The sequence below is a fragment of the Streptomyces sp. NPDC091387 genome, assembly GCF_044756945.1.
Lineage (GTDB): Bacteria > Actinomycetota > Actinomycetes > Streptomycetales > Streptomycetaceae > Streptomyces.
This window is the reverse complement of the sequence record NZ_JBIVTZ010000016.1, coordinates 169,895-219,843: the sequence shown is the minus strand read 5'-3', so window position 1 is coordinate 219,843 and position 49,949 is coordinate 169,895. Positions and strand designations below refer to the sequence as shown.

The following is a 49,949-nucleotide window of genomic DNA, read 5'->3' as shown; positions in this document are numbered from 1 at the left end:
CTGCCGGCCGCCGGGCCGACCCGCAGCCGTCTCACCCAATCCAGTCCCCGCAGGTCAACACGATCCGGCCCGACTATCTTCGCTGCGACAGGTCACCGGCCGACTGTCAGAGGCGCCCCGTACGGTCGCCCCATGGCAGCCAAAATCGATCTGACGCTCGACTGCGCGGACGCCCGGACCCTCGCCGTCTTCTGGAAGACGGCCCTCGGCTACATCGACGAGCCACCGCCGGCCCCCTTCACGACGCGCGAGGAGTGGCACGCGTCCTTCGACCTGCCGGAGGACGACTCCGTCGACGATGCCGCATGGCTCTGCGATCCCGACGGCAACGGCCCCCGCCTGGCCGTCCTCAAGGTCCCCGAGCCCAAGACGGCGAAGAACCGGCTCCACATCGACGTCCGCGTACCGGGGCACGGCAGCCGCGACGAGCGGTGGGCACGGATCGAGGCGGAGTCCGCCCGGCTGGTGCGGGCGGGCGGCACCGTCCTGGAGGTGTTCGACGGGCACCACGTGATGATGGCGGACCCGGAGGGCAACGAGTTCTGCGTCGCCGCCGCCGCTGCGTGACGCTCCCGGGGCCGAGGCCGCCGCCGGTCAGGGGCGGTCTCGGCCCGGGGTCAGCCGCCCACCCGCTCCACCGGAATCCACACCTCCGCGTCCGCGTGCGCACCGTCCTGCGACACCCTCGTACGCGAGAGCGACGGACCTGGCCGGCTCCGGTACGGGTTCGACGGGAACCACTGCGTGTACACGTCCCGCCAGAGGTACTGGACCGCCGCCGGGAACTCCCCCGAGGACTCGAACACCGCCCACGTCCCCGGCTCCACGCGGAGGCTCTCCGACGCACCGGGCACCTCCGCGTCACTCACCACCCCCTGGAAGTAACCGAGTTCGGTGCCCTCCACGTCATCGGCGCAGTGGTCGCTGACGACGGCGAGGACCCCTCCGGGCTCCCCGTCCGCATACGCCTCCCAGCGCCCCAGCGTCTCCTTGCCGATGCCTCTGACGAACTCCACGATGGCCGGGTTCATCCCCTCGTAGACCAACGGGACCCGCGTCCCCCTGCCCACGAGCCTGAACGCGTCCTTCTCCACCACCCGGTACCGCATACTGCTCCGCCCCTCGACGATCAGCCGGAAGGACATCCGGGGCTGGGAGTGCAGCGCCGCACCCGTCCGCCGCGCCTCGCCGGGCCCGACCCCGTGCACCGCGCGAAAGGCCCGCGCGAACGCCTCCCCCGAGCCGTACCCGTACCGCACCGCGACATCGAGCAGCGTCCGCTCCCCGGCGAGCACCTCGGCCCCGGCAAGCGTCAGCCGCCGCCGACGGACGTACTCGGAGAGCGGGATGCCCGCCAACGCGGAGAACATCCGCCGGAAGTGGTACTCGGACGTCATGGCGATACGGGCCGGCTCGGCCATGTCGATGGGCTCACCGAGGTGCTCCTCGATGTAGTCCACCGCCTGATTCAGCCGCTCCAGCACTCCTGGCCGTCCTTCCCTCGCCGGTCCGCACGCCAGGGAAGCCCCACTCCGCAGGCAGAACGGAGCCGGCCTCTGTGCGTTCCCGGACGCTCCCGGGTGAATACGGTGCCACCACCGTCATGATCCTGGCCTGAAGGCCAGGATATGAGCCGTGACTCCACCCCCGGCCCCCGGCACGGCTGCCTCGGACCTCTGGCAGCACTACGACAGCAACCCGGCCCGCCGCGTCACGAAGGGTGGCGGCGCGCCCGCGACGGAGTGCCGGGCCGCCGACGTTCGCACCCGGCGGGCCGACGGCTCCCCCGGCACCATGCGGCGCTGGGTACTCGACACGTCTGTGTGGGAGAAGCTGCTGGCCGGGCACGGCTTCGAACTGTCGGACACGGACACGATCCGCGACCCCGGCCCGGCGGGCGCACCGCCGATGACCACCTTGATCTTCCGGGCCAGGAGGCGCAGTGACGGCAGGTTCTAGGGAGTGTTTCAGACGTGGATCAAGGCCATGCGGTGATGCTCCATGGCGGACCCGGTCGGACCAGTCGTTCAAATGATGTTGAAGCCTCGGGCGGCGTCGTAGATGTCGGCGTCCACGACGTAGATGACATCCGTGGTCACGATGAAATGGACCATGGCTCCGTCCAGCCAGCTGGAGCGCGTGAGGTCGTCGTTCGTGAAGGCGAGGTGAGTGGAGGGGCCGCATGGGTCATCGGTGACCCGACCGACGAGGCGGTTCAGGGTCCGGCGATCATCGGGCGGGAGGTAGTCGCGGAGCCGGGCCGCTCGCTCGGTGAACTCAACACGGCGCTTCATGATGGCCGGAGTATAGGTGGACGCGCATGATGCGCCGAAGCCCAAGTCACGGCCGGACGGGCGACGTCCGCGCCCGGCCCCTACGCCTCGAACGCCTCGGCCACCGCGAGGCTGTCCTCGTAGACATGGTGCCGGGTGACCAGGCCCTGCTCGAACGTGAGGTGCAGGGCGAACCGTGCGCGGTAGGCGCGTCCGGTGGGGCGGGCGGTCTGCCGGATCTCGCCGAGCACGACCGCGTCGTCGCCGTCCACGAGGATGCGCTCGATCTCGGTGGCCGCGGACCCGGGCACGTGGTGCTCGGCGAGCTCGCGGTAGTGGGCGGCGGCATCGGCGCGGGTGGACCGGTGGCGGATCCACGGGGTGGCGGTGCGGCCGTGTTCGGCCTCCGGCCAGTCCAGCTTCCACTCGCCCCGCTCCGCGTACAGCTCGGCGATGCGCTCGGGGTCGCCCTCGCCGATCCGGTGCAGCAACTGCTCCACGGCGGCGCGGGTGGTCGTGGGGGTGGCAACGGCCATAACTGGTCCTCCAGTTCGCAATCCACGCCCTCCGCGTGGACGTCACCATTGTTGCCAGGACGGCCGGCCCACGGCGATTACCTCCCGGGTAAGCGCGCGTCCCGGCGAGGCCCCCGAAAACCACTGGAGCGGTGCCGTCGTGCGCAGTTACGGTGCTGCCGCACCACGTCGTCCAGGCAAGGGCGTTCCGTTGTACACCGTTTGAGACCTCCCACCTGTGGATCTGTCGCGCGTCGCGCCCTGTGCGCCGCGCTGCTTTTTTATCCGGCTGAGCGGCAGGACGTCCGGCGACTTCAGCTTCCTGCTCAAGCGCTGAGCCGTCCATCACGTCAGGGCCTGCCCGGTATGACCACCGGACAGGCCCTGACAAGCGTCTCGGGATACCCCTGCCCGACCTCGAGGGCTCCCGGACGCGGCCGTCGCATCCAGGCACTGCGGGTCAGCCGCCCTGGCCGGCGCTCCCGATCGGGCCGACCTTCACCGGGGTGCCGCTGCCGTCCGTGGCGGGCAGCGTGCCCCGGCCCGGCCATGCGAGCGTCACCGACTTCGTCTCGTTCGGCGGGGTCACCACGAGACCCGTGATGCGGACGCCGGAGCCGCCCGACTCGTTGAGCGGGTAGTTGACGGCGAAGGCGATCTGCGACCCGTTCTTGAGGGTGTACGGCTCGCCGGGCGCGCCCGTGCGCTCGGCGGACAGCGACCCCGCGTTGGTCTTCAGGTCGACGCCCGCGAACCCGGAGATCACGCAGTCCTGGCCGCTGGTGTTCTTCATCTCCACCGCGACGGTCCCGTCGGGGTCGCCGTCGATGAAGTTGTCGATCGCGGTGATCTCCAGCCCGTCGGTGCGGCACTTGGCACCCTTGCCGCTGCCGCCGGACCCGGTCCCGCCGGCCGTGCCCTTCCCGCCGGTGCTCGTTCCCCCGGTGCTCGTTCCGCCGGAGCCCTTGCCGGCGGAGTCCTTCCCGCTGTCCTGATCCGCACCGCCGGTCGAGGAGGACGCGGAGGAGGCGGACGACGGGTCGTTCGTTCCGGCGGCGCCGTCGTCGCCGTTCTGGCAGGCCGTGAGCGAGAGACCGGCGGCGACGATCAGGGCGGCGAAGGTGAGCTTTTGAGCGCGCATGGATTCTTCCTCAGCATCGGTGGGGGGCGCCGCCCGCTCGGTACAGATCGGTACGGATCGGTACGAGCGGGCGTTCCTGACCACCAAGAGCGGTCCGGAGCGACGGACCGTTCCGCCCAACCACCGCCTAAGACACGCCTGTTACACGCATGTCCTGGCGATGGGCGGAACACCGGCACTCACGCCACCGCGCCGGCCAGCCGGGACGGCCGTTCCCGCCCCGTTCCGCGGCCTTTCCCGGACACCGCCCGCTGGGACAGACCCGTGACCCGGGGGATCTTGACCGGCGTCGGGCGGAAAGGGCTTGAGTGATCCTTCATCCCCGGCCCCGGAGCGCCGCGACCGCCGCGTCGAAGGCCGAGTCGCGGTTCTTCGCGAACTCCTGCTCGGTGAAGACGGGTGTACGGATGTGGGGCGGGATGCCCGCCCCGGCCGGCCGATGAGGGCCTGGGTGAACGTCTCGCCCGCACTGAAGGTCGTCCCCGCCGTCAGCACGGCGACCGGACCGCCGTACCGGGGGACGCCGTGCACCGGATTCACGGCGATGGGCTGCGGACGCGTGTACTGGGTGCGCTTCCGGTAGGCCACGTACGCCGTGTCGGTCAGGCGCTCGGCCCGCGCACCTGGGCGAAGTGCCGGTCGTCCGAGAGCGGGACTTTCCCGTCCTTCACAGGCTTCGGCGCTACCGAGACCTTCTCGGCCTCCACGTGTTCGGCCTTGTCGCCGGTCCGAGAAGGGGTCGCGGCTGCCGATTTCGAAGGTGACGGGTGCGCTGCTGCGGAGGACTCGGCGTGGGCGCCGAGGAACGGCTTGGGGGCCCGGTAGCAGGGGACGTCTTCGGTGCTCCCATCTGCCTGCCTGAGTCAGGGGCAGACATTGTGCCGTTGTCGGCTTCCGGACAGCGAGGCGTTCGGGATCGTGGGCCATGTGTGATGGGCAGGGTGCTACCTGGGTGTGGGGCTCCCGGCACTCAGCTGTAGTAGGCGATCTTGTCGTCAAGGACCTCCATGGCCCGGCACAGCGCTGCCACCCGCTGCTCCAGGGCGGCACGGCGCTCGCGGAGGAAGACGACTCGGTCCTGCGGCGGGTGTTCGGCGCGCAGCATGGCGACGAACCCCCGCAGGTCCGCGATGCCGAGGCCGGCCTCGCGGAAGCACGTGACCAGGCCGATCCAGAAGACGTCGTCCTCGGTGTACTCCCTGCGCCCGCCGGCGGAGCGCCGGATCGGGCCGATGAGCCCTTCACGCTCGTAGTACCGCAGCGTGTCGATGGACACATTGGTACGGTCGGCAGCCGCCGCCGGGGTGAGGATGGTCATGGAGCTCCTTCGGTGTGCCGCTACCGCGCTTCGGCGAAGCGCGCCAAGTGCTCGTCGCCGAGCCGCACCCGGCGTGCGGCGAGCACTTCCTCGATCTGCTCCACCCGGCTCGCGCCGACGATGGGGTCGATCCCCTGCAGCATCAGCCATGCGAGGACCACCTGATTCCTCGTGGCCGAGAACTCGTCGGCGACATCGTCCAGGACCGCGAGCACCCGAGCGGTCCCGGGATGATCATAAGTTTGCGGAAGCGGCTTATCCGCTCGTACGTAAGAACCCCACATCAGCGAGCTGTACGACCACACGGAGAGCCCCTCCGATCGCGCGAGGTCCAGATCCTCGGCGGCGAGCATGCGATGGCCGCCCTCCGCGACGGGGGTGAGCGGGCGCGGCTGGACGAGTGAGTGGCGCAGTTGCAGGGACGTCCACGGTTCCACGCCTCGCTCCCGCGCAAGCGATCGGGCGCGTTCGACGCGCCAGGCAGCGTGGTTCGCGGCTCCGACTCGTAGGGCCACTCCCTTCGCGACCAGATCGCCGAAGGCGCCGACAGTCTCCTCCAACGGCACGGTGCGGTCCTCGGCGTGGGCCCAGAGCAGATCGACGTGATCGACTCCCAGGCGTCCTAGGCTCTCTTTCACGCCGTCGTGGACGGCGCGGGCGCAGAGTCCTTCGGCGCTTTCCGGCCAGGAGTGCGGGACGAGCGGGTTCTGCCGGACCTTCGTCGCGATCCGCACCGCGTCGCGCGCGCCCGGGCGGGCCCGGAGCCACGAGCCGATGACGCGCTCACTGGCGCCCCCGACACCACTGGGGTCGGCCCAGAAGGAGTAGCAGTTCGCGGTGTCGAGCCAGACACCGCCGCCGGCGACGAAGGAGTCAAGGATCGCGAAGGCCCGGTCGGGGGCAACGCGGGTGCCGAAGTCCATGGTTCCAAGGACGATCTGAGGGTCAGTCGCATTCATGCCCCCCATCCTCGGATCTGGAGCGCGCTCCAGGTCAAGAGCAGGTGTGTGGACGGTCCGGGACCCGACCTCCGGGGAAGACGGGGCCGTCCAGCCGCTTGGCGTCGCAAACCCCGACTGTGTGGGAGACAAAGACGCTTTCCCACCTCAAGACCCGGTATCTGTCGATGCTTTCGACAGCTCCAGTCTGTAGTGCCGAGGTCGACAGGTTGAATCCTGATTGTTGGCCAGCCGAAAAACTGCCGTGCGGTCCGGCTCAGCTCTCTTTCGCCCAGTAATCCACCAGCATCTCCCTGGGCCAGACGGGCTCGCGGACTGCGCCGCGCGGCCCCATCTCCGTGAAGAATGGCGAGACGTCGTAGATCTTTGTGCCAACCACCGCGTCCAGGTCAGCCACTCGGAGCTGGAGGCCGTCGACTTTCAGCAGGCGCGGGAAACTCTGCGCCAGTTGGTTGGGACGCCGATGGTTACGGTGCGCGAACGTCCCCGTGGCAGGCCACTCTGCGTTTCCCCGCGGACTGCGGGCGTGATATTCCACGTCATCGGACGAGGCCTGATCGAAGTGCCACACCACCACCAAGTGGGAGAACTCTTCCAGGCCCTGCACGGAGTCGAGGGGGAACTCGGTCTCGTCGAGCTGGATCACGGACTCAACCCCGCCCCAGTAGTCATCGGCCACCTCGGTGCGCCCTGCGACTACTTCCCCGATCGGCTCGATCTCCAAGGCCATGGGCCAACCCCTCAACTCAAAGCGTGGATGCTGACGGTCAATCTACTTGCGCGAGGTACGAGGCCGCGCGGGCGTCGAGTGCACCCACCACGGGGATTAAGGAAAGGGCCCAGCTCACCGGAGCCGTGCACCAAGGCCATCGAACAATCCACGCGCGGCTCAGGCAGGCGTCGGCATCGGAAACCCTCGGCTGATTTTGGCGTGGATGCGCGCCTGTAATGCCTCTTGGAAGGCGTCCCACGCGCCGGGGGCCAGGAGGAGAACGGGGCCGTCCAGCCGCTTGGAGTCACGGACGACGACGGTGTGGGCAATATTGCGGGCGACCTCGACGCACTCGCCGTTGCCACTACTGTAACTGGATTTGACAAACCCGAATGACTTCACTTACTACTCCTTTCCCCAATGCAGGACCAGTCAACACCCGAGCAGGTGCGGTCAGAACGCCTACGTCCTACGGCTGCCGCCCCAAGGCCTCCTGAAAGGCGTCCCACGCAGCAGGAGCCAGGAGGAGGACGGGGCCGTCCAGCCGCTTGGAGTCGCGGACGGCGACGGTGTGGGGGACGTTACGGGCGACCTCGACGCACTCCTGGCCCGCGTTGCCCCCGCTGTAGCTGGACTTGACGAACTTGTACCGAGCCACGTGGTCTACCGCTCCTTGAGCATTCCATCGATGAGCTTGGCCGAGTTGTGCTGAGCCAACGCCATCCGCGCGATGCGGTCGAAGAGTCCGCTGTGCCGGGCCGCATCAGTATCGCTCTCCAGCCAGAGAGTGGTCGAGGTGGTATCCATGTGGACCACGTCGAGGGCCCCCTGCTCTGCGAACGACACAATGGTGAAAGCACTGGTCATGCCAGGGTGGGCACCTGCGAGGTGGGGCATGATCTGCAGCCTCACATTCGGTTGCCGGGCCGCGTCCAGCAGATGGCCGAGTTGCTCCCTCATCACCGCGCGTCCTCCGACCAATTGACGCAATGCGCTCTCATGCACCACCGCCCACAGTTCAAGCGGTCGATCGCCCGACAGCCGCGCTTGCCGGGCCATCCGGGATTCCACGAAGGGCTCGATCTCACCGGGCTCTTCCCAGGACCCGTTCCCCACGGCAAGCGCTCGCGCATAGTCCGGGGTCTGAAGCAGACCGGGCACGATGGCCAATTGCCACGTCCGCAGGCTGGTGGCGATGTCCTCCAGTGCCACGTACTCGACCATGGACTGAAGTGCGGGGTACTGGTTCCACCAACCGCTCGCCTTACGGCGTTCGCGGTCGGCCTTGGCCAGAGCCAGCAGTTTCGCGACAACGGTGGCGTCGTCCTCGCCGTACAGGTGACAGAGGGCCCTGATGTCAGGGTCTCTTATCGGTACGAGCCCACGTTCGATCTTCGCTACCTTCGCGACCGACGCCGTCAGCGCCTCCGCCGCATGCGATTGGCGCAAGGAGCGCGCCTCTCGCAAGCGCAGCAACTCACCACCGAGACGTCGTCCGAGCACGGTCGAAACCGTGCGCCCCCGGTCCGGGCTGTTACCTGCCACAAAGAGCTCCCCTTCGCCTGTCGCATCAGTCTGGAACCCCGTCGCATCGAACAACAACTAGGGCAGAGAATTTTCTGCCCGGATTACTTGCTGCCCGCCGGGCGAGGCCACTACCGTCAGTACTAAGCCGCTCACCCAGCGGCACCGCCCGGCGGAAGTGCACCGCCCTGCCCTGCTCAGGATCGGCATCGCCACCGCCCCCTCACCGAGAGGCACGCGTCCATGACCGCAGCCCAGGAGAAGGCCCCCGCGTCCACCCCCGAGCCCGTCCTCCAGGAGGACCGACTCGACTACACCCCCACCGCCCGCAGCGTCAGCTACAGCCGACGTCGGGCCGTGCGGCTGGTCGCCGAGTGGGGGTACCCGAACCATGTCGGGGAAGTCGCCCTGCTGGTGTGCGAGTTGGCGACCAACGCCCTGCTGCACGGCTCCGTGCGGGGGAGGCTCTTCCGCGTTCACCTCATCCTCACCGCCACCACCCTCCGCATCGAGGTCAGCGACCCGCGCGGCGAGCGGTTGCCGGCGGTGCGCGAGGCGGAGGACGACGAGTGCTACGGGCGCGGGCTGCTGATCGTCGCCCGGCTCGCCGACCGCTGGGGCGTCGAGCCGCGCACCGTCGGCAAGACCGTGTTCGCCGAACTGGTCCTGCGGCAGCGGCCGGACATGCCGAGGGGCCCGCGCGAGCTTCGCGCGGGCCCCTCGCACACAGCTACGCCCAGGTGATCAGGCGCTTCGGCTGTTCCAGGATCGCGGCGACATCCGCCAGCACCTTGGAGCCGAGCTCGCCGTCGACCAGGCGGTGGTCGAACGACAGGGCCAGGGTGGTGACCTGGCGGGGCTTGACCTTGCCCTTGTGGACCCACGGCTGGAGCTTGATCGCGCCGACCGCGAGGATCGCGGACTCGCCCGGGTTGAGGATCGGCGTGCCCGTGTCGACGCCGAAGACGCCGACGTTGGTGATGGTCACCGTGCCGCCCGCCATCGCCGCGGGGGACGTCTTGCCCTCGCGGGCCGTGGAGACCAGTTCGCCCAGGGACGCGGCCAGTTGCGGGAGGGTCTGCTCGTGCGCGTCCTTGATGTTCGGCACGATCAGTCCGCGCGGGGTCGCGGCCGCGATGCCCAGGTTCACGTAGTGCTTCTGCACGATCTCCTGGTTCGCCTCGTCCCAGGCGGCGTTGACCTCGGGGTGCCGCTTGATCGCGACCAGGAGCGCCTTGGCGATGATCAGGAGCGGGTTGACCCGCACCCCCGCCATCTCCTTGTCCTCCTTGAGCTCCGCGACCAGCTTCATCGTGCGCGTCACGTCGACCGTCACGAACTCGGTCACGTGCGGCGCCGTGAACGCGCTGCCGACCATCGCCTGTGCGATGGCCTTCCGCACGCCCTTGACGGGGATACGTGTCTCCCGCGCCCCCATCGAGGCGACCACGGCCGGGGCCGAGACGGGGGCCGGGGAAGCGACCGGAGCCTGCACCGGCTCGGGGGCCGGGGCCTGCTCCGGTGCCGCCGCCGCGTGCACGTCCTCGCGGGTGACGACGCCGCCCTCGCCGGTCGGGACGACCGTCGCCAGGTCGATGCCCAGGTCCTTCGCCAGCTTCCGTACCGGAGGCTTCGCGAGCGGCCTGGTCTCGGGTACGGCGGCGGTGCCCTGCCCGTTCATCTCGCCCTGGATCGCGGCGGACGCGGCGGCGGGCGCCGCCTCCGTGCCCTTGCGGGCGCGCCGCTTCGTGGAGGACTCGGCCACGCCGTAGCCGACCAGGACCGGCGTACGGCCCTTCGGGGCCTCGGCCTCCGGCTCGGCGGCGGGCGCGGCGGCCGGCTCGACCGGAGCCGAAGCCGGGGCCGGGGCCGCAGCCGGGGCCTCGTCACCGCTGCCGGGCGCCACGTCCACCGTGATGATCACCTCGCCGACGTCGACGGTCGTGCCCTCGCCGAAGCGCAGCTCGTGCACCACCCCGTCGAACGGGATCGGCAGCTCGACGGCCGCCTTCGCCGTCTCGACCTCGCAGACGACCTGGCCGTCGGTGACGGTGTCGCCCGGCTTGACGAACCACTTGAGGATCTCGGCCTCGGTCAGTCCCTCGCCCACGTCGGGCATCTTGAACTCACGGAAGCGAGCAGCGTTGGAAGTGTCGGTCATCGTTGTCACGCCCCAGTCCTCAGTACGCCAGCGAGCGGTCGACGGCGTCGAGCACACGGTCGAGACCCGGCAGGTACTCGTCCTCCAGCCGGGCCGGCGGGTACGGGACGTGGTAGCCGCCGACCCTCAGCACGGGTGCTTCCAGGTGGTAGAAGCAGCGCTCGGTGATCCGGGCGGCGATCTCCGCGCCGGAGCCGTAGAACACCGGCGCCTCGTGCACCACGACGAGCCGGCGGGTCTTCTCGACCGACGTCTGGATGGCGTCGAAGTCGATCGGGGACATCGAGCGCAGGTCCACGACCTCGACCGACTTGCCCTCCTCCTGGGCGGCCGCGGCGGCCTCCAGGCAGACCTTCACCATCGGGCCGTACGCGACCAGCGTGAGGTCCGTGCCGGTGCGGGCGACGGAGGCGCGGTGCAGACCGCCGGGGATGGACTCGGTGTCGAGCTCGCCCTTGTCCCAGTAGCGGCGCTTCGGCTCGAAGAAGATGATCGGGTCGTCGCTCTGCACGGCCTGCTGCATCATCCAGTAGGCGTCCGACGCGTTGGACGGGGAGACCACCTTCAGGCCCGCGACGTGCGCGAAGAGCGCCTCGGGCGACTCGCTGTGGTGCTCCACCGCGCCGATGCCGCCGCCGTAGGGGATCCGCACGACGACCGGCAGCTTGATCTTGCCGAGCGAGCGGGCGTGCATCTTCGCGAGCTGCGTGACGATCTGGTCGTACGCGGGGAAGACGAAGCCGTCGAACTGGATCTCCACGACCGGCCGGTAACCGCGCAGCGCCAGGCCGATCGCCGTACCGACGATGCCTGACTCCGCGAGCGGGGTGTCGATGACGCGGCCCTCGCCGAAGTCCTTCTGGAGGCCGTCGGTGATCCGGAAGACCCCGCCCAGCTTTCCGACGTCCTCACCCATGATGAGGACCTTGGGGTCGGTGTCGAGGGCCTTGCGCAGCGACTCGTTGAGCGCTTTCGCGATGGACATCTTCTGCATGGCCATGGCTACTTGCCCTCCTCGGCGAACGATGCCTGGTAGGCGGCGAACTGGGCGCGCTCCTCGTCGACGAGGGCGCTCCCGTCGGCGTAGGCGTGGTCGAAGATCGCCAGCCGGTCCGGGTCGGGCATGGCCCGCACCGCTTCCCGCACCCGCTTGCCGAGGACTTCGCTCTCCTCGTCGAGGCCGGTGAAGAACGCCTCGTCGGCGGCGCCCACCTTCTCCAGGTACGTGCGCAGGCGCAGGATCGGGTCCTTCACCTCCCAGGAGACGCGCTCCTCGTCGGCCCGGTACTTCGTCGGGTCGTCGGAGGTGGTGTGGGCGCCCATCCGGTAGGTGAACGCCTCCACGAGGGTGGGGCCCTCGCCGCGGCGGGCGCGCTCCAGGGCGGAACGGGTGACGGCCAGGCAGGCCAGTACGTCGTTGCCGTCGACCCGGACGCCGGGGAAGCCGAAGCCCTGGGCGCGCTGGTAGAGCGGCACCCTGGTCTGCTTCTCGGTCGGCTCGGAGATCGCCCACTGGTTGTTCTGGCAGAAGAACACGACCGGGGCGTTGTAGACCGCGGAGAACGTGAACGCCTCCGCGACATCGCCCTGGCTGGAGGCACCGTCACCGAAGTACGCGATCACGGCCGAGTCCGCGCCGTCCTTGGCGACGCCCATGGCGTAGCCGGTGGCGTGCAGGGTCTGCGAGCCGATGACGATCGTGTAGAGGTGGAAGTTGTTGGTGTTCGGGTCCCAGCCGCCGTGGTTCACACCGCGGAACATCCCGAGCAGATTGGTCGGGTCGACGCCGCGGCACCAGGCCACGCCGTGCTCGCGGTAGGTCGGGAAGACGTAGTCGTCGTCCCGCAGGGCCCGGCCGGAGCCGATCTGCGCGGCCTCCTGGCCCAGCAGCGAGGCCCACAGACCCAGCTCGCCCTGACGCTGGAGGGCGGTGGCCTCGGCGTCGAAGCGACGGGTCAGGACCATGTCCCGGTACAGGCCGCGCAGCTCTTCCGCGGTCAGGTCGATCGAGTAGTCCGGGTGCTCGACGCGCTCGCCCTCGGGCGTCAGCAGCTGAACGAGTTCGGGTCCGGAACCCTGTGGCGTCTTCGCGGGCGTCTTCGCGGCGCTGGTCCGCTTGCTGCTGCGTCGCGGTTTACGCGCGGCAGCAGTGCTCTCCACGGTCACGTGCGTGCTCCTCCGTCGGTCCGGCCCCCGGGGTCTGCCGGGAGACCAGTGCGGCTCGCCTGTGTCCGTACCCGTGCACGGGGTGGGTGCCGCTCGGTCCGGGAACAGGCGTGACAGGTGCCCCGGCGAGCGCCCTGTTATAAGGCACGTTACCCAGTGCCTCGCGTAACTGCGAAACCCTATCTGACCTGCGATTTTGCTTGGATATCCAAGTAAATCGAGGAATTCGGGAACACTCGCTGGTCACAGCACTGGTAACAGCCTTGCAGGCAGCCGGAACAACGGCACGTTATCCCGCCGGACAGCGGCAGGGAAGGGGTGAGTGTGTGAGACTGCGTTTGTGAGCAAAGAAGGAAAAATCACGGTTTTTCTGCTGGATGACCATGAAGTCGTCCGCCGCGGAGTCCATGAGCTGCTCTCGGTGGAAGACGATATCGAGGTGGTCGGCGAGGCCGGTACGGCGGAGGACGCGCTCGTCCGCATCCCCGCGACCCGGCCCGACGTCGCCGTCCTGGACGTACGGCTGCCGGACGGCAGCGGGGTGGAGGTCTGCCGGGAGATCCGGTCGCGGGACGAGTCCATCCACTGCCTGATGCTCACCTCGTACGCCGATGACGAGGCACTGTTCGACGCGATCATGGCGGGCGCCTCCGGATACGTGCTCAAGGCGATCCGGGGCAACGAGCTGCTGAGCGCCGTACGGGACGTGGCGGCCGGGAAGTCGCTGCTCGACCCGGTGGCCACCGCACGGGTACTGGAGCGGCTGCGCGACGGCAAGAAAGGCCGCGGCGACGACAAGCTCGCGGGCCTCACGGAGCAGGAACGCAAGATCCTGGATCTGATCGGTGAGGGGCTGACGAACCGGGTGATCGGGGAGCGGCTGCATCTCGCGGAGAAGACGATCAAGAATTACGTCTCCAGCCTGCTCTCCAAACTCGGTATGGAGCGCCGCTCGCAGGCCGCCGCGTATGTGGCGCGCCTCCAGGCGGAAAAGCGCTGAATCCACCCAGAAGGGGCCGCGGCCCCGGGCAGACTCGGGACTTTGGTCCCGCGGCGCCCGGGGCCGCGGCCTCTTATTCCGTGCCCCGCGGTGACGGACAGTGGAGGTCATGTCCACCGAGGAAGAACTCCACGCAATCGACCTGCTCGGCCGGGTCCCCTACGGCCGGCTGGCGACGAGCATGAGGGCCCTTCCGTTCCTCACGGTGGCCCGCCATGTGGTGATCGGCGGACGGGTCGTCCTGCGGATGCACAGCGGCCTCGGCTACCACGACGCGTGCGACGGCACGGTCGTCGCGTACGGGGCGGACAACTTCAACGCGGCCACCTCCGCGGGCAGCCGCGACCTGTGGTCCGTGCAGTTCACCGGGCCCGCGGAGGTCGTCGAGCCGGCCCGCGCCGAGCGGGAACTCTTCGGTCCGGCCCCCGTCGAGGTGAACGGGGAGCCCTTCACCCCGGCCTTCCTCCGGCTCGACCCGCATTTCGTCAACGTGCACACTCTTGACTTCCACGCAACTCGTCAGGAAGCCCGACACAGCGTGATCTAACATCTGGCGGGTGCCGCGCTCATCTGTAACCCTCCCGCCTGTTCCCCCGGTCGGCGAGGTGCTCCGCCGCTACCCGCACACAGGTGAACCGCTCACCTGCGAACCCCTGGACCAAGGCCTGCTCAACCACGGATACCGGGTCTCCACCACCCGCGGTTCCTACTTCCTCAAGCACCACCTGGACGACACCACCGGCGACCGCGCCACGATCGTCCGCCAGCACCGTGCCACCCAACGGCTCCAGTCACTCGGGGTCCCGGTCGCCCCACCCATCGAGGACAACGAGGGTGGCACCGTCACCGAGATCGGCGGCCGCTGCTACGCCCTGCACCCCTGGGTCGACGGACTGCACCGGGCAGGCGCCCAGCTCACCGTGGACCAGTCGGTACGGCTCGGGGCGCTCCTCGGAGCCGTACACACCGGTCTTGAACAGGTGATGGAGACGGGCGCGGGGGCCGCGGGCAGACCCACCGGCCATGCGAGCCCCGACCCCGCCGACACCTTCGCGCTGATCGACGAGCTGCTGGTCGCGGCGCGCGGCCGGCGGCCCCGCGACTCCTTCGACGAACTGGCCGAGCACCGGCTCCTGGAACGGCGCACCCTGCTGGACCAGCACGCGGGCCGTCGGCCGCCCACCCCCGGGGTTCCGGCGACCGGCTGGGTGCACGGCGACTTCCACCCGCTGAACGTGCTCTACCGGGACGCCGACCCGGTGGCGATCCTCGACTGGGACCGCCTCGCCGTGCAGCCCCGCGCGGAGGAGGCGGTACGGGCCGCCGCGATCTTCTTCGTCCAGCCCGCCGGTGAACTGGAGCTGGTGAAGGTACGGGCGTACGCCCGCGCCTACCGGCGGGCGGCCGGGGCCGGGGCCGCCGAACTGGCCGCCGCGGTGCACCGGGTGTGGTGGGAGCGGCTCAACGACTTCTGGATACTGCGCTGGCGCTACTGCCTGAACGACCGAAGGGCCGACCCGCAGTTCCCTGCGGTGTCGGCCCTGGCGGTGTGGTGGACCCGTGAGTACGACGCGGTGTGCGAGGCCTTCACGGAGTGAGGACGGTGGCTACGGGGTGCGGTGGCGGCTCACTGGCCGGTGCCCACCGTGCCCGCGGCGGTGCCGGCGCTGGCGCCCTCCGCGGTGCCGCCCGGCTCCCCGGCCGCTCCGCCGGCCGGCGTCGTGCCGCCCGTGTCGCCGTTGGCGCCGCCGTCGGTCGCCGTGCCGCCCGTGTCGGTGCTCGAACCGCCGTCCGTCGCCGTGCCACCCGTGTCAGTGCTCGAACCGCCGTCCGTCGCCGTGCCCGGGGCCGTGTCCGTCGGGCTCGGCGTGGGGGTCTCCTCGGTCCTGCTCGGGGTGGCCGACGGGCTGTACGAGCGCCTCGGCGGCGTCTCCTGCTGATTGCCGGTGGAGTTCCCCGGCAGCTGGGTGTCCTCGCTCTGCTCCTCGCTCGGCGAGGGCGAACTCTTCGTCGGGGAGGGCGAGCTGGACGTCGACGTCGGCTTGTCCTTCGGCTTCTCGCCGCCGCCCTTCGTCGCGTTGACCGCGATGGCGACGCCCGCACCGATCGCGATCAGTGCCAGCACGACGAACAGCCACAGCTTGCCGCGGCCACCGCCGCCGCCCGCCCGGCCGCTGCCGCCGCCGTCGTATCCGCCGTCGTCGGGGTTCATCGGCGGCAGGATCGGCCCCTGCGAGGTGTCCCCGTGCTGCGGGTGCCCCATCGCACGGGTGGCGCCGGTCATGCCCCGGGGCGGGGTGGCACCGCCCTCGTGCATCACGACCGGGCCGGTGTTCCACGTACCGGTGTGGCCGCCCTGGACCTGGAGCATCTGCAGGCTGTACTGGACGAGCCCGCGCATCTCCTCCGCGCTCTGGAACCGGTCGTCCGGGTCCTTCGCGAGCGAGCGCATGACAAGCCCGTCCAGCTCCGCGGGCACCGCGTCGGAGACCTCCGACGGCGGGACCGGAATGTCCTGAACGTGCTGGTACACGACGGAGAGCGGCGTCTCACCCGTGAACGGGGGCCGCAGTGCCAGGAGTTCGTACAGCAGACAGCCGGTGGCGTACAGGTCGGAGCGGTGGTCGACCGCCTTGCCCAGCGCCTGCTCGGGGGAGAGGTACTGCGGCGTCCCCATGACCATGCCGGTCTGCGTCATCGTCGACTGCGCGCCGTGCAGCGCACGGGCGATGCCGAAGTCCATCACCTTGACCGCGCCGGAGTGCGTGATGATCACGTTGGCGGGCTTGATGTCCCGGTGCACGATCCCGTGCTGGTGCGAGTAGGCGAGCGCCTCAAGCACCCCGGAGACGATGATCAGCGCCTGCTCCGGAGGCGGGGGCTCGGCGTTGAGCAGCAGGTCGCGGATGGTGTGGCCCTCGACGAGCTCCATCACGATGTACGGGACGGTCTGCCCGGCCACGGTGTCCTCGCCGGAGTCGTACACCGCCACGACCGCATGGTGGTTGAGCCCTGCGACCGACTGCGCCTCACGCGTGAACCGGGCCTTGGAGACCGGGTCCTCCGCGAGATCGGAGCGCAGCAGCTTCACGGCGACCGTACGTCCGAGCCGGACGTCCTCGGCCGCGAACACCTCGGCCATGCCTCCCCGGCCGAGCCGGTGGGTCAGCCGGTAACGCCCGTCGCCGACAACACCGCCGATGCCCCAGGAGTCGGTGCCATCCGGAACTCCGCCGCCGTTTGCTTCGGGTTCGGGTGCCATCAGTCCTCGCCGTCGTTTCTGTCCGCGCGTCCGCGGGTTCTCACGGTGCCTTGGGCCCTTCCGTTCGGATCATGCCGGGTTCGGCCCGGTCCGCACGAAAGCCCCTTGCTGCATTGCCACGTCACGCTACAGCCTTCGTCGGACACACCGATTTCGAGAGGGACCGGCCATCCAACCGGCTGACGAGCCGCACACGCAAATTACATGCGGGTCCTGTAACGCTTCCGAGACGCTTCTTGTGCGTAGGGTCACGGAACGGGCACCCGGCTTGACGTGTCGGACCCCTCGGGCAGACTTGGCGCTCATACGGATCTTCGCGTGAGCAGCGCGCCCGAGGGGGAAGCAAGTCATGAGCCAGGACGGCGCACAAGGGGCCCAGGGTCGCTACGCGGGCGGTTCGGTCGCCGGCGGCCGCTACCAGCTGCGTGACCTGCTCGGCGAAGGCGGGATGGCGTCCGTATATCTGGCGTACGACTCCGCGCTCGACCGGCAGGTCGCCATCAAGACGCTCCACACGGAACTCGGACGCGAGCAGTCCTTCCGCGAGCGGTTCCGGCGCGAGGCCCAGGCGGTCGCGAAGCTCCAGCACACCAACATCGTCTCCGTCTTCGACACCGGCGAGGACGAGCTCGGTGGCGCGCTGATGCCGTACATCGTCATGGAGTACGTGGAGGGGCAGCCGCTCGGCTCCGTGCTCCAGTCGGACATCCGCGCCCACGGTGCGATGCCCGCCGACAAGGCGCTCAAGGTGACGGCCGATGTGCTGGCCGCCCTGGACACCAGCCACGAAATGGGCCTGGTCCACCGCGACATCAAGCCGGGCAACGTCATGGTGACCAAGCGCGGCATCGTGAAGGTCATGGACTTCGGGATCGCCCGCGCCATGCAGTCCGGTGTCACGTCGATGACGCAGACCGGCATGGTCGTCGGCACCCCGCAGTACCTCTCCCCCGAGCAGGCCCTGGGCCGCGGGGTCGACGCCCGCTCCGACCTGTACTCGGTCGGCATCATGCTGTTCCAGCTGCTGACCGGCCGCATCCCGTTCGACGCTGACTCGCCCCTCGCCATCGCGTACGCGCATGTGCAGGAGGAGCCGGTCGCGCCCTCCAGCATCAACCGGTCGATCACCCCGGCGATGGACGCGCTCGTCGCCCGTGCGCTGAAGAAGAACCCGAACGAGCGCTTCCCGAGCGCCGCGGCGATGCAGGACGAGATCACGCGGGTGCTTGGCGCGAGCGGCCAGACGAGCGCCCCGGTGATCATCAGCGGCACCGGCGCCCCGGCGAACAGCGGCTCCGGCGTCGGCTCCGCGGTGTTCCCGCCGGTCGACCAGTCCGCCCCGGCTCCGCAGCACGTCCAGACGCCGTACCAGCCCGGCCCGTACCAGTCGCAGCAGCAGCCCGGCCCCTACGGTCCGCCGACGCCGGCCCCGTCGTACGGCTACCCCCAGTCGGCCCCGGCGTACCAGAGCCAGGCGCCGATGTCGCCGATGCAGCAGCAGACCCCGCCGCCGTACTCGGTCTCGCCGCAGCAGGCGTCCCCCTCTTCTGGCGGCGGCTCCAGGCGAAACGTTCCGGTGATCGTGGGCTCGATCGTGGTGGCGCTGATAGCGATCGGCGGCCTGATCACGGTCCTGTCGATGAAGGACGACACGGACAAGGGCGCCGACGCCTCGTCGAGCGAGTCCCCGGCCGGCGAGCACCGCGGTCCGGAGCGGAACCGGACGATGGAAACCGATAAGTGCACGGACGCGATGGAGAACTCCGACGACCCGAACAAGGTCGACGCCCCCCGGTTCATCTACAAGGACATCCTTTCCGCGCGGGCGTGCGCGGACGCGGCGGGCTGGACCATCAAGATCATCAAGGAGCCGGGGAACGCGTACGCCGAGGACCAGGTCGTCGACCAGTTCCCGACGTCCGGAACTGCCATCTCGAAGGTCGGAGCACACTTCGAGCTGAAGGTTTCCACCGGCGATCCGGCCTAGTTTCCGTACGTAATCGGCATGCGGCCATGCGGCCGTCCACCCATGCGGCCGTCCGGCCATCCACCGATGCGGCCATCCGGCCAGAGACCCGGCGCCTGGGCGACGGCCGGCGCCCTGGGGCGCGCGCTCCGGCACCGGACGCGCATCACCCGAGATGCCGGACGGACCGTCACATGTGACGCTGACCACATGGCTTCAGGACACCTCCCCTCGCGGCCCTCACGGTGCGTGGCCTGCCTCGTACTGACGGCAGCCGCGACCCTGGGGTCCCTGACGGGCGGCGAGGCGGCCGCGGGACCGCGTACGGCGGCGAGCACGGAGCCTTCCGCGCACCCACCCGGCCCGCCCGGCGCCCCGTCCGGCTCCCCCGCCGGCCCTCTGCCCGGTGTGACGCCGTCCGCCACCCCCACCGTGCCGCCGTCGGCCGATCCCTCCACGACGTACGGGCCCGGCGCGACCGCGGGCCCCTCGGCCGCGCCCGCACCGCCCGAGCCCCTGCCGTCCGCCCACGCGGGCCCCTCGTCCGACGCCTCCGGATCGCCCTCCCCGAGCGGCGGACCGCCGCGGCCGGGGGACGGACAGTCGCCGTTGGCCGGACTGCTCACCGGGGAGGGACGGCAGCGCCCCGGGCGGCAGCTGACGCCCCAGGAGATCGCACGGGCGGACGACGCCGCCGAATCGGCCGACGAGGAGGAGTCCACCGCGACGGACCCCGCCGCGGTGCCGGCCGTCACCCCTGACGCCAGCGCCTCGCCCGAGACCGGCCGGCTCGCGCGGCAGGCCCTCGACGGACCGGCCGTACGCCAGGTCCAGGAGATGTCGCTCGGCGTGGGAATCTCCCTGGTCGGGCTGGGTCTCGGCTTCCTCGCGCTGCGTATGCGCCGCACCGACTGACCGCCGCGCCCGGACCGGTTCAGCCCCTCCGCACCAGGTCACGGAACTTGCACCCGGCAACATACTCGGTATACATACTCAGTATGTCGATCCGCCACGGGCTGCTCGCCCTCCTGGAACGGGGGCCGCGCTACGGCTCCCAGCTCCGCACCGAATTCGAGTCCCGCACCGGCTCCACCTGGCCCCTCAACGTCGGGCAGGTGTACACGACGCTGGGCAGACTGGAGCGGGACGGCCTGGTCGCCCAGGACGGCGAGGACGACCAGGGGCACTCCCTGTACTCGATCAGCGACGAGGGGCGCGCCGAGCTGCGCAACTGGTTCGAGACCCCCGTCGACCGCAGCAGTCCGCCCCGCGACGAGCTGGCCATCAAGCTCGCCATGGCCGTCGGCGCCCCCGGCGTGGACATCCGGGCCGTCATCCAGTCCCAGCGCCACCACACCGTCAAGGCCATGCAGGACTACACGCGCCTCAAGGCCCAGGCCCTCGCCGACGAGCCCGCCAACCGCGACGAGGTCGCCTGGCTGCTCGTACTGGAACAGCTGATCTTCCAGGCCGAGGCGGAGGCCCGCTGGCTGGACCACTGCGAGTCCCGGCTGGTCCGTCTCGCCCAGGCCGCCGCCACGGAGCCGGAGACCCCGGCGGCCACGCCCGGCCCCGCACGTACCGCACGGGCCCGCGCACGCCGCTGAGCCACGGCCCGGCGGCCCCACACCGCTGAGACCACGGCCCCGGGTCCCGTCCGCTCGGCCACTCGGCCACTCGGCCACTCGGCCACTCGGCCACTCGGCCACTCGGCCGCTGGCCTGGACACCGCGACACCGCGACACCGCGACACCGCGACACCGCGACACCGACCACAGAACCGCTTCTAGGGGGAACCACCCGTCATGTCACCGCACGCCCCGTCCCCAGCCGCCCCGCCCCTACCGGTGGATGCGCCGGTGCTCGAACTCCGCTCACTCACCCGCACGCACGGCACGGGCATCGCCGAGGTGCACGCCCTGCGCGGCATCGACCTGTCGGTTCACGCCGGTGAGCTCGTCGCCGTGATGGGCCCTTCCGGCTCGGGCAAGTCCACCCTGCTGACGATCGCCGGCGGCCTCGACACCGCGACCTCGGGCCACGTCGTCATCGAGGGCCAGGACATCTCCTCGCTCGGCCGCAAGGGCGTGGCCGCCCTGCGCCGCCGCAGCGTCGGCTACGTCTTCCAGGACTACAACCTGATCCCCGCCCTGACCGCCGCCGAGAACGTCGCCCTGCCGCGTGAGCTCGACGGCATCCCGGTGCGCAAAGCGCGCAAGGAGGCCCGTGCCGCCCTGGAGGAGATGAACCTCCTGGAGATCGGGGACCGCTTCCCGGACGAGATGTCCGGCGGCCAGCAGCAGCGCGTCGCGATAGCCCGCGCGCTGGTGGGGGACCGGCGCCTGGTGCTCGCCGACGAACCGACCGGGGCGCTCGACTCCGAGACCGGCGAGGCCGTCCTCGCGCTGCTGCGCAAACGCTGCGACCAGGGCGCGGCCGGGGTGATGGTGACGCACGAACCGCGCTACGCCGCCTGGGCGGACCGGGTCGTCTTCCTGCGGGACGGTTCGATCGTCGACCAGACGCTGAGCGTCGGGGCCGATTCGCTGCTCGCCGCCGGGAGCGGCGAGTGAGCGTGTTCACGGGGTGGCGCGCCGCCCTCCGGATAGCCCGGCGCGACGCCCTGCGCGCCAAGGGCCGCAGCGCACTGGTGGTCGCGATGATCGCCGTGCCCGTGCTCGGGGTCACCGCGCTCGATGTGACGTACCGCAGTGTGGAGCTCACCACCGCCGAGAAGCTGACGGCTCAGATGGGTTCGGCCGACGCGCTGTTCAACGACTCGCAGGCCGGCCCCCTGGACCAGTCGGTCACCGGGGACGACTACCGCCCCCTCAGCGACACCGCGCCGTCGCCCGAGGACATTCCCGCACTCGACCTGCGGACCGCGTTCCCCAAGGGTGCGCGCGGCATCAGCATCCAGTCCGTGCCCGCAAGCGTCACCACCGGGTACGGCGTCGCGAACGCGGACATCACCGAGTTCCGGACCGCGGACCCGCTGGCGCGCGGCAAGGTGGACCTCGTCGACGGATCGTTCCCCAAGGGCACGGGCGACATCGTCGCCACCGAGCCGTTCCTGAAGTCGACCGGGCTGCACGTCGGTTCACACATCACCGTGCGCGGACCGGAGCAGAAGTACACCATCACCGGCGCGGTCGAGCAGCCGGACAACCTGGCGGCCAAGGCGCTGTACGCCGACCCGGGCGCGGTCATCGCCCCGTGGAAGGCCACCGCCGCCCGCGACAAGAAGGTGCTGCCGCCGAACGCCGGCGACCTGACCTGGCTGGTGAAGGCGAACAACGGAAAGGGCGTCAGCTGGCCGGACGTGATGGCGGCCAACAAGAAGGGCGCCCTCGTCGCCTCCCGTCAGGTCGTCCTCGACCCGCCGCCGGACTCCGAGGTCCCGCTGATCCGGAAGCGGGGCAGCAACAACTACCCGTCCGGGAACTCCGACGAGCTCAGTGCGGCCCTCATCACGGTCGTCGCCATGGCGGTCCTGGAGGTCGTGCTGCTCGCCGGACCGGCCTTCGCCGTCGGTGCGCGCCGCTCGCGCCGTCAGCTCGGCCTCGTCGGCACCTGCGGCGGGGACCGGCGCCATGTCCGGGCCGTGGTCCTCTCCGGCGGGCTGGTGCTCGGCGGCGTCGGAGCCGTGGTGGGGGTGGTGGCCGGGCTGGCGCTGACGGCGGTGTTCCGGCCGCTGATCGAGGAGCGGGCCGGAAACCGCTTCGGCTCGCTCGCCCTGAATCCGAAGGAACTGCTGGTCATCGCCGCTGTCGGGCTGGTCACCGGGGTGCTGGCGGCGTTGGCCCCGGCGATCGTGGCGGGCCGTCAGTCCGTACTGGAATCGCTCACCGGGCACCGCGGGGTCCGGCGCGGCTCCCGGGTCCTGCCGATCGTGGGCGCCTGCGTCATGGGCCTCGGCATCGCGATCGCCGTCCTGGGCGGCACCACCGGCAACTCCACCGGGGTCGCCGCCGGCTCGGTGGTCGCCGAGCTGGGGCTCCTCTGCTGCATCCCGGTGATCGTCGGGCTGCTCGGCCGGCTCGGCCGCACCCTGCCGCTCTCGCCCCGGATGGCGCTGCGCGACGCGGCCCGCAACCGCGGACGAACGGCTCCGGCGGTCGCGGCGGTCATGGCCGCGGTCGCGGGCTCGGTGGCCATCGCCACGTACATGTCCAGCCAGGCGGCCGAGGGAGAGTACGACTACACGCCGATGCTCAGCCCGAACGCGGTCGTGCTGTACACCATGGACGACGAGGGCAACGCGGCACCCGGGCAGCTCCCGCTGGCGCAGGCGGCCGTGGAGCGGAACATGAAGCCCACCGGCGGACCCGCCGGGATCTCCCGGGTCTGGGCGGGCAGTGACTGCGACACCTACTACGACGACGAGGACAGCTGCGGCAAGCTGGACCTGGTCAAGCCCACCGGCAAGGGGCACACCTGCCCGCTCAACAGCAAGGGTGCCAAGGAGCTCGCCGTACGGCTGAGCGACGACGAGCACCGCAGCATGATGCACTCCCCCGAGTGCGTGGACGAGCGCTACACCATCAACACCTTCGGCGGCGGCGGGAGCAACATCGTCGTGGGCGACGCGTCGCTGCTGAAGACGTACGTGAAGCTCGACGACCCGGCCGCCGCCAAGGCGCTGGAGGCGGGCATCCCCGTGCTGCTCAACCGGGCGTACGCGAAGGACGGCCAGGTCACGGTCAAGGCGGTCCACCGGTACAGCGACAAGGACAAGAAGAACCGCGCCCTGCATCCGGGACCGGCCAGGACGACGACGGACCGGATGAAGGTGTACGTCGCGGACGCGAAGTACACGGAGACACCCGGAATCCGCATGATCATGCCGGAGAAAACCGCCCAGCGGCTCGGCCTGCACACCGCGAAGTACGGCACGGTGTACGCCGTCTCCCACCCTCCTACGGACGCCCAGCAGCAGCGGATCCAGGCCTCGATCGAGCAGGCCGGCGGGAACGTCTACATGCAGTCCGGAACCGAATCCAGAGACCGCGAGGACATCATGCTGCTGGTGCTGACGCTGTTCGCCGGAGTGGTGACCATGGGCGCGGCCGCGATCACCACCGGGCTCTCCAAGGCCGACGCGGAGGCCGACCTCACCACGCTCAGCGCGGTGGGCGCGCCCCCGGGGGTGCGGCGGAGGCTGTCCGGGTTCCAGTGCCTGGTGGTGGCGCTCACCGGGGTGCTGCTCGGCACGGCCGCGGGGCTGCTGCCCGCGGTGGCGCTGCGCCTGATCGACCTGCGCAACGCGCTGAAGGCGATGCGGCTGGACCCGATGGAGTCCGCGTACACCCCGATCGTGCTGCCCTGGGCGACCATCGGGCTGCTGGCCGTGGTCGTCCCGCTGCTGGCCGGGTTGCTGGCGGCGGTGTTCACCCGCTCCCGGCTGTCGCTGTCGCGGCGCGCCGGATGACCGGGCGGGAGGCCCGGTCAGCGGGCTGACCGGCTGCTCCGCGGTGGTTCCGGTGCCCCCGGAAAGGGTGGATCACACCTTTCCGGGGGCACCACAGTGCTGTCCGGCAGGTGTGCGAGACAATGGACGACATGGAGATGCCGAGGAATGAACGGTCGCAGGAGCACCCCCAAGTCCTCGTGGTGGGACAGGACGGAATGGCGATCGGCGGCGGTGGCACTGACGACGAGTCGCGCGAGGTCCCGGTGACGGAGATGGTCGAACAGCCCGCGAAGGTCATGCGCATCGGCAGCATGATCAAGCAGCTCCTGGAGGAGGTCAGGGCGGCGCCCCTCGACGAGGCGAGCCGCGTACGCCTGAAGGAGATCCACACCAGCTCGGTCAAGGAGCTGGAGGACGGCCTCGCGCCGGAGCTGGTGGAGGAGCTGGAGCGGCTCTCGCTCCCGTTCACCGAGGAGTCGGTTCCCTCCGAGGCGGAACTCCGGATCGCGCAGGCCCAGTTGGTGGGCTGGCTGGAGGGCCTCTTCCACGGTATCCAGACGGCGCTGTTCGCCCAGCAGATGGCGGCCCGCGCGCAACTGGAGCAGATGCGCCGCGCCCTGCCTCCCGGCAGTGGTCACGAGGAGGAGGAAGGCGGCGGCGACCCGCACGGGGCGATCCGATCGGGCCCGTACCTGTAACCCCGGTCCCGTACCCCCTTACGCCCCTGCCGATCTGTCAGAACGCCCGAAGAGCCCGGCACACGTTGTTCGTGTGCCGGGCTCTTCGGGTGCCGGGTCCGTCGGGTCCGGCGGGCCTTTTGTCCGGCGGGCCTTTCGGGTGGCGGGCCTTTCGGGTGGCGGGCCTTTCGGGTTCGGGTCGGGTGGTTCAGGCGGCTGCGGGCGAGCGGAGGAGCACCTTGCCGATGTGCGTGCTGGACTCCATCACCCGGTGCGCCTCGGCCGCGTCCTGCATCGGCAGCGTACGGTCCACCACCGGCCACACGACGCCGTCGGTGATGAGCGGCCAGACGTGCTCGCGCACGGCCGCGACGATCGCGGCCTTCTCGGCGAGCGGGCGGCCGCGCAGCGAGGTCGCCGTGACGGCGGCCCGCTTGGTCAGCAGGGCACCCAGGTTGAGTTCGCCCTTGGCGCCGCCCTGGAGACCGATGATCGCGAGCCTGCCGTTGACGGCGAGCGCCTGCACGTTCCGGTCCAGGTACTTCGCACCGATGATGTCGAGGATGACGTCGGCGCCCGCACCGTCCGTCGCCCTGCCGAGCTCCTCGACGAAGTCCTGCTCCCGGTAGTCGATCAGGATGTCGGCACCGAGTTCCGCACAGCGTGCCAGCTTCCCGGGTCCTCCCGCGGTCACCGCGACCCGGGCGCCGACCGCCTTGGCGAGCTGGATCGCCATCGTGCCGATGCCGCTGGACCCGCCGTGCACCAACAGGGTCTCTGCGGGGCGCAGATGGGCCACCATGAACACGTTGGACCAGACGGTCGCGGTCACTTCGGGGAGCGCCGCGGCGAGGACGAGGTCCAGTCCGGCCGGTACGGGGAGCAGCTGCCCGGCGGGTACGGCGACCTTCTCCGCGTAACCGCCGCCGGCCAGCAGCGCGCAGACCTCGTCGCCGACCGACCAGCCGGTGACACCGGGGCCGACGGCGGAGATCCGGCCCGCGCACTCCAGACCCGGGTAGGGGGAGGCCCCGGGCGGCGGGTTGTAGAACCCCTGCCGCTGGAGCACATCCGCACGGTTGACCGCGCTGGAGACGACATCGACGAGGACCTCGCCCTCACCGGGTACGGGATCGGGCACCTCGGCCCACACGAGCGCCTCGGGGCCACCGGGTTCGGGGATCGTGATCGCATGCATGGCCGCGAGGCTACTCCGTGCCGTGCCGTGCCCTGCGGTGCGGCGCCCTGCGGCGCGGTGCCCTGCGGCGCGGTGCCCTGCGGCGCGATGCCCTGCGGCGTGGTGCCGACGGCTGCGGCGGGGTGCGATCGGGGTGGCCCGGGTCAGGGGCGCGGGGCTGTCGGCGGGGTGTGGCTCGTGGGCGGTGCATTCGTGACCCGCACGATAGTGATCAGCCGGTCCGTCAGCTGGAGGGGGCTGGCCGCCGGATCGTCGTAACCGAGCAGCCGGTGACCGCGCAGCACGCTGACCACGAGATCGTCGGTCTCGCGGACGTTCTTGCCCACCTCGGCCTTTATCACCGGCCGTTCGACCAGATCGAGCCCGCTGCCCTGCTGGATCAGGTCCTCCATCACCGTGCCCGCACTGGGGCTGAGTACGGAGAGGCCGAGCAGCCGGCCCGCCGCACTGGCACTGGTGATCACGGCGTCGGCACCGGACTGCCGCAGCAGCGGGGCGTTCTCCTCCTCGCGCACCGCGGCGACGATCTTCGCGCCGCGGTTGAGCTGGCGCGCGGTCAGCGCGACCAGGACCGCCGTGTCGTCCCGCTGGGTGGCGATGATGATCTGACGTGCCTTCTGCAGCTCGGCCCGCAGCAGCACATCGCTGCGTGTCGCATCACCGAGCACTCCGGTGAACCCCTCGGCGTTGGCGATCTCTATCACCTTGGACGCCGGGTCGACGATGACGATCTGTTCCTTCTTCAGGCCGGTCGCGCAGAGGGTCTGAATGGCCGAGCGGCCCTTCGTGCCGAAGCCGACGACGACGGTGTGGTCACGCAAGTTGGTTCTCCAACGCTTCAGCCGGAAGTCCTCCCGGGTCCGCTCCGTGAGGACCTCAAGGGTGGTGCCGACCAGGATGATGAGGAAGAGCACGCGCAGCGGTGTCACGAGCACCACATTGATGAGCCGGGCGCCGTCGCTGTACGGGGTGATGTCGCCGTACCCGGTGGTCGAGAGGGTGACCGTCGCGTAGTAGACCGCGTCCAGGAGGTCGACCTTGCCATCGGCCGCGTCGTGATAGCCGCCGCGGTCGACCCAGACGATCAGCACCGTGGCAGCCAGCACCATCAGCGCCATCATCAGCCGCTTGGCGACCTGTCGAGCCGGTCCGTCGACGACCCGGCGCGGAAGCATCACCCGGGTGGGTACGCCATGCTCCTCGGCACGCCTGGCCATCGCGTCATGGCCGGGAAGTTTCACGTGAAACACCCTTCAGTCCACGGCGTCGCCGGGGCCCACGGTAGATCGAGGATCTCCACCTCGGTGCCGGACCGTACCCCGCCCGGCTCCACGACGGCCAGCCCGTCCGCGGCGGCGATCCCGCGCAGCATGGCGGGACCGTTGTAATGCAGGGGTACGACGTGATCCGCCCCCTCGCCGGTTCCGGCGCCACTGTGGCCGAACTCACCGGGGCCTTCAGCGCGGTGGACCACGGGGACCAGCCGGGTGTCGTGCGGGTGGCCGTGCACGTCGCCACGGACCGCGACGCGGTAGAGGCCCTGCGACGTCCGGCCCGCCAGCCCGCTGAGCAGCGGCTCGGCAAGCGTGAGCAGCCCGGACACGGCGGCCAGGGGGTTGCCGGGCAGCCCCACGAGATACGGCCCCCCGGCACGGAGCCGGGCCAGCAGCATGGGGTGTCCAGGACGGACGGCGACACCGTCGACGAGCAACTCGGCCCCCAGATCGGCGAGCACGGGGTGCACATGGTCGACCGGTCCCGCGGCGGTGCCGCCGGTGGTGATGACCAGATCGGCTTCGGAGAGGACGAGCGCCTGCCGGAGGGCTTCCGCGTCGTCACCGAGGCGGCAGGGGGCGGAGACCTCGGCGCCCAGCGCGCGCAGCCAGGGGCCGATCATCGGGCCGAGTGCGTCACGGATCAGCCCGTCGTGGGGCAGCCCTGCCGTCAGCAGTTCGTCGCCCAGGACGAGGACATCGACGCGCGGCCGGGGACGGGTGAGCAGTTCGTCGTACCCGGCGGCAGCGGCCAGCCCGAGAACGGCGGGCGTCACCAGCGTTCCGGCGGGGAGGAGCTGCTCCCCGGAGCGGCACTCCTGTCCGCGCGGCCTGATGTCCTGCCCGGGACTCACCTGCCGCAACGCGTACAGCAGCCCCCTGGCCGCGTCGGCCTGGGCGTGTTCGCTCCGGATGACGGCGGTGGCGTCGGCCGGGATACGGGCGCCGGTGGCGATGCGGACGGCGTCACCGTCGGGGAGCGGCGCGGGGGCGGCGTGGCCGGCGAGGACGCCCCCGTCCTCCCGGACGTACCACGGCCCCGGCCCTGCGACGGCCCAGCCGTCCATGGCGGAGGTGTCGAAGGACGGGAGATCGGTGAGCGCGGCGAGCGGCTCGGCCAGCACGTGTCCGAGCGCGTGGTCGAGGGAGAGGCGTCCGGTGCGGGGCGGAACCTGGCGCCCGGCGCGGGCCGCGACGGCACGGGCCTCGCCCCACGGGGTCGCGTGGGCACGCCGCCGGCCGCGCGCACCGGGGCGGTGCTCGTCCTCGGAGGCGGGGGTGGGATCGGAGGCGGCTGCGGGGGATGGGGATGGGGATGGGGTGGGGGACTGGTCGGGGTCGGGGGACTGGTTGCGGGACCGGTCGGGGCCACTGGCCGTTTCAGGTCCGGGGCGGGGGCGGGGGCCGGGACCGGGTTCAGGGCGCGCGTCGCTGTACGGCCGTCGGCCGACCAGCGCGAGGGCCTGCGCGACGGCCCGCTCCTCGTCGGCCTCGGCCTCGGCTGCGCGGCGCGCTGCGGCGTCAGCGGACTTGGAGGACTGGGAGGAGTGAGCGGGCTCGGCGGGCTCGCGGGACTGGGCTGGCTCGGCGGGCTCGGCGACGGTTTTCGCGGCAGCCGGGGGCCGCCGGAGCCGCCCGGTACTACCGCTGCGGCCCGTCATGGCGTCTCGGTCTCGTCCGCCCACCGGAGAGCGAGCGCGGCGGCCTTGCGGGCCGCCTCGGCCACCGCCTCGGGTCCGCCCCCGTCGCTGCTCGCCTTCGCCGCCGCGTACCCGACCAGGAAGGTCGTCAGGGGCGCGGCGGGCCTGGCGACGCCGTGGGCGGCGTCACGGGCGAGGTCGAGCAGGACGGCGGTGTCGACGTCGAGCTCGATGGCCAGTTCGTTCTTGACTGCGGTGATCCATTCGTCCAGCACGGTCCCATGGTCTCTGATCCGGGCCCTGGCCGAAGCGATGTCCTCCCAGGTGTCGCAGTCGAACGAGGCGAGCGGGTCCGCAGCCACCCGGGAGAGCCGCAGCTCGTGCGTCAGCAACCGCAGGGGCAGTCCGGCGAGTCCACCGTGCTCAGCGGCGAGCAGAGCCAGTTCGCGGCGCAACGGCTCCGCCCGGTAGACGGCCACCAGCGGCTGGTCACGGCCGTCCTGATCGGTGCAGACGGCGCCCTCGTGGTCGCCCTGGCCGACAGCCGCCAGCAGGGACCCGACCGTGTCCGCGCCGAGGAACGGCAGATCGGCCGAGAGCACCAGCAGGCGTTCCGCCGCCGTGTGCCGCACCCCGGCACCGAGCGCGGCCAACGGACCGCCGCCCCGGGGCTCTTCACACGCCCAGGTCACCGGGCGCACCGTGGGCCGTCTGCCCCCCACCACCACCGTGGTCCCGGCGTCGGAACAGGCAGCGAGCACCCGGTCCAGCAGTGCACGGCCACCGATCCGGAGCCCCGGCTTGTCGGCGCCGCCGAGCCGCTTGGCGGCACCTCCGGCGAGAACGATGGCGTCATACGCGGTCATGCCCCGAGTATGCGGGCCGTCCGCCCCGGTGGGTCCTCCCCGTCCGCGATCCCGTGGATCAACGCGGAACGGAACAGGGAGAACCAGCAGCAGGAGAACCGGCGGCCGTGCCTACAGCATCCGCAAGAGCAGCGTCGGCTGTTCCACACAGTCGGCCACGTAGCGCAGGAAGCCTCCCGCCGTGCCGCCGTCGCAGACCCGGTGGTCGAAGGTCAGCGAGAGCTGGACGACCCGCCGGACGGCCAGCTCCCCCTCGTGCACCCACGGCTTGGGGACGATGCGGCCGACACCGAGCATCGCCGCCTCGGGGTGGTTGATGATCGGGGTGGAACCGTCGACCCCGAACACCCCGTAGTTGTTGAGCGTGAACGTGCCACCGGTAAGCTCCGCCGGCTTCAGCGTCCCCGTCCTGGCGGCCTCGGTGAGCCGGGTGATCTCGGCCCCGATCGACTCCGTGTCGCGCGCCTGCGCGTCCCGTACGACCGGGACGACGAGCCCCCGCTCGGTCTGGGCCGCGAACCCGAGGTGGACACCGGAGAGCCGCACGATCTCCCGCGCTTCCTGGTCCACCGTGGAGTTGAGTTCGGGGTACCGGGCCAGGGCGGCCGTGCAGATACGGGCGAGCAGCGCGAGCACCGACACCTTGGGCCCGGCACCGGGACCACCGGCGCCGTTCATCGCCGCTCTGGCCGCCATCAGCTCGGTGGCATCGGCGTCCACCCAGCAGGTGGCGTCGGGGATCTCGCGCCGGCTGCGCGCCAGCTTGTCGGCGACCGCGCCCCGTACTCCGCGCAACGGAACCCGTTCACCGGCCGGACGCACCGGTGCCCGGTCCGTCACCGCGGCCTGCTGCGGGGCCTCGGCAACGGACCGGATGGCGGACTCCACGTCGGCCCGCAGGATCAGCCCGTCGGGCCCGGAGCCGGAGAGCTGCCGCAGATCGAGATCGTGCTGCCGCGCGAGCTTGCGCACCAACGGGGAGACAACGGCGACCGGCCCCCGTACCCCGCCCGGAACGACGCCGGAACCCGCTGCGGCCTCAGCGGACACAGGAGCAACGGAAGGAACGGGAGTAAAGGAGGTGGCGGGAGCGGCGGCCGGCGCCGAGAGTCCCTCCGGGCGGACCCGCCTCCGGCGCACCGCCGGCGCGCCGGTCCCGTACCCCACCAGCACATTGCCCGACCCGGACGATTCCGCCCCGGCGGCCCCCGTACCGGACCCGGATTCCGCCGTACTCCCGGACGGCTCCACGGACCCGACCGCGACCGTCAGCAACGGTGCCCCGACCGGGAGTTCCGCACCCTCCTCGCCGAACCGCGCGGTCACCACGCCCCCGTACGGGCACGGCACCTCCACCATCGCCTTGGCCGTCTCGACCTCGACGACCGGCTGATCGATGGCGACGACATCGCCGACCTCCACCAGCCAGCGCACGATCTCGGCCTCGGTCAGCCCCTCACCGAGATCCGGAAGCTTGAACTCGAGTACCTGCGGCATCAGTGCTCCGCCTCCCACTGCAGTCGCGCGACGGCGTCGAGCACCCGGTCCACGCCCGGCAGGTGGTGTCGCTCCTGCATCGGCGGCGGGTACGGGATGTCGAAACCGGCGACGCGCAGCACCGGCGCCTCCAGATGGTGGAAGCAGCGCTCGGTGATCCGGGCCGCGATCTCGCCGCCCGGACCGCCGAAGCCGGTGGACTCGTGGACGACGACCGCACGGCCGGTGCGCCGCACGGACGCGGCCACCGTCTCGTCGTCGAACGGCACCAGCGAGCGCAGATCGACGACTTCGAGGTCCCAGCCCTCCTCGACCGCGGCCTCTGCGGCCTCCATGCAGACGGGCAGCGACGGCCCGTACGTGATCAGCGTCGCACTGCGTCCGGACCGGCGCACGACGGCCCGCCCTATGGGCTCCACGGCGGCGGGCGCCTGTGGCGACCAGTCCGCCTTCGACCAGTAGAGCCGCTTGGGCTCCAGGAACACCACCGGATCGTCGGAGGCGATCGAGGCCCGCAGCAGCCCATAGGCGTCATCGACCGTGGCGGGCGTGACTACGTGGAGACCGGGGGTCGCCATGTAATACGCCTCGGAGGAGTCGCTGTGGTGCTCGACGCCGCCGATTCCGCCTCCGTACGGCACCCGGACCGTGATCGGCAGCGGCATCGCGCCCCCGGTCCGGTTCCGCATCTTGGCGACATGGCTGATGAGCTGCTCGAACGCCGGATAGGCGAAGGCGTCGAACTGCATCTCGACGACGGGCCGCAGCCCGTACATCGCCATGCCGACGGCCGCCCCGAGGATGCCGGCCTCGGCCAGCGGGGTGTCGGTGCAACGGTCCTCACCGAACTCCTTCGCCAGGCCGTCGGTGATCCGGAAGACACCGCCGAGCGTCCCGACGTCCTCCCCGAGGACGTGCACGGAGGGGTCCTCCGCCATCGCGTCGCGCAGCGCACGCCCGAGGGCCTGCGCCATGGTGGCGGGTTTGGCCCTCGCCGTCCGCTCTCCGGCCGTGGCCGCTGCGGTGGTCATCGCCCTGCTCCCCCGTCGTCCGTGCCGTGCTGCTCGTTCTCCGCGTCCAGCTCGACGCGCAGGCGGGCCGCCTGCTCACGCAACTGGGTGGTCTGCTCCGCGTACACATGGGTGAAGAGATCCATCGGGTCGAGCACCGGATCCGCGTTCATCCGCTCGCGCAGTCCGGCGGCCATCCGCTCGGCGGCCGTGCGCGCCTCCTCTATGCCGTCGTCGTCGAGCAGTCCGCGCCCGGTCAGCTCCCGCTCCATGAGCTGGACCGGATCGTGCGCCCGCCACGCCTCGACCTCGCTGTCGCCGCGGTAGCGGGTCGCGTCGTCGGCGTTCGTATGCGCGTCCATGCGGTAGGTGATGGCCTCCACGAGCGTCGGGCCGCCACCGCTCCTGGCCCGCTGGACCGCCTCGGAGAGCACCTGGTGCACGGCCGCCGCGTCGTTCCCGTCGACCAGCCGGCCCGGCATCCCGTACCCCACGGCCTTGTGCGCCAGGGAGGGTGCCGCGGTCTGCTTGGCCAGCGGTACGGAGATGGCGAAGCCGTTGTTCTGCACGAGAAAGACGACCGGGGCCTTCCAGACGGCCGCGAAATTCAGCGCCTCGTGGAAATCGCCCTCACTGGTGCCGCCGTCACCGACCATGGCGAGCGCGACCACGTCGTCCCCCTTGAGCCGCGCCGCGTGCGCCAGGCCCACGGCATGCGGCAGCTGGGTGGCGAGCGGGGTGCAGAGCGGGGCGATGCGGTGCTCGCGCGGGTCGTAGCCGGTGTGCCGGTCGCCTCGCAGCAGCGTCAGCGCCTCGACCGGGTCCAGCCCCCGCGCCACGGCCGCGAGTGTGTCGCGGTAGCTGGGGAAGAGCCAGTCCCGCTCCTCGAGCACCAGGGCGGCCGCGATCTCGCAGGCCTCCTGCCCCGTGCTCGACGGATAGACGGCGAGCCTGCCCTGCTTGGTGAGGGCGGTCGCCTGGGTGTTGTACCGCCGGCCGCGCACCAGCTCGGTGTAGAGCCGCCGCAGCAGCTCGGGATCTGCGTCGGCCGCGGCGTCCGTACCGAGCACGCGGTACGGCTCGGGGTCCGGGAGCAGCGGCGCCGGGTCGGTGAGCGGCTTCCACGCCGGGGGCGGCGTGGGCCGGTAGGCGGCCGCGCCGGGCAGCTCTTGGACCGTCATGACAAGCACCTCCTGGCAACGAGGGGTATCGAGCGGCAGCTTTCGACATCAGGGGTGCCCGATATCGAAGGGGTATCGAGGGGTGGTGAAATATGTCCATATATCAAGCACTACGCGAGACACGTATGTGGTGTGCCTCACCTACCGATTGTTCGGTCGCGAGCGCATTTTGGCTACAGGCGCCGTCAGCCTGTGGACAAACGGTTCTCCACAGCCTGGGATGGAGACAGCTCGTCCAGGACAGGGAGGCGCGGGAACATGGCAGCTGAACAAATGGCCGACGGGAGCGAGGACCCCGGCCGGATTCCTCCGGCACGGCCGCTCGACTCCATCGACCGTGCCATCCTCCGGTTGCTCCAGACGGACGGCCGCACCTCGATACGGTCGGTGGCCGATCGCGTCCACGTCTCGCGCGCCAACGCCTACGCCCGGATCAACCGGCTCATCGACGACGGGGTGATCCGGGGCTTCAGCGCGCGGGTGAACCACGAACGGGCGGGGCAGGGGGCCTCCGCCTACATCACGCTCAAGATCGTCCAGAATTCCTGGCGCACGGTCCGCGAGCAGCTCCAGGCGCTGCCGGGAGCCACGCACATCGCGCTGGTCAGCGGCGATTTCGACGTCCTGCTGCTGGTGCACACGCAGGACAACCAGTCACTGCGCGATCTGGTGCTGACCAGGATCCAGTCCATCCCGGAGGTGCTCTCCACCCGCACCCTGCTGGTGTTCGAGGAGACGGACCTGGCCCCGGGCCCCGACCGCCCCACAGAGCTCACCTGAGACGAGAACAACTGCCGTAACACGCGCTCAGCGGCTGGACTTCATGCCGTCGAAGGCCAGCTGCACGACGGTGTCCGCGAGCTGCTCCCGCTCCGCACCGCCGTCCGGCAACGGCCGGTACCACTCCACCAGCGAGTTGACCATGCCGAAAAGCAGCCGGGTCGCGAGGCGTATGTCCACGTCGGAGCGGAGGTCGCCGTCCGCGACCGCGGCCTTGAGCAGATCGCCCACCCGCTGGTCGAACTCGCGCCGCCGCTCCAGCGCCCAGCGCTCGGTCTTCGTGTTGCCCCGCACCCGCAGCAGCAGCGTGACGTAAGGCAGTTCGGCTATCAGCACCTCGACGGTACGGCGGGTGACGTACTCGACCCGCCCGATCGCGCGGCCTCGCGTCGCACCCGATTCGTCGAGGATTCCGAAGAGGCCGTCCAGCGCCCGGCTGACCGCCCGCCGCAGCAGCTCTTCCTTGCCGGTCACATGGTGATAGATGGACGACTTGGAGATCCCCGCCGCCTTCGAGAGGTGCTCCATGGACGTGCCGTCGTAGCCGCGCTCGTTGAATACACGGACAGCGACGGTGAGCAGAGTCTCCGGGGTGTACGTGTCCCGCTTGGCCGTGGTCATGCCAGCGATCCTCCCCTACGAGTTGTCCACAGGTTTCGTGGGGCCCCTTGTCCCGACCGATCGTTCGGTTACTCTAACTCTGTCCGCCCGTCCCTGCCCAGCTCGATGAGGAGTTGGTCCGTCATGGCCGCCGAGCTCTCCCCGCACCTGCTGACCGAGAAGCACCGCCCCACGCTCGACCGGGCCCTCGACGCGATCCGCTCGCGTGCCTACTGGTCCCCGCACCCCGAGCACCCGAAGGCGTACGGCGAGGGCGGCTCCCCCGGCAGCCTGGGCGCCGCCGAGGGCAAGGCCGCCTTCGACGCCGTGCTGAACACCCGTATCGATCTCGGCCAGCCGGGCACCGACGGATGGACGGGCGGGGAGGTCTCCCCGTACGGACCGGAGCTCGGTGTCGAGTACCCGCACGCCGATCCGGACGTCCTGATCCCGGCGATGCGCGCGGGTATGCCGGCCTGGCGCGCGGCGGGACCGGAGACCAGGGCCCTGGTCTGCCTGGAGATCCTGGCCCGGATCAGCGCCCGCACCCATGAGTTCGGCCACGCGGTGATGCACACCAGCGGGCAGGCCTTCATGATGGCGTTCCAGGCCGGTGGCCCGCACGCCCAGGACCGCGGCCTGGAAGCGGTGGCGTACGCGTACGAGGAGCAGGTCCGCGCCCCGCACACCGCGGACTGGTCCAAGCCGCAGGGCAAGCGCGACCCGATCGAGCTGCACAAGACGTTCACCGCGGCGGGCCGCGGCATCTCGCTGCTGATCGGCTGCAACACCTTCCCCACGTGGAACGGCTATCCGGGCCTCTTCGCCTCTCTCGCCACCGGCAATCCCGTCCTGGTCAAGCCGCATCCCCGTGCGGTGCTTCCGCTGGCCCTCACGGTCCAGCTGGCGCGCGAGGTGCTCGCCGAGGCGGGCTTCGACCCCAACCTGGTCGCCCTGGCCGCGGAGCGGCCGGGCGAGGGCATCGCCAAGTCCCTGGCGGTCCGACCGGAGATCAGGATCATCGACTACACCGGTTCCACGGCGTTCGGTGACTGGCTGGAGGCCAACGCCCTTCAGGCACAGGTCTATACGGAGAAGGCCGGGGTCAACACGATCGTCCTCGACTCCACCGACGACTACCGCGGCATGCTCTCCAACCTGGCGTTCTCGCTCTCCCTCTACAGCGGCCAGATGTGCACCACCCCGCAGAACCTGCTGATCCCCCGGAACGGCATCACGACGGACATCGGCGAGAAGACGTACGACGACGTGGTCGGCGACATCGCCGCGGCGGTCACCGGGCTCCTGGGTGACGACGCGCGGGCGAACGCCCTGCTCGGCGCCCTGGTCAACCCGGATGTCCGGGCCCGTCTGGAGGAGGCCGCGAAGCTCGGCGAAGTCGCTCTGCCCTCCAAGGAGGTGGCCAACCCCGACTTCCCGAAGGCGGTGGTCCGTACGCCGCTCATCGTCAAGCTGGACGGCCCCAAGCCGGACGACGACTCCCCCTGCCTGTCGGAGTGCTTCGGCCCGGTCTCGTTCGCGGTCGCGGTCGACTCGACGGCGGACGCCGTGGAGCTGCTGCGCCGCACGATCCGCGACAAGGGCGCGATGACGGTGGGCGCGTACACCACATCACCCGAGGTGGAGGACGCGTTGGTGGACGTCTGCCTGGACGAGTCGGCCCAGCTCTCGCTGAATCTGACCAGCGGGGTGTACGTGAACCAGACGGCGGCGTTCTCCGACTTCCATGGCTCGGGCGGCAACCCGGCGGCCAACGCGGCCCTGTGCGACGGGGCCTTCGTCTCCAACCGCTTCCGCACCCTGGAAGTCCGCCGCCAGCGCTGACGGGCGCTTCCCGTCACCCCGTCCGGCACACCACTCAGCCCGTCCGGCGTTTGAGGACCGGGGGCCCGGGGGCAGAGCCCCCGGTTACGGGAAGGGGCGGGTAGGGGACAGCCGCCGCGGGCACCCCACCCGGCCCGCTCGTCCTCGCCCCGGTCCCTCACCCAGAGGCCGGGCCCGCCGCACCCGCACCCGCACCCGCACCCGCACCCGGAATATCCGCATACCGCTGCACCCACGCATGCATGGCAATCGCCGCCGCCGCACCCGCGTTGATCGACCGTGTGGATCCGAACTGCGCGATCGAGCACACCATCGACGCGTGCTTACGGGCCTCCTCGGTCAGTCCCGGCCCCTCCTGCCCGAACAGCAGCACACACCGCCGCGGCAGCTCGGTCCGCTCCAGCGGCACGGCGCCCGGCAGATTGTCGATGCCGATGATCGGGAGCCCCTCGGCCGCCGCCCAGGCAGTCAGATCCGTGGTCTCGGGATGGTGGCGGACATGCTGGTAGCGGTCGGTGACCATCGCCCCGCGGCGGTTCCAGCGCCGCCGCCCCACGATGTGGATCTCCTTGGCGAGGAAGGCGTTCGCCGTGCGCACCACCGAGCCGATATTGAAGTCGTGGCCCCAGTTCTCCACCGCCACGTGGAAGTCGTGCCGCCGCAGATCCAGATCGGCGACGATCGCCTCCCGGGTCCAGTACCGGTACGCGTCGCCCACATTGCGCCGGTCGCCGTGGGCGAGCAGCTCGGGGTCGTAACGCTCGCCCACGGGCCAGGGCAGCGGGTGCGGCCCGACGCCGATCTCCGTCCCGAACCCGTCGTCGTACTGGGCCGGCTCGTCCACCACGGGCGGCTCAGCCTCCACGGACGGCTCGGCCGTCGCGGACTCATCGGTCGACGGATTCCTGCTGGTACTGCCGGTGCTCCCGGTCTCGCTGCTCACCCGACGAGCGTATGGCCCCCGGAGTCGCTGTGCTGCGGTGCCTCCCGGTCCTCGGCGCCGCCCCGGGGCCCCGGCACCTGGCCGCGCGCCCGGAACAGCAGATCCCGCCCGAGCGCCGCCCGGCCCCCCAGCCACACCAGGAAGACGGTCGGCAGGAAGACGGCGTCCGCGGCGATCATGGCCATCGAGAAGAAGGGCAGCCCCAGCAGCAGGGCGATACCGGCGTGCTCGCCGATCATCACGACGAGCAGGACGTTCTTGACCCGCCGGTTGAACAGGGTGAACGGGAACGCGACCTGCACGATGACCGTGGCGTACGTCAGCACCATCACCATCACCCCGCTTGATGCGAGGATGTCCGAGAGGCCGGGCCACGGCGTGAAGTAGTCGAGCTTGAGCGGGTAGTAGAGCGCTGTGCCGTCCTGCCACCTCGTACCCTGGATCTTGTACCAGCCCGCGGTGGAGTAGATCAGGCAGACCTCGGCCATGATCACGACGAGGGTGGCGTTGTGGGCGAGATTGGCGATGACGTCGAGCAGGGTGCGCGGCTCGCTGTGCGGCGCGTACCGGTTCACGGCCCACCAGGCGCCGTGGCCGGTCCACAGAATCCAGAACAGCGCCGGCAGCCAGACGGTTCCGCCCAGGCTGTCCGTCACCGTGGCACCGATCAGAACGGCGCCGAACGCCACCCACAGCAGCGGACCGGCCACGTCCCCGCGCACCGGACGCCCGCCGCCGGCCTTCCTGTCCGGCTCAACACCCCCGTCCGCACCATCCGCTCCGGCCGCCCGCGCTCTGCGTGCCGCACGGCGGGCGTCCAGGGACCAGACCTGACCGCACCGGGTCAGCACCAGGTAGATCGCCATCAGATGGAGGACGTTGTCGCCGCCGTCACCCATGAAGATGCTGCGGTTCTGCAGCGAGAGCACACCGGCCATGAACAGCACGGACATGGCGCGGGTGTGCCAGCCCACCAGCAGCAGCGCGGCGGCGATCAGCGCCAGCGCGTACACGATCTCGAACCAGACGGTGCTGTCCGACCACATGAGTGTGGTGAAGGCCTGGTTGTTCGATATCAGCTTCTCCGCCATGTCCCAGCGCCACGGGGCGTCGGGGCCGTACATCTCGTGCCGGTGCGGCAGTTCCCGCAGCAGGAACAGCAGGTACGTGGCGGAGAAACCGATCCGGATGACGGCGCTCTGGTACGGGCCGAGGGACGAGGCGGTGATGCGCTGGACACCGCGGGCGAGCCTGCTGTCGCGGCCGGGGCGGGGCGTGCTCACTGGTCCGTCTCCTTCGGGTCCGCCGAGCCCTCGGGCAGGTCGGCTGCGGTGACGGTCCACCAGGGCAGGACCCGGTAGGACGGCTTCGTACTGATCTTCTCGTCGCTCCACGGGGGCGCCGGGACGGACCGCACCTCGGAGCGGACCTGGATCCGTTCGACGGTGCCGCCGTAGTCGTGTTCGCCGAGGCGCAGCATGACGATGCGGCGGACGTACTGCTCGGAGAGGTTGCCGCGCAGCCCGTTGGGCCGGTTCTGGTTGTCATGGGACCCGAGGTAGAAGTCCCAGCCCCGGCGGAGTTCGTTCTGCTGGACGTGGCTGGGCAGCGGATTGGCGCGTATCGCCTTGCCGTCCTCGCCGGAGAGATTCATCCAGGGGGTGGTACGACGGCCGTCGGCGCCGGCTATCTCAGCACGGACGTGCACGGCGATGTTCTGCTGCAGCGGATTGGGAGCGAAGAGCTTCCAGTTCTGCTCGAACTCGGGATAGACCCATTCGTCGATCGCCTTGCCGTGCTGCTTGGTCATCGTGTTGGAGGGGGCGACGTGCAGGAACACCATCGCCAGCTGAGTGCAGGTGATCAGCCCGATCACCGCCAGCGCCACAGCGGCGGCGACCTGGTACGGAAACGACAGCCCCGCCATTCCGGCACGAGGCTCCGGCCCGGAGCGCGGATCAGGCTCCGTCCGCGGCTCCGGCTCGTGGCGCGGTCCTGACTCGGGACCGGGCTCGGGTCCCGGCTCGGGAGGAGGCTGCGGACCGGGTTCGGTGCGCGGATCAGGAACCGTTGGAAGCGTCCCCGAATCGGGACCGGCAACGCGCCCGTCCCCGCCGCCGACGCCCCTGTCGTCGTACGAATCCATCCCGCCCCGATCCCCGTCGATCCCGGTCAGTTATCCACAGGGTTGACACCCTACGGGCCGCAGACTCACCATTGAAGTCATTGAACCGAACGATCGGTCGGTAGGGAGTCCGGGATGGCGGCAGTGACTGCGGGCCAGACAGCGCAGGCGACAGCGGGCAGTACTGATGGGGTGGACGGTGCCCTGGCAGCGGCCTTCGACGCCGCGGTGGCGGCCGACGAGCGCATCGAGCCGCGTGACTGGATGCCCGATGCCTACCGCGCCTCGCTGGTCAGGCAAATGGCTCAGCACGCCCACTCCGAAATCATCGGCATGCAGCCCGAGGCCAACTGGATCACGCGAGCGCCCTCGCTGCGCCGCAAGGCCATCCTGATCGCCAAGGTGCAGGACGAGGCGGGACACGGCCTCTATCTGTACAGCGCGGCCGAGACCCTGGGCACGGGCCGCGAGGAGCTGCTCGACAAGCTCCACGCGGGCCGTCAGCGGTATTCGTCGATCTTCAATTACCCCACCCTGACCTGGGCGGACGTGGGCGCGATCGGCTGGCTCGTGGACGGCGCCGCGATCACCAACCAGGTGCCTCTGTGCCGCTGCTCCTACGGCCCCTACGCCCGCGCGATGGTCCGTGTCTGCAAGGAGGAGTCCTTCCACCAGCGCCAGGGCTACGAACTGCTGCTGGCCCTCAGCGGCGGCACGGCCGCACAGCACGAGATGGCCCAGGACGCGGTGAACCGCTGGTGGTGGCCGTCCCTGATGATGTTCGGCCCGCCGGACGACGCCTCGTCGCACTCCGCCCAGTCGATGACCTGGAAGATCAAGCGGCATTCCAACGACGAGCTGCGGCAGCGCTTCGTCGACATCTGCGTCCCGCAGGCAGAGGTCCTGGGACTCACCCTCCCCGACCCGGACCTCCGGTGGAACGAGGAGCGCGGTCAGCACGATTTCGGGGCGATCGACTGGACGGAGTTCCAGGAGGTCCTGAAGGGCAACGGCCCGTGCAACGAGGAGCGCCTCACCCAGCGCCGCCGAGCACACGAGGGAGGCGCCTGGGTCCGCGACGCCGCCGCCGCGTACGCACAGAAGCAGACAGTGGTACCGACCGTGGAGGCGACAGCATGAGCAGCTCGACCGACTGGCCGCTGTGGGAGGTATTCGTCCGCTCGCGGCGCGGCCTCTCCCACACCCACGCCGGCAGCCTGCACGCCCCGGACGCCGAGATGGCCCTGCGCAACGCACGCGATCTGTACACGCGCCGGTCCGAAGGGGTCTCCATCTGGGTGGTGCCGTCCGCCCGGATCACGGCGTCCTCGCCGGACGAGAAGGACACGTTCTTCGAGCCGGCCGGCGACAAGCCCTACCGCCACCCGACGTTCTACGAGATCCCGGACGGGGTGAAGCACCTGTGACCGCGGCTCTCGCCCTGGGCGACGACGCGCTGGTGCTGTCGCACCGGCTGGGGGAGTGGGCGGGCCACGCCCCCGTGCTGGAGGAGGAAGTGGCCCTCGCCAACATCGCCCTGGACCTGCTGGGCCAGGCCCGCCTGCTGCTCTCCCTCGCCGGGGACGAGGACGAGCTCGCGTACCTGCGCGAGGAACGCGCCTTCCGCAACCTCCAGCTGGTCGAGCAGCCGAACGGCGACTTCGCCCACACCATCGCCCGCCAGCTCTACTTCTCCGTCCACCAGCACGGACTGTACGAGCAGCTGGCGGCCGGTGACGGCGAGTTCGCCGGGATCGCGGCCAAGGCCGTCAAGGAAGTCGCCTACCACCGGGACCACGCCGAGCAGTGGACACTGCGCCTCGGCGACGGCACGGCGGAGAGCCACGACCGGATGCAGCGCGCGGTGGACGCGCTGTGGCGTTTCACCGGTGAGCTGTTCCAGCCCGTCGAAGGTGTGGAGGTGGACTGGGAGGCCCTGCGGAACAACTGGCTGGCATCCGTCACCGCCGTGCTGGAACGGGCCACGCTGACCGTACCGGCCGGTCCGCGGTCCGGAGCCTGGACGGCCGGAGCAGGCCGGCAGGGCATCCACACGGAGCCCTTCGGCCGGATGATCGCCGAGATGCAGCATCTGCACCGCAGCCACCCGGGGGCGTCATGGTGACCCGGACGGCGCTGGAGGAGGAGCTGCGCCACCTCGCGGGCTCCGTCCCCGACCCCGAGTTGCCCGTGCTGACACTGGAGGAGCTGGGTGTGCTCCGAGGGGTCGAGGTACTCGCACCGGGCCGCGTCACGGTCCGGCTCACCCCCACCTACACCGGCTGCCCCGCGATAGAGGCGATGTCCATGGACATCGAGCGGGTGCTGCTCGACCACGGCATGACCGAGGTCTCCGTGGTCACCGTCCTCGCTCCCGCCTGGTCCACGGACGACATCAGCGCGGAAGGGCGGCGCAAGCTCACCGAGTTCGGCATAGCGCCCCCTCGGCCCCATGACGCGGCCTCCCCCGCCTCCGGGCCCGTGCCGCTCACCCTGTCGGTGCGCTGCCCGCACTGCGGCTCCACCGACACGGAGCTGCTGAGCCGGTTCTCGTCCACCGCCTGCAAGGCGCTGCACAGATGTGTGACCTGCCGCGAACCGTTTGATCACTTCAAGGAGTTGTAGATGTTCCATCCGCTCCGGGTCAGCGCGATCGAACGGCTCACGGACGATTCGGTCGCTGTCGACTTCACCGTGCCGCCGGAACTGCGCGAGACCTTCCGCCACAAGCCCGGCCAGCACCTCAACGTCCGCTACACCGTCGGCGGCGAGGAGGTCCGGCGCTCGTACTCGATCTGCGCACCGGCCACCGAGCGGCCGGCCGACCCGGAACTACGAGTGGGCATCCGTCTCGTCGACGGCGGCGCGTTCTCCACGTACGCGCTCAAGGAACTCACCGTCGGCGATCAGGTCGAGGCGATGCCTCCGATGGGCCGCTTCGTGCTCACGCCGCGCGCCGGGCAGTTCGCGGCGGTCGTCGGCGGCAGCGGGATCACGCCGGTGCTGTCCATCGCCGCGACGCTGCTGGCACGGGAGCCCGAGGCCTCGTTCTGCCTGATCCGCAGCGACCGGACCGCCGCGTCGACGATGTTCCTGGACGAGGTCGCCGACCTCAAGGACCGCTATCCGGACCGGTTCCAGCTGGTGACCGCGCTCTCCCGGGAGGAACAGCAGGCCGGCCTCCCCTCGGGCCGGCTGGACCGCGAGCGGCTCACCGATCTGCTGCCCGCGCTGCTGCCGGTGGCCGAGGTGGACGGCTGGTACCTGTGCGGCCCGCTCGGCCTGGTCCGGGCCACCGAGAGCGCGCTGCACGGTCTGGGCGTCGAGCGGACCCGCATCCACCAGGAGATCTTCCACGTCGACGACGGGCCAGGAACGTCCGCCCTGCCGCGGATCGAAACCCCGGCCGGCAGCATGCTCACGGCGACCCTGGACGGCCGCTCCGGCAAGTGGCCGGTGCAGGAGGGCGAGTCGCTGCTGGAGACGGTTCTCCGCAGCCGCTCGGACGCGCCGTACGCCTGCAAGGGGGGCGTGTGCGGGACCTGCAGGGCCTTCCTGGTCTCCGGTGAGGTGCGGATGGACCGCAACTTCGCGCTCGAACCGGAAGAGACAGGGGCGGGCTACGTGCTGGCCTGCCAGTCCCACCCGGTGACCGGGGAGGTGGAGCTCGACTTCGACCGGTGACAGCCCAGCACCTGCACCGCACGGCAGGCACTGCACCACACCGCACCGCACCTGTTCCCTTCTTGTAGAACCTGTTCTATCTTGACGCTCCGTCAGGTCCGGGTACGGGCGCAGCGGTTCGCGGGAGGCCAGGACAGTGGACTTCACCTTCACCGAGGAACAGCAGGCAGCCGTAGAGGCGGCACGGGCGGTCTTCTCGGGCGTGGTGCCCGACGCGGTCCCCAGCCCCGCACTCGTACCGGGTGCGGTGGCCGAGGACATCGACAGACCGCTGTGGGCCGGTCTCGCCGCAGGGGACCTGCTGAGCCTGACGTTGTCACCCGAGCACGGCGGGGCGGGTCTCGACCTAGTCGCGCTCTGCCTGGTACTGCGCGAGTCCGCGAAGGTTCTTGCGCGGGTCCCTCTGCTGGAGACGTGCGCGGTCGCGATGACGCTCCAGCGCTACGGGGACCAGGGGCTGGCCGCCGAGCTGCTGCCCGGCGTCGGCCGCGGTGAGCTGGTCCTCACCGTCGGAGCCAATGGGCGCACCGGCCACGATCCGGCCGAACTCGCCGTCACGGCCCGCCTCGACGGCGACCGCGCCGACGTCGGCGGGGGCGGAGACAGCGACGGCGACTCCGAAGCCGTCTGGGTACTCGACGGTGTGCAGTCGGCCGTGCCGTGGGCCCAGACCGCGAACTGGATCGCGGTGCCCGCCCACACGGGCGACGGCCGGGCCGTCCTGGCCCTGATCCGGCGCGGCCAGGACGGCGTCACCATCGCCGAGCAGGTCTCCACCAGCGGCGAACTCTTCGGCGAGGTACGGCTGGACGCGGTACGGATCACGCGCCGCGAGCTGATCGACGCCGCCGGCGCCTGGGAGTGGCTGCACGCGCTGCTCACCACCGGAACCTGCGCACTCGCGCTGGGCCTGGGTGAGGCCGTACTGGCCATGACGAGCCAGTACACCGGAAAGCGTGAGCAGTTCGGCTTCCCTGTGGCGACCTTCCAGTCCGTCGCCGTACAGACCGCGGACCGCTACATCGATCTGCGGGCCATGGAGGTGACCCTCTGGCAGGCCGCCTGGCGGATCGCCACCGGCGAGAGCGGGGCGCTGCCCCCTGCGGGCGATGTCGCCGTGGCGAAGATCTGGGCATCCGACGGGGTCCGCCGGGTCGTGCAGACGGCACAGCACCTGCACGGCGGCTTCGGCGCGGACACCGACTACCCCCTGCACCGCTTCCACGCCTGGGCGAAGCAGATCGAGCTCTCCCTCGGCCCGGCCGCGGCCCACGAAGAGGCACTGGGCGACCTACTGGCCGCGCACTCCCTCGACTGAACACCGCCGGGCCCCGAAGAGACGGTAGAGGCCCGGGGCAAGGAACCCGGGACGAAGGCCCCGGGGCAAAGAGCAAGGGGCAAGGGGCAAAGAGCCGAGGCCGGAGAAGCCCCGGTCAGACGACGAAGGCCGGGTTTCCGCTGTCGGTGACCATCGGGCGCCCGGCACCGTCCCAGGCGAGCATCCCGCCCTCGATGTTCACGGCGTCGACGCCCTGCTGCACCAGGTACTGGGTGACCTGGGCGGACCGGCCGCCGACCCGGCACATCACGTGCACGCGCCGGCCGTCCTCCGCCGCCTCGGTCAGCTCACCGAAGCGACCCACGAAGTCGCTCATCGGGATGTGCAGGGCGCCGTCGACGTGCCCGGCCGCCCATTCGTCGTCCTCCCGGACGTCCAGCACGAAGCCGTCCGCCGGCACCGCCGCGGCATCGACCGTGGGAAGCGGGCCGAAGTTCATGGGTCATGCCTTCTCTCGTGAATACGTGAATGCGTGAATGCGTGAATGCGCGAATGCGCGAATGCGCTCCGAAGTCACGGAAACGCTACTGCACCAGACCTGCCAGTTCAGTCTCTCGCTGCGACACCTCGCCCAGCAGCTGATCGGCGATCTCTTCGAGCAGGTGATCCGGATCGTCCGGGGCCATCCGCAGCATGGCGCCGATCGCGCTCTGCTCCAGCTCCTGGGCGAGCACCGTCAGCAGTTCCTTGCGCTGGGTCAGCCAGTTCAGCCGCGCGTAGAGCTCGTCGGCCTCGCCGAGCTCCGCCTCCGGGGCAGCCGGCCCGGCCGCCCACTCCTGGGCCAGTTCCTTGAGCAGTGCCTCGTCCCCACGGCCGTATGCGGCGTTGACGCGGGTGATGAACTCGTCCCGGCGGGCCCGCTCCTCCTCGTCCTGGGCCAGGTCCGGGTGGGCCTTGCGCGCCAGCTCGCGGTACAGCTTGCGGGCCTCCTCGGTCGGCCGGACCCGCTTCGGCGGCCGGACGGGCTGCTCGGTCAGCATCGCGCTCGCCTCGGGGGACAGCCCGTCGGAGTCCATCCAGTCGTGGAACAGCTCGTCGACGCCCGGCATGGGCATCACGATCGCCCGCGCCTCCTGCGCCTTGCGCAGATCCTCGGGATCGCCGGTCCGCGCGGCCCGTGCCTCCGCGATCTGCGCATCGAGCTCATCGAGACGCGCGTACATCGGGCCGAGCCGCTGGTGGTGCAGCCGGGAGAAGTTCTCCACCTCGACCCGGAAGGTCTCCACCGCGATCTCGAACTCGATCAGGGCCTGCTCGGCCACCCGCACGGCGTGCGCGAGCCGTGCCTCGGGCCGCGCCTGCTCGGCGGACCCGCCGCCTTCCCCGCCGGCGGTTCCGCCGTCAGCTCCGCCCGCCTCTGCGGTACCGGGCGCCGCAGTACCGGCCTCGGCAGTACCGGCGTCTGCGGCATCGGTGGCCGGGGCTCCGCCAGGAGCGGTCTCCGCGTGCGGTTCGGCCGGACGGCCTGGCTGCTCGTGCTGCCGGTCGTGGTCCTGCCGGTCATCGTCGTTCCGGGTGGTCGGCACCCCGGCGGCTTCGTGGGTCACCCGTCCAGCGTATGGCCACGGCCCACGCCCCCGGGACGCGCGGTCGGCGGAACGGGCGTCATACGCCCGGCTCGGCGGCTGTCCGGCCCGTGCCTATCGCCCGCACCAGCTCGGCGTGGTCCGCCTCCGTACGGTCCGCGTAGGTCACCGCGAACGCCGCCACCGCCTCGTCCAGCTCGTCGTTCTTGCCGCAGTAGCCCGCGATCAGCCTCGGATCGGCGCTGTGCGCGTGGGCTCGGGCCAGCAGCGCGCCGGTCATCCGGCCGTAGTCGTCGACCTGGTCGGCTGCCAGGGCCGCCGGATCGACGCTGCCCTTGCGGTTCCTGAACTGCCTGACCTGGAAGGGCCGCCCGTCCACGGTCGCCCAGCCCAGCAGCATGTCGCTGACGACCTGCATCCGCTTCTGCCCGAGCACGACTCGACGCCCCTCGTGCGCCACCTCCGGCACGTCGAAGCCCACGGCGGGCAGATGGGGTGCCAGCACCGAGGGCCTGGCCTCCTTCACCTGCAGCACCAGCGGCTCACCCCGGTGATCCAGCAGCAGCACCACATACGACCGGGTGCCCACGCTCCCCGTGCCTACCACCCGGAACGCCACATCGTGGATCGCGTACCGGGCGAGCAGCGGAACCCGGTCCTGCGAGACGGTGCCCAGGTAGTCGCCGAGCCCCGCAGCCACGGACGCGGCCTCCTCGTCCGGCACCCGGCGCAGCACCGGCGGTGCGTCGACGAATCGGCGGCCGCCGTCCCCGGAGTCCTCCGTGGACTTCGCGGCGAAGCGTGCGCTGGTGTTGCTGCGGGCCTTCTCGGAGACCCGCTCCAGTGTGCCGAGCAGATCCCGCGCGTCCGTGTGCGAGACGAGTTCCTCGTCGGCGATGGCGTTCCAGGCGTCGAGCGCGGGCATCTTGGCCAGCAGCCGCATCGTCCGCCGGTAGGCGCCCACCGTGTCGTACGCACCCCTGCGGCAGGTCTCCTCGTCGGCGCCCGCCTCGCGGCCCGCGAGCACCAGCGAGGTGGCGAGGCGCTTGAGATCCCACTCCCACGGACCGGTCACCGTCTCGTCGAAGTCGTTCAGGTCGATGACCAGGTTGCCCCGCGCGTCGCCGTACAGACCGAAGTTGGCCGCGTGGGCGTCACCGCAGAGCTGGGCTCCCACCCCGGTGACGGGGGTGCCCACCAGATCGTGGGCCATCAGCCCGGCCGAGCCCCGGAGGAAGGCGAACGGGGTGGCAGCCATCCGCCCCACCCGGATCGGCGTGAGCGCGGGCACCCGGCCCCGGTTGGACTCCTCGACCGCCCGCACCGCATCGGGCCGGCCCGCCGGCAGCACCAGCGACTCGTGCGCGGACCTGGGCACCCGCTCCCGCAGCGCCTTGCCCGCTTCCCTCGGCGACTGCGGACCGCCCCGGTCCTTCGGGTGAGCGCGGCGGGCGAACCCGGGCACCACCGGAATGCGCGGAGCGTCCTTCGCCGCCCGCTGCACCGGCACGGTCGCTTCGATTTCACCCATGGCGCACCGCTCCCCCGACCTCGCCCGATGCCGCCGTCCGGCGCCCCCGGTACAACATCAACTGCCGACGACGGTACCGCCGTTCACCGGCACCCGTCTGCCCCTGTGGATGACCGGCCAGACTACCTGTGGACAACTTCCCGGCCCCGACCCACCGGTCCCCGCCCTGCCCGTCCCCGCCCGCCCCAGCCCGTCGGCTAACAGCTGCCGCCGCCGCCCTCCTTGAGATGCGTCTCGGCCCAGCGCCCCAGTTCTTTGAGCGCGGGCTCCATCGCGGCACCGGCCTGCGTCAGGCGGTAGGAGACCCGCAGCGGCGGACCCTCGTCGACTTCCCGGACCACCAGGCCCGCCGTCCCCAGTTCGGACAGCCGGTCCGAGAGCATGCGCTCGCTGATGCCGGGAATCGCCCGCCGCAGATCGGCGAAGTGAACGGGCTGCTGGAGCAGCACCGAGACGATCGGCCCCGTCCAGCGCTTGCCGAACAGCTCGAAGACGCGACTGATGCTCACGTCGACCCGCCGGCACGCCTGCTCGCTGTGATCCGCCATAAGCCCAGAGTACTGCGCCGGCATGAGGGGCTTACGATTAGTAAGTCACTATGTTATCAATAGGGACGTACGAAAGCTTGGCCCGCCACACCGGCCCGCCACCGCACCGAAACCCCACCGCGCCACCGACACCCGTGGAGACCCTCATGGCCACACTTCTGCACCTCGACTCCGCCGTCTTCCCCCAGGGCTCCGCGTCGCGCGAGGTCACCGCCGCATTCGTGCAGGCCTGGACCGAGCAGCACCCCGACGGACAGGTCATCTACCGCGACCTCGCCGCCGACCCGCTGCCGCACCTGGACGCCGCAGCCGTCGTCGCCGGCGTCGAGCACCCGCTGCGTGGCGAACTCGCCGCCGAGCTGGCCGCCGCCGACGCGGTCCTGATCGGTGCGCCGATGTACAACTTCACGATTCCGTCGACGCTGAAGGCGTGGCTCGACCACGTGATCATCGTCGGCCACAACGTCGGCCCTGACAGCCCGGTGGCCGGCACCCCGATCACCGTCGTCGCCAGTCGCGGCGGTTCCTACGCCGCCGGCACCCCGCGTGCGGGGGCCGAGTTCGTCCAGAACTATCTGGCGACGCTGCTGACGGCCATGTTCGCCGCCGAGGTCGACTTCATCGTCCCGGAGCTGACCCTGGCCCACAGCAAGCCGGAGATGGCCGAGCTCATCCCGCTCGCCGAGACCTCCCGCACCAAGGCACTCGCCGACGCCGCGGAGAAGGCCAAGAGCCTCGCGTCCCGACTCGCCGCCTGAGGCAACTGCGGCGACCGAGACGCACAAGACACCTGAGACGCCCGAGACACCCGGCACACCCGGCATACGGGAATTCGCAGGGCAAAGGGGCACGCAACAAGGGAGGCCGGGGTCAACGGACCCCGGCCTTCCCGCATAACGATCCCACCACTCCTGAACCCGCCACGAAAACCCGCGGAGGCCCGACCACCACCACAGAAGTCCCGCCGGCGCCTCCACCGACGCCCCCCTCCAGCGCCCCACCTGAGGCCTCGCCACGGACCTCACCAGGACCCCACCAGGACCCCACCAGGCAGAACCAATCGGGCGTTTCACGTGAAACCAAGCCCGGCCTCGATCCGCACCGGACGCGGCGGCCGCCCCCAACCAGCCCCGAGCGGGAGCACATACCCGGAGCGCAGACCCCGAGGGCAAACCGAAGAAGCCCCGCAGACCGTGGTCTGCGGGGCTTCCATCTTGTGCGCGAGGGGGGATTTGAACCCCCACGTCCCTAAGGACACTGGCACCTGAAGCCAGC

50 protein-coding genes, 1 tRNA gene and 1 pseudogene (1 of these 52 cut by a window edge) are annotated in these 49,949 nt (G+C 70.8%); 21 read left to right on the top strand and 31 right to left on the bottom strand.

The window, feature by feature from the left end:
• The first annotated feature begins 132 nt into the window (after window positions 1-132).
• Window positions 133-567, top strand: coding sequence for a VOC family protein (locus ACIQM0_RS30455; protein WP_401292693.1), 435 nt, complete (start codon window positions 133-135; stop codon window positions 565-567).
• A gap of 50 nt (window positions 568-617) precedes the next feature.
• Here ACIQM0_RS30455 and ACIQM0_RS30450 read toward each other — a convergent pair whose 3' ends face one another.
• Window positions 618-1,484: a helix-turn-helix domain-containing protein gene (locus ACIQM0_RS30450; protein ID WP_401292691.1), complete on the bottom strand. Its 867-nt coding sequence runs from the start codon at window positions 1,482-1,484 to the stop codon at window positions 618-620.
• 151 nt (window positions 1,485-1,635) lie between these two features.
• Between ACIQM0_RS30450 and ACIQM0_RS30445 the strand changes: the two genes are divergently transcribed.
• Window positions 1,636-1,959, top strand: a complete 324-nt coding sequence (locus ACIQM0_RS30445) for a hypothetical protein (protein WP_401292689.1) — start codon at window positions 1,636-1,638, stop codon at window positions 1,957-1,959.
• 68 nt (window positions 1,960-2,027) lie between these two features.
• Here ACIQM0_RS30445 and ACIQM0_RS30440 read toward each other — a convergent pair whose 3' ends face one another.
• From ACIQM0_RS30440 to ACIQM0_RS30395, 10 genes and pseudogenes are all read right to left on the bottom strand, one after another.
• The gene (locus tag ACIQM0_RS30440; protein ID WP_401292687.1) at window positions 2,028-2,294 is read right to left on the bottom strand and encodes a hypothetical protein; all 267 of its coding nucleotides are present in this window, start codon (window positions 2,292-2,294) and stop codon (window positions 2,028-2,030) included.
• Window positions 2,295-2,374: 80 nt separating this feature from the next.
• Window positions 2,375-2,809 (bottom strand): nuclear transport factor 2 family protein, encoded by a 435-nt coding sequence (locus tag ACIQM0_RS30435; protein ID WP_401292685.1) that lies wholly within the window; start codon window positions 2,807-2,809, stop codon window positions 2,375-2,377.
• A gap of 439 nt (window positions 2,810-3,248) precedes the next feature.
• Window positions 3,249-3,929 (bottom strand): DUF4232 domain-containing protein, encoded by a 681-nt coding sequence (locus ACIQM0_RS30430; RefSeq protein ID WP_401292683.1) that lies wholly within the window; start codon window positions 3,927-3,929, stop codon window positions 3,249-3,251.
• A gap of 316 nt (window positions 3,930-4,245) precedes the next feature.
• Window positions 4,246-4,544, bottom strand: a pseudogene (locus tag ACIQM0_RS30425) (protease); the annotation flags it as partial.
• 355 nt (window positions 4,545-4,899) lie between these two features.
• Window positions 4,900-5,247 carry a MerR family transcriptional regulator gene (locus ACIQM0_RS30420; RefSeq protein WP_401292681.1) on the bottom strand — a complete coding sequence of 116 codons (348 nt, stop codon included), beginning with the start codon at window positions 5,245-5,247 and terminating at the stop codon, window positions 4,900-4,902.
• 20 nt (window positions 5,248-5,267) lie between these two features.
• Complete coding sequence (locus ACIQM0_RS30415; protein ID WP_401292679.1) at window positions 5,268-6,206, bottom strand: aldo/keto reductase; 939 nt, start codon at window positions 6,204-6,206, stop codon at window positions 5,268-5,270.
• Window positions 6,207-6,462: 256 nt separating this feature from the next.
• On the bottom strand, window positions 6,463-6,936 hold the full coding sequence (locus ACIQM0_RS30410) for a TrmO family methyltransferase (RefSeq protein ID WP_401292676.1): 474 nt from the start codon (window positions 6,934-6,936) through the stop codon (window positions 6,463-6,465).
• 159 nt (window positions 6,937-7,095) lie between these two features.
• Entirely contained in the window at window positions 7,096-7,320 is a 225-nt protein-coding gene (locus ACIQM0_RS30405; RefSeq protein ID WP_401292674.1) for a DUF397 domain-containing protein, read from the bottom strand.
• 67 nt (window positions 7,321-7,387) lie between these two features.
• Window positions 7,388-7,576 carry a DUF397 domain-containing protein gene (locus ACIQM0_RS30400; protein ID WP_401292672.1) on the bottom strand — a complete coding sequence of 63 codons (189 nt, stop codon included), beginning with the start codon at window positions 7,574-7,576 and terminating at the stop codon, window positions 7,388-7,390.
• Between the two features lie 5 nt (window positions 7,577-7,581).
• Entirely contained in the window at window positions 7,582-8,463 is an 882-nt protein-coding gene (locus ACIQM0_RS30395; RefSeq protein ID WP_401292711.1) for a helix-turn-helix domain-containing protein, read from the bottom strand.
• Window positions 8,464-8,685: 222 nt separating this feature from the next.
• Between ACIQM0_RS30395 and ACIQM0_RS30390 the strand changes: the two genes are divergently transcribed.
• Entirely contained in the window at window positions 8,686-9,186 is a 501-nt protein-coding gene (locus ACIQM0_RS30390) for an ATP-binding protein (RefSeq protein ID WP_401292670.1), read from the top strand.
• On the opposite strand, the gene ACIQM0_RS30385 is transcribed toward ACIQM0_RS30390, so the two are convergent.
• The 3 genes from ACIQM0_RS30385 to pdhA (ACIQM0_RS30375) are packed head-to-tail and all read right to left on the bottom strand — an operon-like array spanning window position 9,173 to window position 12,769.
• The gene (locus tag ACIQM0_RS30385; protein WP_401292667.1) at window positions 9,173-10,612 is read right to left on the bottom strand and encodes a dihydrolipoamide acetyltransferase family protein; all 1,440 of its coding nucleotides are present in this window, start codon (window positions 10,610-10,612) and stop codon (window positions 9,173-9,175) included. The two genes, ACIQM0_RS30390 and ACIQM0_RS30385, sit on opposite strands and share 14 nt — an antisense overlap.
• A gap of 10 nt (window positions 10,613-10,622) precedes the next feature.
• Entirely contained in the window at window positions 10,623-11,603 is a 981-nt protein-coding gene (locus ACIQM0_RS30380; RefSeq protein ID WP_401292664.1) for an alpha-ketoacid dehydrogenase subunit beta, read from the bottom strand.
• Window positions 11,604-11,605: 2 nt separating this feature from the next.
• Entirely contained in the window at window positions 11,606-12,769 is a 1,164-nt protein-coding gene (gene pdhA, locus ACIQM0_RS30375) for a pyruvate dehydrogenase (acetyl-transferring) E1 component subunit alpha (protein ID WP_401292661.1), read from the bottom strand.
• A 340-nt stretch (window positions 12,770-13,109) separates the two neighbouring features.
• Between pdhA (ACIQM0_RS30375) and ACIQM0_RS30370 the strand changes: the two genes are divergently transcribed.
• The 3 genes from ACIQM0_RS30370 (at window position 13,110) to ACIQM0_RS30360 (ending at window position 15,367) form a co-directional block, all read left to right on the top strand.
• Window positions 13,110-13,769: a response regulator gene (locus tag ACIQM0_RS30370; protein ID WP_401292659.1), complete on the top strand. Its 660-nt coding sequence runs from the start codon at window positions 13,110-13,112 to the stop codon at window positions 13,767-13,769.
• A gap of 109 nt (window positions 13,770-13,878) precedes the next feature.
• Entirely contained in the window at window positions 13,879-14,316 is a 438-nt protein-coding gene (locus ACIQM0_RS30365; RefSeq protein ID WP_401292656.1) for a pyridoxamine 5'-phosphate oxidase family protein, read from the top strand.
• Between the two features lie 58 nt (window positions 14,317-14,374).
• Window positions 14,375-15,367, top strand: a complete 993-nt coding sequence (locus ACIQM0_RS30360) for a phosphotransferase (protein WP_385034829.1) — start codon at window positions 14,375-14,377, stop codon at window positions 15,365-15,367.
• A gap of 29 nt (window positions 15,368-15,396) precedes the next feature.
• Here the strand turns inward: ACIQM0_RS30360 and ACIQM0_RS30355 are convergent, their stop codons facing one another.
• Window positions 15,397-17,031: a protein kinase gene (locus tag ACIQM0_RS30355; protein WP_401292654.1), complete on the bottom strand. Its 1,635-nt coding sequence runs from the start codon at window positions 17,029-17,031 to the stop codon at window positions 15,397-15,399.
• A gap of 349 nt (window positions 17,032-17,380) precedes the next feature.
• Between ACIQM0_RS30355 and ACIQM0_RS30350 the strand changes: the two genes are divergently transcribed.
• From ACIQM0_RS30350 to ACIQM0_RS30325, 6 genes are all read left to right on the top strand, one after another.
• Window positions 17,381-19,018 (top strand): protein kinase, encoded by a 1,638-nt coding sequence (locus ACIQM0_RS30350; protein ID WP_401292651.1) that lies wholly within the window; start codon window positions 17,381-17,383, stop codon window positions 19,016-19,018.
• A gap of 189 nt (window positions 19,019-19,207) precedes the next feature.
• Entirely contained in the window at window positions 19,208-19,912 is a 705-nt protein-coding gene (locus ACIQM0_RS30345) for a hypothetical protein (protein ID WP_401292649.1), read from the top strand.
• An 83-nt stretch (window positions 19,913-19,995) separates the two neighbouring features.
• Window positions 19,996-20,604: a PadR family transcriptional regulator gene (locus tag ACIQM0_RS30340; RefSeq protein ID WP_401292646.1), complete on the top strand. Its 609-nt coding sequence runs from the start codon at window positions 19,996-19,998 to the stop codon at window positions 20,602-20,604.
• Window positions 20,605-20,802: 198 nt separating this feature from the next.
• Window positions 20,803-21,570: an ABC transporter ATP-binding protein gene (locus ACIQM0_RS30335; RefSeq protein WP_401292643.1), complete on the top strand. Its 768-nt coding sequence runs from the start codon at window positions 20,803-20,805 to the stop codon at window positions 21,568-21,570.
• A complete protein-coding gene (locus ACIQM0_RS30330; protein ID WP_401292640.1) occupies window positions 21,567-24,428 on the top strand; it encodes an FtsX-like permease family protein in 2,862 nt (953 codons plus the stop codon). Before ACIQM0_RS30335 ends, ACIQM0_RS30330 begins: the two co-directional genes overlap by 4 nt.
• Before the next feature lie 131 nt (window positions 24,429-24,559).
• Window positions 24,560-25,108, top strand: a complete 549-nt coding sequence (locus tag ACIQM0_RS30325; RefSeq protein ID WP_363021052.1) for a bacterial proteasome activator family protein — start codon at window positions 24,560-24,562, stop codon at window positions 25,106-25,108.
• Between the two features lie 187 nt (window positions 25,109-25,295).
• On the opposite strand, the gene ACIQM0_RS30320 is transcribed toward ACIQM0_RS30325, so the two are convergent.
• From ACIQM0_RS30320 to pdhA (ACIQM0_RS30290), 7 genes are all read right to left on the bottom strand, one after another.
• Window positions 25,296-26,285, bottom strand: coding sequence for an NAD(P)H-quinone oxidoreductase (locus ACIQM0_RS30320; protein ID WP_401292637.1), 990 nt, complete (start codon window positions 26,283-26,285; stop codon window positions 25,296-25,298).
• 143 nt (window positions 26,286-26,428) lie between these two features.
• On the bottom strand, window positions 26,429-27,502 hold the full coding sequence (locus tag ACIQM0_RS30315) for a potassium channel family protein (RefSeq protein WP_401292708.1): 1,074 nt from the start codon (window positions 27,500-27,502) through the stop codon (window positions 26,429-26,431).
• 20 nt (window positions 27,503-27,522) lie between these two features.
• Window positions 27,523-29,220 carry a molybdopterin molybdotransferase MoeA gene (locus ACIQM0_RS30310; protein WP_401292634.1) on the bottom strand — a complete coding sequence of 566 codons (1,698 nt, stop codon included), beginning with the start codon at window positions 29,218-29,220 and terminating at the stop codon, window positions 27,523-27,525.
• On the bottom strand, window positions 29,217-30,065 hold the full coding sequence (locus ACIQM0_RS30305; protein WP_401292632.1) for an NTP transferase domain-containing protein: 849 nt from the start codon (window positions 30,063-30,065) through the stop codon (window positions 29,217-29,219). Before ACIQM0_RS30305 ends, ACIQM0_RS30310 begins: the two co-directional genes overlap by 4 nt.
• Window positions 30,066-30,176: 111 nt before the next feature.
• Complete coding sequence (locus ACIQM0_RS30300; protein ID WP_401292631.1) at window positions 30,177-31,562, bottom strand: dihydrolipoamide acetyltransferase family protein; 1,386 nt, start codon at window positions 31,560-31,562, stop codon at window positions 30,177-30,179.
• Window positions 31,562-32,593, bottom strand: coding sequence for an alpha-ketoacid dehydrogenase subunit beta (locus ACIQM0_RS30295; RefSeq protein ID WP_401292630.1), 1,032 nt, complete (start codon window positions 32,591-32,593; stop codon window positions 31,562-31,564). The genes ACIQM0_RS30300 and ACIQM0_RS30295 overlap by 1 nt, the downstream gene beginning before the upstream one ends.
• Window positions 32,590-33,753 (bottom strand): pyruvate dehydrogenase (acetyl-transferring) E1 component subunit alpha, encoded by a 1,164-nt coding sequence (pdhA, locus tag ACIQM0_RS30290; RefSeq protein ID WP_401292627.1) that lies wholly within the window; start codon window positions 33,751-33,753, stop codon window positions 32,590-32,592. The genes ACIQM0_RS30295 and pdhA (ACIQM0_RS30290) overlap by 4 nt, the downstream gene beginning before the upstream one ends.
• Window positions 33,754-34,026: 273 nt before the next feature.
• On the opposite strand from pdhA (ACIQM0_RS30290), the gene ACIQM0_RS30285 reads away from it, so the two are divergent.
• Window positions 34,027-34,533, top strand: coding sequence for an Lrp/AsnC family transcriptional regulator (locus ACIQM0_RS30285; RefSeq protein WP_401292705.1), 507 nt, complete (start codon window positions 34,027-34,029; stop codon window positions 34,531-34,533).
• Between the two features lie 27 nt (window positions 34,534-34,560).
• On the opposite strand, the gene ACIQM0_RS30280 is transcribed toward ACIQM0_RS30285, so the two are convergent.
• Window positions 34,561-35,154, bottom strand: coding sequence for a TetR/AcrR family transcriptional regulator (locus tag ACIQM0_RS30280; protein ID WP_385345623.1), 594 nt, complete (start codon window positions 35,152-35,154; stop codon window positions 34,561-34,563).
• Window positions 35,155-35,277: 123 nt separating this feature from the next.
• Here ACIQM0_RS30280 and paaN point away from each other — a divergent pair, with 123 nt between their 5' ends.
• A complete protein-coding gene (gene paaN / locus ACIQM0_RS30275; protein WP_401292624.1) occupies window positions 35,278-36,978 on the top strand; it encodes a phenylacetic acid degradation protein PaaN in 1,701 nt (566 codons plus the stop codon).
• Window positions 36,979-37,135: 157 nt separating this feature from the next.
• Here the strand turns inward: paaN and ACIQM0_RS30270 are convergent, their stop codons facing one another.
• The 3 genes from ACIQM0_RS30270 to ACIQM0_RS30260 are packed head-to-tail and all read right to left on the bottom strand — an operon-like array spanning window position 37,136 to window position 40,067.
• Window positions 37,136-37,921, bottom strand: coding sequence for a TrmH family RNA methyltransferase (locus ACIQM0_RS30270; protein ID WP_401292621.1), 786 nt, complete (start codon window positions 37,919-37,921; stop codon window positions 37,136-37,138).
• Complete coding sequence (locus tag ACIQM0_RS30265) at window positions 37,918-39,204, bottom strand: HTTM domain-containing protein (protein ID WP_401292619.1); 1,287 nt, start codon at window positions 39,202-39,204, stop codon at window positions 37,918-37,920. The genes ACIQM0_RS30270 and ACIQM0_RS30265 overlap by 4 nt, the downstream gene beginning before the upstream one ends.
• Window positions 39,201-40,067 (bottom strand): DUF5819 family protein, encoded by an 867-nt coding sequence (locus ACIQM0_RS30260; protein ID WP_401292617.1) that lies wholly within the window; start codon window positions 40,065-40,067, stop codon window positions 39,201-39,203. Before ACIQM0_RS30260 ends, ACIQM0_RS30265 begins: the two co-directional genes overlap by 4 nt.
• Before the next feature lie 114 nt (window positions 40,068-40,181).
• Here ACIQM0_RS30260 and paaA point away from each other — a divergent pair, with 114 nt between their 5' ends.
• The 6 genes from paaA (at window position 40,182) to ACIQM0_RS30230 (ending at window position 45,048) form a co-directional block, all read left to right on the top strand.
• Window positions 40,182-41,186, top strand: a complete 1,005-nt coding sequence (paaA, locus tag ACIQM0_RS30255) for a 1,2-phenylacetyl-CoA epoxidase subunit PaaA (RefSeq protein ID WP_401292615.1) — start codon at window positions 40,182-40,184, stop codon at window positions 41,184-41,186.
• Window positions 41,183-41,473, top strand: coding sequence for a 1,2-phenylacetyl-CoA epoxidase subunit PaaB (gene paaB, locus ACIQM0_RS30250; RefSeq protein WP_123524905.1), 291 nt, complete (start codon window positions 41,183-41,185; stop codon window positions 41,471-41,473). Before paaA ends, paaB begins: the two co-directional genes overlap by 4 nt.
• A complete protein-coding gene (gene paaC / locus ACIQM0_RS30245; protein ID WP_401292612.1) occupies window positions 41,470-42,171 on the top strand; it encodes a 1,2-phenylacetyl-CoA epoxidase subunit PaaC in 702 nt (233 codons plus the stop codon). The genes paaB and paaC overlap by 4 nt, the downstream gene beginning before the upstream one ends.
• Complete coding sequence (gene paaD / locus ACIQM0_RS30240) at window positions 42,165-42,671, top strand: 1,2-phenylacetyl-CoA epoxidase subunit PaaD (RefSeq protein WP_401292610.1); 507 nt, start codon at window positions 42,165-42,167, stop codon at window positions 42,669-42,671. Before paaC ends, paaD begins: the two co-directional genes overlap by 7 nt.
• Window positions 42,672-43,730: a 2Fe-2S iron-sulfur cluster-binding protein gene (locus ACIQM0_RS30235; protein ID WP_401292608.1), complete on the top strand. Its 1,059-nt coding sequence runs from the start codon at window positions 42,672-42,674 to the stop codon at window positions 43,728-43,730. It begins immediately after the preceding gene.
• A 136-nt stretch (window positions 43,731-43,866) separates the two neighbouring features.
• Window positions 43,867-45,048 carry an acyl-CoA dehydrogenase family protein gene (locus tag ACIQM0_RS30230; protein ID WP_401292606.1) on the top strand — a complete coding sequence of 394 codons (1,182 nt, stop codon included), beginning with the start codon at window positions 43,867-43,869 and terminating at the stop codon, window positions 45,046-45,048.
• A gap of 115 nt (window positions 45,049-45,163) precedes the next feature.
• On the opposite strand, the gene ACIQM0_RS30225 is transcribed toward ACIQM0_RS30230, so the two are convergent.
• The 4 genes from ACIQM0_RS30225 to ACIQM0_RS30210 all read right to left on the bottom strand — a co-directional run bounded on the left by ACIQM0_RS30225 (window position 45,164) and on the right by ACIQM0_RS30210 (window position 48,674).
• Complete coding sequence (locus ACIQM0_RS30225) at window positions 45,164-45,508, bottom strand: rhodanese-like domain-containing protein (RefSeq protein WP_401292604.1); 345 nt, start codon at window positions 45,506-45,508, stop codon at window positions 45,164-45,166.
• Window positions 45,509-45,593: 85 nt separating this feature from the next.
• Complete coding sequence (locus ACIQM0_RS30220; RefSeq protein WP_401292601.1) at window positions 45,594-46,616, bottom strand: J domain-containing protein; 1,023 nt, start codon at window positions 46,614-46,616, stop codon at window positions 45,594-45,596.
• A gap of 58 nt (window positions 46,617-46,674) precedes the next feature.
• On the bottom strand, window positions 46,675-48,126 hold the full coding sequence (locus ACIQM0_RS30215) for a DUF2252 domain-containing protein (protein ID WP_401292600.1): 1,452 nt from the start codon (window positions 48,124-48,126) through the stop codon (window positions 46,675-46,677).
• 197 nt (window positions 48,127-48,323) lie between these two features.
• A complete protein-coding gene (locus ACIQM0_RS30210; protein WP_385036845.1) occupies window positions 48,324-48,674 on the bottom strand; it encodes a winged helix-turn-helix transcriptional regulator in 351 nt (116 codons plus the stop codon).
• A 146-nt stretch (window positions 48,675-48,820) separates the two neighbouring features.
• Here ACIQM0_RS30210 and ACIQM0_RS30205 point away from each other — a divergent pair, with 146 nt between their 5' ends.
• Complete coding sequence (locus ACIQM0_RS30205) at window positions 48,821-49,432, top strand: FMN-dependent NADH-azoreductase (protein ID WP_401292597.1); 612 nt, start codon at window positions 48,821-48,823, stop codon at window positions 49,430-49,432.
• Between the two features lie 459 nt (window positions 49,433-49,891).
• Here ACIQM0_RS30205 and ACIQM0_RS30200 read toward each other — a convergent pair.
• Window positions 49,892-49,949, bottom strand: a tRNA-Leu gene (locus tag ACIQM0_RS30200) (it continues 25 nt past the right edge of the window).

Coding starts and splice junctions, on each gene's coding strand:
- ACIQM0_RS30225 (WP_401292604.1), bottom strand. CDS start 45,508: ATGAACTTCGGCCCGCTTCCCACGGTCGATGCCGCGGCGGTGCCGGCG.
- paaB (WP_123524905.1), top strand. CDS start 41,183: ATGAGCAGCTCGACCGACTGGCCGCTGTGGGAGGTATTCGTCCGCTCG.
- ACIQM0_RS30435 (WP_401292685.1), bottom strand. CDS start 2,809: ATGGCCGTTGCCACCCCCACGACCACCCGCGCCGCCGTGGAGCAGTTG.
- ACIQM0_RS30295 (WP_401292630.1), bottom strand. CDS start 32,593: ATGACCACCGCAGCGGCCACGGCCGGAGAGCGGACGGCGAGGGCCAAA.
- ACIQM0_RS30215 (WP_401292600.1), bottom strand. CDS start 48,126: ATGGGTGAAATCGAAGCGACCGTGCCGGTGCAGCGGGCGGCGAAGGAC.
- ACIQM0_RS30235 (WP_401292608.1), top strand. CDS start 42,672: ATGTTCCATCCGCTCCGGGTCAGCGCGATCGAACGGCTCACGGACGAT.
- ACIQM0_RS30280 (WP_385345623.1), bottom strand. CDS start 35,154: ATGACCACGGCCAAGCGGGACACGTACACCCCGGAGACTCTGCTCACC.
- ACIQM0_RS30430 (WP_401292683.1), bottom strand. CDS start 3,929: ATGCGCGCTCAAAAGCTCACCTTCGCCGCCCTGATCGTCGCCGCCGGT.
- ACIQM0_RS30260 (WP_401292617.1), bottom strand. CDS start 40,067: ATGGATTCGTACGACGACAGGGGCGTCGGCGGCGGGGACGGGCGCGTT.
- ACIQM0_RS30310 (WP_401292634.1), bottom strand. CDS start 29,220: ATGACGGGCCGCAGCGGTAGTACCGGGCGGCTCCGGCGGCCCCCGGCT.
- ACIQM0_RS30325 (WP_363021052.1), top strand. CDS start 24,560: ATGGAGATGCCGAGGAATGAACGGTCGCAGGAGCACCCCCAAGTCCTC.
- ACIQM0_RS30320 (WP_401292637.1), bottom strand. CDS start 26,285: ATGCATGCGATCACGATCCCCGAACCCGGTGGCCCCGAGGCGCTCGTG.
- ACIQM0_RS30210 (WP_385036845.1), bottom strand. CDS start 48,674: ATGGCGGATCACAGCGAGCAGGCGTGCCGGCGGGTCGACGTGAGCATC.
- ACIQM0_RS30340 (WP_401292646.1), top strand. CDS start 19,996: ATGTCGATCCGCCACGGGCTGCTCGCCCTCCTGGAACGGGGGCCGCGC.
- ACIQM0_RS30345 (WP_401292649.1), top strand. CDS start 19,208: ATGGCTTCAGGACACCTCCCCTCGCGGCCCTCACGGTGCGTGGCCTGC.
- ACIQM0_RS30380 (WP_401292664.1), bottom strand. CDS start 11,603: ATGGCCATGCAGAAGATGTCCATCGCGAAAGCGCTCAACGAGTCGCTG.
- ACIQM0_RS30415 (WP_401292679.1), bottom strand. CDS start 6,206: ATGAATGCGACTGACCCTCAGATCGTCCTTGGAACCATGGACTTCGGC.
- ACIQM0_RS30305 (WP_401292632.1), bottom strand. CDS start 30,065: ATGACCGCGTATGACGCCATCGTTCTCGCCGGAGGTGCCGCCAAGCGG.
- ACIQM0_RS30205 (WP_401292597.1), top strand. CDS start 48,821: ATGGCCACACTTCTGCACCTCGACTCCGCCGTCTTCCCCCAGGGCTCC.
- ACIQM0_RS30355 (WP_401292654.1), bottom strand. CDS start 17,031: ATGGCACCCGAACCCGAAGCAAACGGCGGCGGAGTTCCGGATGGCACC.
- ACIQM0_RS30440 (WP_401292687.1), bottom strand. CDS start 2,294: ATGAAGCGCCGTGTTGAGTTCACCGAGCGAGCGGCCCGGCTCCGCGAC.
- ACIQM0_RS30365 (WP_401292656.1), top strand. CDS start 13,879: ATGTCCACCGAGGAAGAACTCCACGCAATCGACCTGCTCGGCCGGGTC.
- ACIQM0_RS30350 (WP_401292651.1), top strand. CDS start 17,381: ATGAGCCAGGACGGCGCACAAGGGGCCCAGGGTCGCTACGCGGGCGGT.
- ACIQM0_RS30300 (WP_401292631.1), bottom strand. CDS start 31,562: ATGCCGCAGGTACTCGAGTTCAAGCTTCCGGATCTCGGTGAGGGGCTG.
- ACIQM0_RS30315 (WP_401292708.1), bottom strand. CDS start 27,502: ATGGCCAGGCGTGCCGAGGAGCATGGCGTACCCACCCGGGTGATGCTT.
- ACIQM0_RS30390 (WP_401292670.1), top strand. CDS start 8,686: ATGACCGCAGCCCAGGAGAAGGCCCCCGCGTCCACCCCCGAGCCCGTC.
- ACIQM0_RS30455 (WP_401292693.1), top strand. CDS start 133: ATGGCAGCCAAAATCGATCTGACGCTCGACTGCGCGGACGCCCGGACC.
- paaN (WP_401292624.1), top strand. CDS start 35,278: ATGGCCGCCGAGCTCTCCCCGCACCTGCTGACCGAGAAGCACCGCCCC.
- ACIQM0_RS30410 (WP_401292676.1), bottom strand. CDS start 6,936: ATGGCCTTGGAGATCGAGCCGATCGGGGAAGTAGTCGCAGGGCGCACC.
- paaA (WP_401292615.1), top strand. CDS start 40,182: ATGGCGGCAGTGACTGCGGGCCAGACAGCGCAGGCGACAGCGGGCAGT.
- ACIQM0_RS30285 (WP_401292705.1), top strand. CDS start 34,027: ATGGCCGACGGGAGCGAGGACCCCGGCCGGATTCCTCCGGCACGGCCG.
- paaD (WP_401292610.1), top strand. CDS start 42,165: ATGGTGACCCGGACGGCGCTGGAGGAGGAGCTGCGCCACCTCGCGGGC.
- ACIQM0_RS30335 (WP_401292643.1), top strand. CDS start 20,803: ATGTCACCGCACGCCCCGTCCCCAGCCGCCCCGCCCCTACCGGTGGAT.
- pdhA (WP_401292627.1), bottom strand. CDS start 33,753: ATGACGGTCCAAGAGCTGCCCGGCGCGGCCGCCTACCGGCCCACGCCG.
- ACIQM0_RS30420 (WP_401292681.1), bottom strand. CDS start 5,247: ATGACCATCCTCACCCCGGCGGCGGCTGCCGACCGTACCAATGTGTCC.